This is a genomic window from Thermoplasmata archaeon (assembly GCA_035622275.1).
GTDB lineage: Archaea > Thermoplasmatota > Thermoplasmata > Lutacidiplasmatales > UBA184 > Lutacidiplasma.
This window is the reverse complement of record DASPVQ010000029.1, coordinates 1-57,671: the sequence shown is the minus strand read 5'-3', so window position 1 is coordinate 57,671 and position 57,671 is coordinate 1. Positions and strand designations below refer to the sequence as shown.

The 57,671-nt window shown below is 71.3% G+C and carries 49 protein-coding genes (1 of these 49 running past the window's edge); 20 read left to right on the top strand and 29 right to left on the bottom strand.

The window, feature by feature from the left end; translation table 11 throughout:
- From VEL82_08730 to VEL82_08715, 4 genes are all read right to left on the bottom strand, one after another.
- On the bottom strand, window positions 1-340 hold the 5' portion of the coding sequence (locus tag VEL82_08730) for a sugar ABC transporter permease (GenBank protein ID HXW67941.1). The gene continues 509 nt to the left of window position 1, outside the view; the window shows 340 of its 849 coding nt (coding positions 1-340); it begins with the start codon at window positions 338-340; its stop codon lies off the left edge, out of view.
- Window positions 341-422: 82 nt separating this feature from the next.
- Window positions 423-1,877: an ABC transporter substrate-binding protein gene (locus VEL82_08725; protein ID HXW67940.1), complete on the bottom strand. Its 1,455-nt coding sequence runs from the start codon at window positions 1,875-1,877 to the stop codon at window positions 423-425.
- A 97-nt stretch (window positions 1,878-1,974) separates the two neighbouring features.
- On the bottom strand, window positions 1,975-2,922 hold the full coding sequence (locus tag VEL82_08720; GenBank protein ID HXW67939.1) for an ROK family protein: 948 nt from the start codon (window positions 2,920-2,922) through the stop codon (window positions 1,975-1,977).
- Window positions 2,923-2,938: 16 nt separating this feature from the next.
- Window positions 2,939-4,804 (bottom strand): glycoside hydrolase family 15 protein, encoded by a 1,866-nt coding sequence (locus tag VEL82_08715; protein ID HXW67938.1) that lies wholly within the window; start codon window positions 4,802-4,804, stop codon window positions 2,939-2,941.
- Window positions 4,805-4,989: 185 nt separating this feature from the next.
- Between VEL82_08715 and VEL82_08710 the strand changes: the two genes are divergently transcribed.
- Window positions 4,990-5,400: a hypothetical protein gene (locus VEL82_08710; protein ID HXW67937.1), complete on the top strand. Its 411-nt coding sequence runs from the start codon at window positions 4,990-4,992 to the stop codon at window positions 5,398-5,400.
- 76 nt (window positions 5,401-5,476) lie between these two features.
- Here the strand turns inward: VEL82_08710 and VEL82_08705 are convergent, their stop codons facing one another.
- From VEL82_08705 to VEL82_08685, 5 genes are all read right to left on the bottom strand, one after another.
- Entirely contained in the window at window positions 5,477-7,366 is a 1,890-nt protein-coding gene (locus VEL82_08705; GenBank protein HXW67936.1) for a PKD domain-containing protein, read from the bottom strand.
- A gap of 52 nt (window positions 7,367-7,418) precedes the next feature.
- The gene (locus VEL82_08700) at window positions 7,419-8,612 is read right to left on the bottom strand and encodes a glycoside hydrolase family 57 protein (protein HXW67935.1); all 1,194 of its coding nucleotides are present in this window, start codon (window positions 8,610-8,612) and stop codon (window positions 7,419-7,421) included.
- The gene (locus VEL82_08695) at window positions 8,609-9,808 is read right to left on the bottom strand and encodes a glycosyltransferase family 4 protein (GenBank protein ID HXW67934.1); all 1,200 of its coding nucleotides are present in this window, start codon (window positions 9,806-9,808) and stop codon (window positions 8,609-8,611) included. Before VEL82_08695 ends, VEL82_08700 begins: the two co-directional genes overlap by 4 nt.
- 274 nt (window positions 9,809-10,082) lie before the next feature.
- Window positions 10,083-10,736 (bottom strand): triose-phosphate isomerase, encoded by a 654-nt coding sequence (tpiA, locus tag VEL82_08690; GenBank protein ID HXW67933.1) that lies wholly within the window; start codon window positions 10,734-10,736, stop codon window positions 10,083-10,085.
- A 25-nt stretch (window positions 10,737-10,761) separates the two neighbouring features.
- Window positions 10,762-10,929, bottom strand: coding sequence for a hypothetical protein (locus tag VEL82_08685; GenBank protein ID HXW67932.1), 168 nt, complete (start codon window positions 10,927-10,929; stop codon window positions 10,762-10,764).
- Between the two features lie 266 nt (window positions 10,930-11,195).
- Here VEL82_08685 and acs point away from each other — a divergent pair, with 266 nt between their 5' ends.
- A complete protein-coding gene (acs, locus tag VEL82_08680; GenBank protein ID HXW67931.1) occupies window positions 11,196-13,310 on the top strand; it encodes an acetate--CoA ligase in 2,115 nt (704 codons plus the stop codon).
- 10 nt (window positions 13,311-13,320) lie between these two features.
- On the top strand, window positions 13,321-13,521 hold the full coding sequence (locus VEL82_08675) for a hypothetical protein (GenBank protein HXW67930.1): 201 nt from the start codon (window positions 13,321-13,323) through the stop codon (window positions 13,519-13,521).
- Here VEL82_08675 and VEL82_08670 read toward each other — a convergent pair.
- Together VEL82_08670 and VEL82_08665 are read right to left on the bottom strand one after the other, a co-directional pair.
- A complete protein-coding gene (locus tag VEL82_08670; GenBank protein ID HXW67929.1) occupies window positions 13,518-14,255 on the bottom strand; it encodes a DUF998 domain-containing protein in 738 nt (245 codons plus the stop codon). The genes VEL82_08675 and VEL82_08670 overlap by 4 nt on opposite strands.
- A gap of 10 nt (window positions 14,256-14,265) precedes the next feature.
- Window positions 14,266-14,409, bottom strand: a complete 144-nt coding sequence (locus VEL82_08665) for a hypothetical protein (GenBank protein ID HXW67928.1) — start codon at window positions 14,407-14,409, stop codon at window positions 14,266-14,268.
- 98 nt (window positions 14,410-14,507) lie between these two features.
- Between VEL82_08665 and VEL82_08660 the strand changes: the two genes are divergently transcribed.
- Both VEL82_08660 and VEL82_08655 read left to right on the top strand, forming a co-directional pair.
- Window positions 14,508-15,410, top strand: coding sequence for a class I SAM-dependent methyltransferase (locus VEL82_08660; protein HXW67927.1), 903 nt, complete (start codon window positions 14,508-14,510; stop codon window positions 15,408-15,410).
- Between the two features lie 31 nt (window positions 15,411-15,441).
- Window positions 15,442-18,102: an ATPase domain-containing protein gene (locus tag VEL82_08655; GenBank protein ID HXW67926.1), complete on the top strand. Its 2,661-nt coding sequence runs from the start codon at window positions 15,442-15,444 to the stop codon at window positions 18,100-18,102.
- On the opposite strand, the gene VEL82_08650 is transcribed toward VEL82_08655, so the two are convergent.
- A complete protein-coding gene (locus VEL82_08650) occupies window positions 18,099-19,103 on the bottom strand; it encodes an NAD(P)-dependent oxidoreductase (protein HXW67925.1) in 1,005 nt (334 codons plus the stop codon). The genes VEL82_08655 and VEL82_08650 overlap by 4 nt on opposite strands.
- Before the next feature lie 64 nt (window positions 19,104-19,167).
- Between VEL82_08650 and VEL82_08645 the strand changes: the two genes are divergently transcribed.
- Both VEL82_08645 and VEL82_08640 read left to right on the top strand, forming a co-directional pair.
- Window positions 19,168-19,593 (top strand): VOC family protein, encoded by a 426-nt coding sequence (locus tag VEL82_08645; GenBank protein ID HXW67924.1) that lies wholly within the window; start codon window positions 19,168-19,170, stop codon window positions 19,591-19,593.
- A 29-nt stretch (window positions 19,594-19,622) separates the two neighbouring features.
- Complete coding sequence (locus VEL82_08640) at window positions 19,623-20,405, top strand: HAD family hydrolase (GenBank protein ID HXW67923.1); 783 nt, start codon at window positions 19,623-19,625, stop codon at window positions 20,403-20,405.
- Window positions 20,406-20,421: 16 nt separating this feature from the next.
- Here VEL82_08640 and VEL82_08635 read toward each other — a convergent pair whose 3' ends face one another.
- Window positions 20,422-20,697 carry a hypothetical protein gene (locus VEL82_08635; protein HXW67922.1) on the bottom strand — a complete coding sequence of 92 codons (276 nt, stop codon included), beginning with the start codon at window positions 20,695-20,697 and terminating at the stop codon, window positions 20,422-20,424.
- A 149-nt stretch (window positions 20,698-20,846) separates the two neighbouring features.
- Here VEL82_08635 and VEL82_08630 point away from each other — a divergent pair, with 149 nt between their 5' ends.
- Window positions 20,847-21,467 (top strand): acetate uptake transporter, encoded by a 621-nt coding sequence (locus tag VEL82_08630; GenBank protein ID HXW67921.1) that lies wholly within the window; start codon window positions 20,847-20,849, stop codon window positions 21,465-21,467.
- A gap of 101 nt (window positions 21,468-21,568) precedes the next feature.
- On the opposite strand, the gene VEL82_08625 is transcribed toward VEL82_08630, so the two are convergent.
- Genes VEL82_08625 through VEL82_08610 form a run of 4 tightly spaced genes read right to left on the bottom strand, consistent with a single transcriptional unit; the run spans window position 21,569 to window position 24,656 of the window.
- Window positions 21,569-22,612: an S-adenosylmethionine:tRNA ribosyltransferase-isomerase gene (locus VEL82_08625; protein HXW67920.1), complete on the bottom strand. Its 1,044-nt coding sequence runs from the start codon at window positions 22,610-22,612 to the stop codon at window positions 21,569-21,571.
- Window positions 22,609-23,343: an SDR family oxidoreductase gene (locus VEL82_08620; protein ID HXW67919.1), complete on the bottom strand. Its 735-nt coding sequence runs from the start codon at window positions 23,341-23,343 to the stop codon at window positions 22,609-22,611. The genes VEL82_08625 and VEL82_08620 overlap by 4 nt, the downstream gene beginning before the upstream one ends.
- Window positions 23,340-24,002 (bottom strand): ArsR family transcriptional regulator, encoded by a 663-nt coding sequence (locus tag VEL82_08615; GenBank protein HXW67918.1) that lies wholly within the window; start codon window positions 24,000-24,002, stop codon window positions 23,340-23,342. The genes VEL82_08620 and VEL82_08615 overlap by 4 nt, the downstream gene beginning before the upstream one ends.
- A gap of 48 nt (window positions 24,003-24,050) precedes the next feature.
- Window positions 24,051-24,656 carry a hypothetical protein gene (locus tag VEL82_08610; GenBank protein ID HXW67917.1) on the bottom strand — a complete coding sequence of 202 codons (606 nt, stop codon included), beginning with the start codon at window positions 24,654-24,656 and terminating at the stop codon, window positions 24,051-24,053.
- A 76-nt stretch (window positions 24,657-24,732) separates the two neighbouring features.
- Here VEL82_08610 and VEL82_08605 point away from each other — a divergent pair, with 76 nt between their 5' ends.
- On the top strand, window positions 24,733-26,457 hold the full coding sequence (locus VEL82_08605; protein HXW67916.1) for an NTP transferase domain-containing protein: 1,725 nt from the start codon (window positions 24,733-24,735) through the stop codon (window positions 26,455-26,457).
- A gap of 45 nt (window positions 26,458-26,502) precedes the next feature.
- Complete coding sequence (locus VEL82_08600; GenBank protein ID HXW67915.1) at window positions 26,503-27,675, top strand: YbaK/EbsC family protein; 1,173 nt, start codon at window positions 26,503-26,505, stop codon at window positions 27,673-27,675.
- Here the strand turns inward: VEL82_08600 and VEL82_08595 are convergent.
- From VEL82_08595 to VEL82_08580, 4 genes are read right to left on the bottom strand one after another with little or no spacing between them, the layout of a single operon-like run.
- On the bottom strand, window positions 27,672-28,112 hold the full coding sequence (locus VEL82_08595; GenBank protein ID HXW67914.1) for a carbon monoxide dehydrogenase subunit G: 441 nt from the start codon (window positions 28,110-28,112) through the stop codon (window positions 27,672-27,674). The genes VEL82_08600 and VEL82_08595 overlap by 4 nt on opposite strands.
- A gap of 14 nt (window positions 28,113-28,126) precedes the next feature.
- Window positions 28,127-30,472, bottom strand: coding sequence for an aerobic carbon-monoxide dehydrogenase large subunit (locus tag VEL82_08590; GenBank protein ID HXW67913.1), 2,346 nt, complete (start codon window positions 30,470-30,472; stop codon window positions 28,127-28,129).
- Between the two features lie 2 nt (window positions 30,473-30,474).
- A complete protein-coding gene (locus VEL82_08585) occupies window positions 30,475-31,008 on the bottom strand; it encodes a (2Fe-2S)-binding protein (protein HXW67912.1) in 534 nt (177 codons plus the stop codon).
- 2 nt (window positions 31,009-31,010) lie between these two features.
- The gene (locus tag VEL82_08580) at window positions 31,011-31,886 is read right to left on the bottom strand and encodes a xanthine dehydrogenase family protein subunit M (protein ID HXW67911.1); all 876 of its coding nucleotides are present in this window, start codon (window positions 31,884-31,886) and stop codon (window positions 31,011-31,013) included.
- A 129-nt stretch (window positions 31,887-32,015) separates the two neighbouring features.
- On the opposite strand from VEL82_08580, the gene VEL82_08575 reads away from it, so the two are divergent.
- Window positions 32,016-32,867, top strand: a complete 852-nt coding sequence (locus VEL82_08575; protein ID HXW67910.1) for an XdhC family protein — start codon at window positions 32,016-32,018, stop codon at window positions 32,865-32,867.
- Window positions 32,868-32,894: 27 nt separating this feature from the next.
- On the opposite strand, the gene moaA is transcribed toward VEL82_08575, so the two are convergent.
- Complete coding sequence (moaA, locus tag VEL82_08570; protein HXW67909.1) at window positions 32,895-33,866, bottom strand: GTP 3',8-cyclase MoaA; 972 nt, start codon at window positions 33,864-33,866, stop codon at window positions 32,895-32,897.
- Window positions 33,867-33,970: 104 nt separating this feature from the next.
- Between moaA and VEL82_08565 the strand changes: the two genes are divergently transcribed.
- Together VEL82_08565 and VEL82_08560 are read left to right on the top strand one after the other, a co-directional pair.
- Window positions 33,971-34,882 (top strand): MoxR family ATPase, encoded by a 912-nt coding sequence (locus VEL82_08565; GenBank protein HXW67908.1) that lies wholly within the window; start codon window positions 33,971-33,973, stop codon window positions 34,880-34,882.
- Between the two features lie 5 nt (window positions 34,883-34,887).
- Complete coding sequence (locus VEL82_08560) at window positions 34,888-36,024, top strand: VWA domain-containing protein (protein HXW67907.1); 1,137 nt, start codon at window positions 34,888-34,890, stop codon at window positions 36,022-36,024.
- Window position 36,025: 1 nt separating this feature from the next.
- On the opposite strand, the gene VEL82_08555 is transcribed toward VEL82_08560, so the two are convergent.
- Window positions 36,026-36,508 (bottom strand): universal stress protein, encoded by a 483-nt coding sequence (locus tag VEL82_08555; GenBank protein HXW67906.1) that lies wholly within the window; start codon window positions 36,506-36,508, stop codon window positions 36,026-36,028.
- Window positions 36,509-36,625: 117 nt separating this feature from the next.
- Between VEL82_08555 and VEL82_08550 the strand changes: the two genes are divergently transcribed.
- Window positions 36,626-37,756 (top strand): FAD-dependent oxidoreductase, encoded by a 1,131-nt coding sequence (locus tag VEL82_08550; protein ID HXW67905.1) that lies wholly within the window; start codon window positions 36,626-36,628, stop codon window positions 37,754-37,756.
- Window positions 37,757-37,876: 120 nt separating this feature from the next.
- Window positions 37,877-40,672 (top strand): YncE family protein, encoded by a 2,796-nt coding sequence (locus tag VEL82_08545; GenBank protein ID HXW67904.1) that lies wholly within the window; start codon window positions 37,877-37,879, stop codon window positions 40,670-40,672.
- 7 nt (window positions 40,673-40,679) lie between these two features.
- On the opposite strand, the gene VEL82_08540 is transcribed toward VEL82_08545, so the two are convergent.
- From VEL82_08540 to VEL82_08530, 3 genes are all read right to left on the bottom strand, one after another.
- Window positions 40,680-41,948 carry a DEAD/DEAH box helicase gene (locus VEL82_08540; GenBank protein HXW67903.1) on the bottom strand — a complete coding sequence of 423 codons (1,269 nt, stop codon included), beginning with the start codon at window positions 41,946-41,948 and terminating at the stop codon, window positions 40,680-40,682.
- A gap of 115 nt (window positions 41,949-42,063) precedes the next feature.
- Window positions 42,064-43,392 carry a DUF1015 family protein gene (locus VEL82_08535; protein HXW67902.1) on the bottom strand — a complete coding sequence of 443 codons (1,329 nt, stop codon included), beginning with the start codon at window positions 43,390-43,392 and terminating at the stop codon, window positions 42,064-42,066.
- A 62-nt stretch (window positions 43,393-43,454) separates the two neighbouring features.
- Window positions 43,455-44,099 (bottom strand): DUF308 domain-containing protein, encoded by a 645-nt coding sequence (locus VEL82_08530; protein ID HXW67901.1) that lies wholly within the window; start codon window positions 44,097-44,099, stop codon window positions 43,455-43,457.
- A gap of 163 nt (window positions 44,100-44,262) precedes the next feature.
- Between VEL82_08530 and VEL82_08525 the strand changes: the two genes are divergently transcribed.
- A complete protein-coding gene (locus tag VEL82_08525; GenBank protein HXW67900.1) occupies window positions 44,263-47,718 on the top strand; it encodes a hypothetical protein in 3,456 nt (1,151 codons plus the stop codon).
- 36 nt (window positions 47,719-47,754) lie between these two features.
- Here VEL82_08525 and VEL82_08520 read toward each other — a convergent pair whose 3' ends face one another.
- Complete coding sequence (locus VEL82_08520) at window positions 47,755-48,219, bottom strand: GNAT family N-acetyltransferase (protein ID HXW67899.1); 465 nt, start codon at window positions 48,217-48,219, stop codon at window positions 47,755-47,757.
- A 211-nt stretch (window positions 48,220-48,430) separates the two neighbouring features.
- On the opposite strand from VEL82_08520, the gene VEL82_08515 reads away from it, so the two are divergent.
- The 4 genes from VEL82_08515 (at window position 48,431) to VEL82_08500 (ending at window position 55,714) form a co-directional block, all read left to right on the top strand.
- Window positions 48,431-49,366 (top strand): carbon-nitrogen hydrolase, encoded by a 936-nt coding sequence (locus tag VEL82_08515; protein ID HXW67898.1) that lies wholly within the window; start codon window positions 48,431-48,433, stop codon window positions 49,364-49,366.
- The gene (locus VEL82_08510; protein ID HXW67897.1) at window positions 49,363-50,463 is read left to right on the top strand and encodes an agmatine deiminase family protein; all 1,101 of its coding nucleotides are present in this window, start codon (window positions 49,363-49,365) and stop codon (window positions 50,461-50,463) included. Before VEL82_08515 ends, VEL82_08510 begins: the two co-directional genes overlap by 4 nt.
- Window positions 50,464-50,543: 80 nt before the next feature.
- Window positions 50,544-52,496, top strand: a complete 1,953-nt coding sequence (locus VEL82_08505) for an adenylate/guanylate cyclase domain-containing protein (GenBank protein ID HXW67896.1) — start codon at window positions 50,544-50,546, stop codon at window positions 52,494-52,496.
- A gap of 119 nt (window positions 52,497-52,615) precedes the next feature.
- Complete coding sequence (locus VEL82_08500) at window positions 52,616-55,714, top strand: thermopsin family protease (protein HXW67895.1); 3,099 nt, start codon at window positions 52,616-52,618, stop codon at window positions 55,712-55,714.
- A 50-nt stretch (window positions 55,715-55,764) separates the two neighbouring features.
- On the opposite strand, the gene VEL82_08495 is transcribed toward VEL82_08500, so the two are convergent.
- Complete coding sequence (locus tag VEL82_08495; protein ID HXW67894.1) at window positions 55,765-57,009, bottom strand: MFS transporter; 1,245 nt, start codon at window positions 57,007-57,009, stop codon at window positions 55,765-55,767.
- Window positions 57,010-57,143: 134 nt separating this feature from the next.
- The coding region (locus VEL82_08490) for an alpha/beta hydrolase-fold protein (GenBank protein HXW67893.1) at window positions 57,144-57,671 on the bottom strand (528 nt) is incomplete at its 5' end.

The window sequence follows — 57,671 nt, the reverse complement described above, 5'->3', positions numbered from 1 at the left end:
CCACGGTCGCGATGCCGATCGGCAGGATGGCGATCGTCGCGAAGGCGGTCTTGCCGCGGAAGGTCCGGTTCAGGATTGAGGCGACCGCGAGCGCGAGGACGAACTGGATCGTCAGCGCCGCGGCCGTCAGCCACAGCGTGTTGCCGATCCACGAGTAGAGGCCGGATTGGACGTTCGCTTGGTAGTTGTAGAAGGTGAAGGAGAGGATGCGGGTCTGGAAGCTGTACTGGATCGTCTGCGCGGTCGGGTAGAAGGCGAAGGCGCCGACGTAGGCGAGCGCGGGGAGGACGAATAGGAACGGGATCAGCTGGTCCTGGTGACGCTGGAAAAAGGTGGCCACCGGGGCGGGTGGGCGCCCGCCCTGGTGGTCGATAGCCATGAACGGGTTGGGTCCTCTCTACCTCGGAGCGCCGTCCCTCCGCTCAGACGTACAGGGGTCCGAAGTCGCCCGCCGCGTACTGGCTGGCAACCGACGACCCGTAGTTCGCGGTCAGATAGGCCGAGAGCGCCGAGTTCGCGGTGCCCGCGTCCCCGACGAGGGCCGACCAGGATCCGGTCCCCAAATTGTTCAGGACGAACGGCGTGAAGATGTCGTTGTAGAAGTCCGCGACCCATGTCTCGATCCAGGGCACCGGAGGCCGGAACACCGGGTTCTCGAGCGCCTGCTCGATCGCGATGTCCACGGTCGACTGGTCACCGGGGAGCCCGATGTAGGCCGCCGCGTTGACCGCGGGGTTGCCCGTGTCGACCATCAGCAACTGTTGCGCCGGAGCCGAGAGCAGGTACTGCGCGAACGTCTCGATCGCCCAGAGGTTCGTCGCCCCCTTCGGGATCGCGAGCACATCGCCGCCGATGACGTGGTCCGAGGCCTGGGCGCCCGTGCCGTTCGGGCCCGGGTAGACCAGCAGGGTGTTCGCGTTCATCGGGGTGATCGACGTGTTCCCGCCGGTCAGCAGCGAGTAGACGTACGGCCACTGGTAGTCGAGGATCTGGTACTTGCCCTGGGCGAGTCCCGCGTACTCGCTGTAGATCGCCTGCTTGTACCCGGGGTTCATGTACGCGCTCAGGTTGTACAGGTACGACATCGCCTGCAGGTCCCCGAAGTCGTTGTAGACCATCGGGTTCCCGCCGAACTGGACCTCCCACTGGAACATCTCGGTCGCCGTGTCGTCGCCCGCGCCGCCCTGGAACATCACGGGCGTCGCGTCGCCCTTCGAGGACAGAGTCTGCGCGTCCGAGAGCAGGTCAGCGAACGTCTGGGGGCCCTGCGTCGTGGACAGGCCCGCGGCGCCGAGCGCCGTCGTGTTGAGCCAGACGAGCGGCGTGTTCGCCCGGAACGGGATGAAGTACTCGCCGCCGAAGGCGTGCGTCTCGTAGGTCGTGACGCCCGTCATGCTCGGGATCATCGTGGTGGGCTGGATCACCGAGGCGATCGACGTGAGGTTCATCAGGTCGTTACCGGTCGAAGAGTAGAGCAGCTCGCCGATGTCCAGGTTGTCCTCCGCGAGGAGGGTCGTCCCGACGTCGTTCGCCTGCACGAGCGCGGCGACCTTCGTGACCATGTCGCTCGCGTCGATGTTCACGTAGTTGATCCCGATGTTCGGGTGGGCGGCCTCGAACTGAGGTATCAGAACCTGCGTCATGAAGGTCGCCTCGCTGCTGGAAAGGTCGTCGTAGTAGGTCACCGTCGCACTGCTCGAGCTGGTCGAAGCGGCGGTACTATGCCCATAGTAGTACCCCCCCAGGCCGGCCGCGATCGCCACCACGACGACCACGATCGCCCAGACCGCCGAGCTTCGCTTCGCTCTCCGCGTGTAGTCCTGCCCCGCCGTGGTCGCCGGCGGAGCCGGCGAGCCTCCCGTGGCCTGTGCTGACATTGCGCACGGGAGACCCTTGACTTGTTTAAGCCTTCTGAAAACTCAAATATCCGAGCGCCCGCCGAAGATATCGTCGCACCGCGCTGTGTAATTCCGTTCAACCGAGCGAGCGCGGGTCGCGGGCGACGCACGCGGCCCCGACGACGGCCGCGTCCTCCCCGAGCTGGGCGGTGACGACCCGCGCGCCGGCGGCCGGCGGCTGGCACCGGGCGCGGATCGCCGACTCGACGACGGGAACGAACTCGGGCATGCCGGCGACGAGGCCGCCCTGCAGGATCAGGAGCGATGGATTGAAGGCGTTCACGAGCCCCACGACGCCGTCCGCGAGGAACCGCTCGGTCTCGCGGACGATCCGTCCCGCGAGCGCGTCGCCGGCCCGGTACGACTGGAAGACGGTCTGCGCGGTGATCGCGTCGGCGCTGCCGGCGCGGGCCACCAGACCGGCACCGGCGGACGGCTCCGCCCGGACGGTCTCGCGAGCGCGCTCGGCGATCGCCCAACCCCCGACGTACGCCTCGAGGCAGCCCCAGTTCGGACAGTGGCAGCGCCGGCCCCCGACGACGATCGTCATGTGGCCGACCTCGCCGAGGGCGTGGCTGCCGCCCTCGAGCAGCCGGCCGCCGACGATGGCCGCCCCTCCGACACCCGTACCGAGGCTGAGGCAGAACAGGTCGTGGACCCCGATCCCCGCGCCGTGCTTCCACTCGGCGAGCGCCGCCGCGCGGGCGTCGTTGATGACGGTCACCGAGGCCCCCAGCTCCTCGGAGAGGCGTCGGGCGAGCGGCACATCGCGCCATCCGAGGTTCGGCGCGTGGACGACCGTCCCGGTGCGAGGGTCGACCTGGGCGGCGACCGCGATTCCCACGCGGCTCGGGAGGGCGGCCCCGTCGCCGAGGCTGGCCCGCGCCGCGCGGGCGACCGTCCGGATGACGCCCCCGGGTCCGTCGTTCGCGTGGACGTGGCGCCCGCTGTGGTGGAGGATCCGGCCGGACTCGTCGACGAGGCCGCTGATGACCTTGGTCGCCCCGAGGTCGATACCGAGCACGCGACCCGTCGCGGGTCTACTCTTCGGGGACCTCGCCGCGCGTCTCGGCTTCGGCATACTTGTGGACGACGTCGACGAACGTCGAGTGCGACCAGGTGAGGGGCGTCGCGCTCTTGGGCTCTCCGCTCGCCCGGTCGATCTGCTCGGGCAGCATCAGCGTCGGGGTCGCGTGCGAGGCGGCCCACTCGATTAGCTCGCGGCAACGGGGCCGGTCGCCGAGGCGCAGGCGGGCCTCGGCGAGCCACAGCGTGCAGATGATCCACGGGTTCTCCTTGCCGTAGTACTCGTCGCCCTCGTAGCGGGCGAGCCCGCCGAGCTCGGGATTCCACAGCCGGGCCTCGATACCGTCGACGACCGCGCGGGTGCGCGGTTCCTCCCAGCCGAGGAGCCCGTGCTTGAGGGCGAGCAGGATCGAGGCGTCCAGGCGCTCGTCGCGCGGCGCGACCGAGCGGACGAAGCGACCGCGCTCGGCGTCCCAGAACTCCCGGCGGGCGGCGTCGAGGACCTCGCGGCTCGCGGTCCGCCAGGCGCTCGGGTCCTTGCCGATCTCCTCGGCGACCCTGGCCGCGCGCTCGAGGGCATGCGCCACCGCGGCGGTCGAGTAGGCGTGGATCCCGAGGCGTTCCTCCCACAGGTCGAAACTGGGGGCGGGGAGCCCGGTCGCGGGGTCCCGGAAGCTGGCGAGGAAGCTCGCCGCATCCTTGACGAGCGGCCAGAAGCCGAGCAGTACGTCGGGGTCGGCGCCCCGCTTGAAATGGTGCCAGACGGCCGCGATGACGGTCGCGGTCTGGTCGATCTGCAGGAACGGCGGCGGGTGCCACGTGCTGCCGATCGCACCGTCGGGGAAGTGGCGGTGGAAGAACGAGCCGTCCGGTTCCTGGCAGGTGCGGGCGAACTCGAGGAAGCGCGAGGCGTTCTCGTAGAGACCCGCCTCGTCCATCGCCTTCGACACGTAGCCCCCGTCGCGCCACCAGCAGAAGTTGTAGGTGTCGCCGGCCCGCACGAGCGAGCTCGTGTCGGGCGAGGCGATCACGGCTCCGTTCGCGCCCGTGGCGTGACGCATCATCAGCACGCTCGCGCGGTAGACCTGGCGCGCGTGGTCGCTGAGCTGGCGGGGGGCGCGGGGCAGTCGGCGCTGCACCCAGGTGTCCCAGAAGCGCTCGGACTCGCGGACGAAGCGGGCTGAGCCGCCGGCCCGAACGTAGTCGCGGACCTGGTGGACGGCGGGCAGGCCGCGGCCGGCCGCCAGGAAGAGGCGGACCTCGACGTCCCGGTCCGGGCCGGGCTCGAGATCCCACTCCATCACGCTGTCGGCGGCTCCGTGCGCCACGGCCCGTCCCTCGAGGCGGCCGTCCTCGGCGTCGACGTACGTCCCCTTGAGCCCCTTGAGCGTGTGCTCGCCGCAGACGGCGCGCGAGTACGGAGGATCGGAGAAGAACTCGAAGAAGTAGCCGCGCTTGTAGTGCACGAGGGTCGCGGTCGTCGGGTCGACGAACGCCGTGTCCTGGTACATCGACTCCGCGATCTGGAACGCGTGGTAGGCGAACAGGCGTACCGGTCGCGCCGGCTCCGCCCGGACCCGGAAGACCCGGGCGATCAGGTCGTGGTTCGGATGCACGTGGTCCCGAACGCTCAGCTGGAGGCCGTGGCCCGTCCAGATGACGTTGGGGAGGTGGCCGCCGCCGTAGGGCGTCTGCCGGATCTCGTAGCCGTTGCCCTGGCGCAGCCAGGCGAATCGCGAGGCCGGGACGTCGAAGAGGCCGACCCGCATCTCGCGCAGGTGCTGGAACTGCCCAGGGAACGGGTAGAACAGCTCGTTCCACTCGCCGTTCTGGTTGACGGTGAGCAGGATCCGACCGTTGCCGGTGACCTGGGTGATCACGTCCGGGCCTCGGGCGGCCGCGCCTCAGACTGGGCCATCCGGGATTCTACGTTGGCTCGGACTTCTATAACCCCTCGGTTGGACGGGGCGGCCGAGCGGGAGTCCTCGATCGCGGGCCGTCGCACCAAGAGATAAATAGTCCGGACACGAACGCGGGGACGGTCCGGGTCCGGACAGAGCGCGGAATGAGCTACAACGCCTACGGTCAACCGGTCGAGCAACGCAAGAGCCGACCGATCCTCGTGGCGATCGTCGCGATCCTGATCGGGATCTACGGGTTCCTGGAGTTCGTCGTCGGCCTCTTGATCGCGGTCGGCTCGGCCGCCCTCGCCTCGCTCGGCAGCAGCTTCAACGTCAGCGTCTTCGGCCAGACCGGCGTGATCGCCGGGGCCATCGTCGCGATCATCGGGCTGATCATCCTCGGCGTGGCGGTCGGCCTCTGGCACCTGCGCCTGTGGGCGCTCGTGCTGATGCTGCTGTTCCTCGCCTTCGAGATGGTCGTCTACGGCCTCGCGCGCGACTTCATCTCGCTCGGGTTCATCCTCGCGCTCGTGCTGTTCGTCTACCTGCTCGCGGTGAGCCGGCACTTCGCCTAGGTTCGCCGGGAAGGAAAGGACGGGGACCGGCGGGGCCGGCCCCCGAGAAAGGGGTTGGTCCGGGAGCGCTGCGCCCCTAGGTCGCGCCGGGCGGAGGCCCACCACCGGGCGCGGGCGGCGGCGAGTAGGCCATCGGGGGCGGCGGGTGGGATCCTCGTCCCTTGCGCGCCAGCATCACGCCCAGGATCACGGCCACGACGGCGAGCGCGATGATGCCGATCAGCAGGTACAGGCCGGTGCCGCTCGTCAGGTCGACCGACGAGCTCGCGGCCGAGACGGTGACCGTCGCGGTCGCCTTCGCGCTCACGCCGGCCGCGTCGGTCACGGTGAGTCCCACCGAGTAGGTCCCGCTGCTGCCGTAGGTGTGCGTGACGGAGGCGGTCGCCGCCGTGCTGCCGTCCCCGAGCGTCCAGGCGTAGGTGAACGGCGCGGTGCCGCCGGTGACCGTCGCAACGAGGCCCACGGCGCTACCCGCCGAGGGGGACGACGGCGCGACGGTGATCGCGGCCGACGGGGCGGCGTTCACCAGCACCGGCGCGGTTCCCTGACCGGCCTGCCCGACGAAGTCGGTGGCCGAGGCGGTGGCGGCATAGATGCCCGCCGCCGCGTAGGTGTGCGAGCCCGAGGGGCCCGTGCCGGTACCGCCGTCGCCGTACGACCACGAGACCGAGTCCGGGCTGAGCCCGTAGCTCACGCTCGCGCTGAGGGTCACCGAGCCGCCCGCGTCGACCGTGGCCGGCGCCGCGCGGGCGCTGACCACCGGCGGGGCGGAGAAGAACCAGGTCTGGTTGACGAGGCCGGCGGTCGTCTCGCCCGAGAACAGCATCACGGCGCTGTCGTCGGGAAGGGCGGTAGCGCCGGAGTAGAAGTCCAGGCCGGGGCCGATCCCGACCGCGGCCGTGATGTTCGTCCAGACCCCGTTCGCGAACAGCCAGCTCGTCGGGAACTCGGTGATCTCGCCGGCCGTCGTGACCCAGTACGACTGGAAGGCGACGACCGCGCCGGCCGCCGGCAGGTACTGCAGCACCGGCGTCAGCTGGCTGTACAGGATGACCACGCCGGCGTTCGCGGCCGACAGGTTCTCCCAGACCCCGGACTTGTAGAGCCAGGTCGCGGGGTAGAACGGCGCAGTGATGGTGGGGCTGTTGGACGCCACTCCCGTGAGCAGCACGCCCGAGTCGGCCGGGTCGTCCGCGACCAGCGGGTAGTAGGCGTAGCCGGGCTGGGCCGAGGCGGCGGTCACGTTGGTCCAGGTGCCGTCCTTGAACGTCCAGGTCTGCAGGCCGCTCACGGTCGTCTCGACGAGCACGAGCTCATCGGCCGCCGTGTCGGTCGCCAGCGAAGCGAACTCGTCGGCCGGCGGGGCAGCGCCCGCGCTCGACGTGATGTTCGTCCAGACCTTGTCGTGGTAGGTCCACGTGTAGTTCACGATGCCGACGCTCGGGTTCGCGCCCGAGAACAGGACGACCGAGTTCGTGGACGGGTCGAAGGCCATCGTTCCGGCGATCAAGCTCGGGGGGTGCGTACCGACCGAGCTCGTGATGTTCGTCCACGTCCCGTTGAGGTACGTCCACGTGTCCGTCTCGTAGCCAGAGCTGACGCCGCCGAAGAGGAGCACGTAGCCGTCCGAGGCGTCCCAGGTCATCAGCGGCAGCAGGCGTGCGGAGGGGATTCCCGAGACCGGGAACAGGTAAGAGGCGTTGGTCCAACGGTAGGGGGTCGAGGGCGAGGAAACGGCGTCGTGCGCCGGGGCCGCGATGGGGGCGGTCCCGTGCAGTATCGACGCCTGGGCGGAGGCGAGGTTCTCGCTCCCGATCGAGCCGACCGACGTGATCCGCGCGGAGAATCCGGCGGGAACACCGGGATCCGCGACCGCGGCGGCGAGGCCGGCGGCGAGGAACATCCCTACGGCGAGCGCGATCAGCAGTGTGCGGGCCGGCGAACGGCGGGCTCCAAGGGGGGCCATGCCCCATCCTGCGTGCTTCCTCTAGATAAAGCCCGAGGCCCGTGGGAGCGGGCTACTTCAGCGTCGGCACCCCGAGCTTCTCGAGCGCGCGCCGCCGCAGGTCGGTGAGCGCGTTCATGTAGTTCGCGTAGGCGTCGTAGGGGCTGTCGTAGCTCGAAAAGTACTGGTGCACTCCCTGGTCGGCCCCGTGGCCGGTCACGTACATGTAGTAGAAGTGGTCCGACGTGAGCAGCTTGCGCCAGTCCGTGATGATCGCGGCGTCGCCGCTCTGGAGCACCGCGAGCCCGACCTTCTTCGCGGCCTCGAACGCCGAGCGCTGGAGGTCGTTGCCCAGCCAGGCCCCCAGGTCGCGGTTCTGGTCGGCCCAGCTCATCGTGTACGGCACGCTGAGCGGGGCCCGCGGGGGGCCCTGGATCGCTTCGTCGACCGTCGCCCATTCGAGGCCGCCCTGCTGGCGGACGGCGCGCGGAAGGGCGCTGAGGAACTCGAGGATCCCTGAGCGCGCCGGGTGGTGCTCGCCGAACGTCTCGAAATCCATGAACAGGCCGATCAGCTCGCCCGGGGTCGCGCCCAGCCAGCGCGCGTACTTCTCGGCGGTCAGCGGGTACTCGCTCCAGGCCGTCGACGAGAAGCGGAAGCCCACGTCGTCGCTGAGCGGATAGTGGCGCAGGAGCAGCATCAGCGTCGGCGCGGGCGCCGCGCAGTAGCGGTAGGTGGGCGGCTCGCCGCGCAGGACCCCTTCCCAGCCCTCGGCGAGCATCCCGTGGAATCGCTCCTTCTCCGCGAAGCGCCCGAGGTCGTCGGAGTAGGCGAGCTCGGTCATCCGCAGGACCTTCGGCTCCACGCCGAACTCGGCGCGCAGCATCTGCCGGTGGAGCGCCACCTCCTCTGCGAGCTCGGGCGGCGGCAGGAGGAAGGCGAGCGAGTGGTAGTAGGTCTCGGCGACGATCGCGACGTGTTCGGTCGCGATCAGGGCCCGGATCTTGTCGAGCACGTCCGGGGCCGCCGCTCTCGCCTGCTCGACGAACGTGCCGGTGATCGAAAGGCTGAGCCGGAAGTCGGGGTCGCCTTCGAGGTTCGCCAGGAGCCGGTCGAGCGCGGGCCGGTAGCATCGCTCCGCGATCCCCCGGAAGATGCCGAGGTTGCGATCGAGGTCGAAGTACGTCCGGCCGCTGCCGAGGTCGAGGAAGCGGAAGCGGGCGAGGCGCCAGGGCTGGTGCAGGTGCAGGTAGAGGACGATCTTCACGGCGTCCGGCCCCGGGCCCCCATCGCCTCGAGGTAGACACCGACCGTCTCGCGGGCGCGCTCGGGCCAACCTTCGCGCAGCGCCTCCCAGCGCCCCTGCTCGCCCATCGCCCGGCGCAGGGTGGGGTACTCGAGCAGCTCGGCGATCCGGCTCGCGAACTCGTCCGTATCCCAGAAGTCGACGCGGAAGGTCCCCTGGCTGATCTCGGCGACGCCGCTCGTCTTCGAAACGATCGTCGGGACGCCCGCCGCCATCGCCTCGAGCGCCGCGATGCCGAACGGCTCGACCACCGAGGGCAGGACAAAGACGGACGCCCCCGCGAGCAGGAGCTCGCGCTCCTCCTCCGTGATCCTACCGAGGAACATCACATGCTCGCCGATCCCGAGGCCCGCGGCGAGCTCGATCAGGCGCCCGTACTCCGGGCCCTCGCCGGCGATCACGAACAGCACATCCGGGAAGCGGGGAACCACGCGCGCGGCGGCGCGCAGGAAAGTGTCGACGCCCTTCATGACGGCAAGGCGGCCCACGTAGAGCACGACCCGCTTGCGCGGGTCGATCCGTTCCAGGCGCGCGGTCGGGCGGACCGCGTTGTAGATGACGCGCACCCGCGCCGGATCGGCACGGTAGCGGTCGATCAGTTGCTGGCGCAGGTGCCGGCTCACCGCGATGATGCGCGTGGCAGCATCGATGCCGGCCTGCTCGCGTGCGAGGATGTGATCCCATGGGTGGCCGAGCGACCGGTCGTATTCGGTCGAGTGGACCGTCATCACGAGCGGCCGGTCCAAGCGTCGCGCGAGCGCGCGCGCGCCGATCGTCCCGAACCAGTCGTGCACGTGGACCACGTCGACCGGACCGAGCCCGTCGAGGGCCCCGACCCAGGCGTTGTAGCCGTCGGTCGCGTCGACGAACGGGCTGTCGGGCGTGCCACCGGTCCAGTACGCCGGCGGGTACTGGACCGGCTTGTCCCCGACCGGCTGCCCCGGGTAGCGGAACGTCACGCCGTCGACCGGCGTGAACGGCCCGGTGAACGGGGTGAGGAACGTGACGCGGTGGCCGAGGCGCGTGAGCTCTCTCGCGATCTCGAAGGAGTGCACCCCAAGCCCACCGGTGTGATGGGGTGGCCACTCCCATCCCACCCAGACGAGATGGAGGGGCCGCGCGGCCGCGACCGTCCGGACGATCCCGCCGTTACGCAACGGCCCGGGCACCGACGTCGCGGGGCCCGTGATTTCATCGAGCGGCTCGTTCCGGGGGCGGCCGACCGAGCGGTCCCGACGGACCCTCGGCTTCGATCGGGAGCGGACGGTGCGTCGGCGGCGGGGCGATTTCGCGGAGGGCGCGCGCCGGTGCTCGGAGGAACGGCCTGACTCGGGCATCGTCGTACCGCGCTACTCCGTCGCGATCCTCGGGACGGGCGCGCCAGACCGGGCGCCCACTTGAAGGGAGCGGCGTGCGCGGCCCCCGCCGTTCCTAGAAACCGGCGAGCAGCTCGCCGATGGCCGCGCGCGGGTCGCTCGCGCGCGCGACCGCGCTCGCGACCAGCACGCCCGCCGCCCCGAGCTCGAGCGCGCGGGCCACGTCGAGGTGGTCGTGGACGCCGGCGCCGCACAGCACCACCGTCGCCGGCGCGACCGCTCGCACGGCGGCGACCGCTCCCGACACCACCTGGGGCCGCGCGGTCGACACCGCGCGGTCGCCCCCGATGAGCTCGGGCGGCTCGATCGCGAGATACGGCGCGTTCAACGTCGCGAGCCGCGCCACGGTCCGCACGTCGCGCGCGCAGAGCACGGCGGTCAGCCCGTGGGCCGAGAGCCGACGCACGGTCTCCCTGGCCACGGGGACGGAGAGCGGATGCTCGGAGTGGTTCACGAGGCTGCCCCAGCCCCCGGCCCGCTCGACCGCTTCCGATGGGATCGAGCCCGTGTGGGCCCCCGTGTCCACCGCGTCGACGTGCTGAGCGAGGACCGGGATCGCCACGGCGCCGGCGACACGCGCGAGATCGGGTGCCGCGGGCGCGATCGCCACCGCGACCCCCGCCCCGCGGCCGAGCTCCTCCAGGGTCCGGGCGAGCCGCACGGCGCCCGGCCCGAGCGCCCCCGGATACGTCTTGAGGTTGACGAGCAGCAGGGGCCGGCCCAGCGGCGGGCGTTCACCGAGCGGGGGCCGCGCGGGCGCGCTTGGGCCGGGAGCAGATCGCGTACTCGTCCCCGTCGAAGAAGACCTCGCGGTCCGGGTGCTTTCGCTGGAGCTCGGCGATGCGCGTGAGGACCTCCTCGAGCGTCGTGGATTCGTCATTCGGATCGATCCTGAGGTGCACCGTTTTCTCGGGCCGTCCGGGCGAGGAACCCGTACCAACCATGCCGCACCGAGGTAGCCGGCAAGCGGAAGGAACGCCTAAAGGTATGCCAACCGAGATCGAACGGGCCCGTCACGCCGGATAACCCGGACGCGGCAGACCGTCCGGCGCCCCAGGGATCGCCTTGGGCGTGCTCCGGACCGCGGCGCGTGTGACGTCATGGCATGCGAAAGAGTAACCCGTATAACCCCCGCCCGATTCCGGGCGCGCACGAGGTGCCCCCCCGCATGGCAGAAGCTCGAAGCCAGGTGTCGAAAGACGACGAGTCCCGCCTGTCCGAGGCCGAGATCGCGGTTCACTGGAAGGAGGAAGCGCTCTACTATCCGAGTCCCAAGTTCGTCGGTCAGGCGAACTGGACCGACCCGGGGGTCGTCGAGCGGTTCAGCGAGAAGCACTTCCCGGAGTGCTGGCGAGAGTTCGCGGACCTCCTGAGCTGGGATCGCTACTGGCACACGACGCTTGACACGAGCAAGGCGCCGTTCTGGAAGTGGTTCGTCGGCGGCAAGCTGAACGCGAGCTACAACTGCGTCGACCGCCATCTCGAGAAGTACCGCAACAAGTCGGCGATCGTCTGGGTGCCCGAGCCCGAGGACGAGCCGACGGTGGTCGTGACATACCAGGAGCTGTACAATCGCGTCAACGAGATGGCCGCGCTCCTGCGCGACTTCTGCGGCCTCAAGAAAGGCGACCGGGTCACCATCCACATGCCGATGGTGCCGGAGCTGCCGATCACGATGCTCGCCTGCGCCCGGCTCGGCGTGATCCACTCGGTCGTCTTCGGCGGCTTCAGCGGCGAGGCGTGCGGGACGCGGATCGTCGACAGCGGCAGCCGCGTCCTGATCTCCATGGACGGCTACTACCGCAGCGGCAAGCTGCTCGACCACAAGGTGAACGCCGACATCGCGTGCAAGAAGGCGGCCGAGGACGGTACCAAGGTCGAGAAGGTCCTGGTCTGGAAGCGCCTGCGCGACAAGGCCGCCTCGCCGACCCCCCTGGTCGAGGGCCGCGACTTCTACGTCGACGAGGTCCTCAAGCAGTACCGGGGCCAGCGCGTCGAGCCGGTCTCGATCCCCGCGGAGGACCCGCTGTTCCTCATGTACACGAGCGGGTCGACCGGCAAGCCCAAGGGCTGCCAGCACTCGACCGGCGGCTACCTCGCCTACGTCACGGGCACGTCGCGGTACATCCAGGACATCCACACGACGGACGTCTACTGGTGCATGGCCGACATCGGCTGGATCACCGGCCACTCCTACATCGTCTACGGGCCGCTCGCGAACGCGGCGACGACCGTGATGTACGAGGGCGTCCCGACGTTCCCGGACGCGGGGCGGCCGTGGCGGATCGCCGAGCGGCTCGGCGTCACCATCTTCCACACGAGCCCGACCGCGATCCGGTCGCTGCGCAAGCTCGGTCCGGACGAGCCGAAGAAATACCGCCACAGCTTCAAGTGCATGACCACGGTCGGCGAGCCGATCGAACCGGAAGCCTGGAAGTGGTACTACGAGGTCGTCGGCCGCGGCGAGGCCGCGATCACCGACACCTGGTGGCAGACCGAGACCGGCGGGTTCCTCTGCACCACGAAGCCGGGCATCGATGCCATGAAGCCGGGCAGCGCGGGGCCGCCAATGCCCGGGATCTACCCGATCATCTACGACGAGCAGGCGCGCGAGATCCCGATGGGCGCGGGCAAGGCCGGGAACATCTGCATCCGCAACCCGTGGCCCGGGATCTTCCAGACGATCTGGGGCGACCCGGACCGCTTCGTGAAGACCTACTACGCCAAGTACAACAGGAACAAGTCGAGCACCGACTGGCACGACTGGCCCTACTTCGCCGGCGACGGCGCGATGTGGGCGCCGGACGGCTACATCCGCATCCTCGGGCGCGTCGACGACGTGATCAACGTCGCCGGCCACCGACTCGGGACGAAGGAGATCGAGTCGGCGTGCCTGACGGTCCCCGAGGTCGCCGAGGCCGCGGTGGTGCCGATCGTGGATGCCGAGCGGGGTCGCGTCCCCGAGGTGTACGTCGCGCTCAAGCCGGGCGTGAAGGCCGACCAGGCGATCGCCGACAAGGTCAGCCACGCGATCGAGACCGTCATCGGGAAGATCGCCCGACCGAAGACCGTGCGGATCGTGCCGGACATGCCGAAGACCCGGTCGGGGAAGATCATGCGCCGCGTGCTCGCCTCGATCTCCAACCACATGGACTACGGCGACATCACGACGCTCGCGAACCCCGAGGTCGTCGAGCAGATCCGCGTCCAGGTCCAGGGCGCCGGGCCGGTCCAGAAGAAGGAGGGCCCGGCCGACATCAAGGAGTTCGGCAAGGACGTCTAGCCCGGGCTCGATGCGCTCGGACGATCGCCCGGGCGAACCCCTTCCCGCCCCCTCGACCGCCTACCGCGAGCGCTGCCCGGACTGCGGCGGTCGGCTCGGTCCTCCGGTGAGCGGCGACGTCCACTGCACCGTGACCTGCACCGTCTGCGGTGCCGAATTCGAGCTCGACGACCCGGCGATCGCGCGTTCCGGTCCGGCCGGAGCCCGTTAGGTCCGCGCCCCCCGCATCGTCGCGGGGGCGAACGTGGGGATGCGGGCGAGGTGGATGCCGGCGAGCAGCGCCCAGAGCAGGAGCGGGGCGACGATCAGTCGCTCCATGCCGCCGACGCCGAGCGGTCCCCAGATGCCGGCATAGAACAGACCGAAGGCGATCAGCCCGACGACCCCGCTGAGGAGCGTGTAGGCGCGGTAGCCGTCCCAGCGCGTGTCCCGGAACATCGCGAGGGCGAGGACGATCAGCGCCAGGTTGCCGAGGAGGAAGGCGATCCCAGCCGAGATCACGTGTACCGTCGTGTTGTAGTCCTCTGGCGCGAGCCCGACCCCGATCGCGCCGATACCGGCGATGACGAGCAGGCCGAGCCCGATCGAGCGCGTGGCCCGCGCGGGAAAACCGGTCCGGATCAGGAGGGTTCCGACGACCAGGAGGAGCCCCATCAGGATGATCGAGACGTTGAACACCTCGTGGAGCGGCGAGCAGACGTAGATCCCGTTCGGCGGGTAGACGCTCGCGTGGTAGACGCCGCAGTAGTAGGCCCCGAGGTCGCTGATGTAGTTGCGCGTCAGGCTGTAGGTCGTCCCGGAGTAGCCGAGCTGGGTGACGACCATCCCGACAATGAACTCGATAACCCCCACGATGTACAGGATCGCCCCGTGCCGCACGGAGCGGTGAACGAGCGGTCCGTAGCGCTCCGACGGCGCCGAAGGGGCCCCGGGGTCGCCGCCCACGCCCCGCGCCTCAGTCCTGCCGAGCGTTGCGCTCGTAGGAGGCGTCGCTCGCTCGCTTCAGGCGCGCGCCGTCGCGGTCGCAGACGGGCCGCGCGCTCGGGGGCACGTCGATCACGTAGCCGCCGCCGCATTTCGGACACTCGTAGTATGGCATGGTAGTGCTCCGGAACTGGTAGCTCGGTCCCTTATAAAGGGCCGCGGTGGACCGCACGGACCGCGCGAGCCCTTATCCCGGCGCGCCGGTGGGCGCGCGTGCGCCACCGTGAGGAGGGCGGCAGCGGCTCCTCCCGCGAGCGCTTCCGGGACAACGACGCCTACCGGGCCGCCCGCGAGTGGCAGCGCCTCGAAGGCACACCGCAGCGCGAGCTGTTCCGGGTGCTGCGCGAGGACTTCCTCTCCCGCCACCCCGGCCGGGGGCCGTGGGTGCTGGACGCCGGTGCGGGACCCGGTCGCTTCACCGCCCGGCTCGGACCCCCGGACGCTCGCGACCGGGTTGCGCTCGACATCGGTCGATCGGTTCTGGAGGAGCTTCGGCTGCATTGGCCCAACGGCGTGGGAGCGCCGGCCGTTCCCCAGCGGGTGCGGGGCGACGCCGTCGACCCGCCGTTCGCTCCCGGCGGGTTCGGCACCGTCGGCGCGATGGGGAACCTCCTCGGGTTCGCCGGCCCGGACAGCCGACGCGCGCTCCGTCGACTCGCCGAGCTGGTCGGGCCGGGCGGAACGCTTATCCTCGAGGTCGCGCCGGGTCCGGGAGAGCGGAGCCGGTATCTGCATCGATTGCCGCCGGGTGCGGTCGCCCGACTCCTGCGCTCCCCGCTCGCCGTGATCCTCTCCCGGGTCGCCCGCGAGGGCTTCGTCGCCCTCCCGGCGCGGCGCGCCACGCCGCGCACGTTCGATCGCCTCGACGTCGCGAGCGTCGAGCGCGAGGTCGCCGCCGCCGGCTTCGTCCGGCGCGAGGCGCTCGCGGTCGCGCCCGGACTCGGAGGCGAACCCGAGCGCGTGGCGAGGGCGGCGGGCGATCGCACGGCCTGGTCGCGCCTGCTCGAACTCGAGCAAGCGCTCGGTCGCGACCCCGAGCGGTGGCCCCGGGCCGCGGCGGTCCTGCTCGCGTTCGAGCGAGGTCCCCGCGAGACGCTCAAGCGAAGTCTAATGTAACACGGCCGACCCATCTTCGAGGGGGGGCGCCGTGGCGAAGGAGCAGACCCCGGCGAAGAAGGCACCGGCCGGCGCGACCCGTTCGGTCACGGTGCCGGGGCCGGAGGACCTGGAGCGTGCCAAGGACGATGCGCTGCTCCAGCTGCGGATCGGCCGGTCGGCCCACGTCTACGCGATCGTGGTGTCGGCGCTGCTCGGCCTCGACGGCATCCTGCTGCTCTACTTCCAGCCCCACCTGGGCTCGCTGCCGCCGGGCGCCTGGTCGGTCTCGTTCTACGTGCTGCTCCCGATCGTGGCGGGCGTCGCCCTCGCCGCGGTGGGACTTGCCTCCAAGTGGGAGGAGTACGCGCTGTGGCCCTGGGAGGCACATTTCTCGACGAGCGTGGGCGCCCTCGCCGTCAACGTCCTGATCCTCGTCGCCGCGCTCGCGCACTTCGCCGGCTATTCGAAGTTCGCCGGGCTCCCGCTGTGGCCGTGGATATTTCCGGCGGCGCTCGCGGGCATCTCGCTCGCGATGGTCTCGCTCGTGCTCACCTGGAGCGGCTGGACGACCCGCCAGTGGGCGAGCGCGATCTCCGCGCTGCTGCCGCTCGCGACAGGCCTGCTGTTGCTCTTCCCGCCGAGCGGGGCGAGCTCCGTGGACGACGTGCTCGCGATCGGCATGTTCCTGAGCGCGATCTTCTACCAGACGTCCGGCTCGTTCCTCCACCTGATCTCCTCGGGAACGCGGACCCACGAGCGCGAGCTGATCACCTCGGGCCAGTCCAAGATGTTCCGCATCGCGGACGAGATCCGGGAGAAGGAGGAGGCGCTGCACTTCCGCGAGCTCGCGCTCGTCAAGCGCGAGGCCGCTGCCGAGAGCGACGAACTATCCATCAAGCGCCAGCGCGACGCCCTCGGCGAGGGGCGCACCCAGCTCGATCAGCTCGAGGAGGACTACCGCAAGCGCTCGGACGCCGTCGTCGCCAAGGAGCGGGAATGGGCGTCCAAATCGGCGGACATGGACAACCGCGAGCGCCAGGTCGAGGACCGGAACAAGGCGCTCGACCTGCGCGAGCAGGAGGTCGGTCGGGTCCAGCCCCAGATCTCCGAGCGGGAGCGGCGACTCGTCGATCGCGAGGGCGAGCTCACGAAGCGCGACGTCGAGCTCACCCAGCGCCAGCAGGAGCTCGACCGGCGCACGGGCGGCCTCCCGGACATCGAGAGCCGTCTCGACGCCCGCAAGAAGGAACTCGACCAGAAGACCAACGAGCTACTGCGCCGCGAGGGCGAGGTCTCCGCCCGCGAGATGGCGGCCGGCGGAGCCCTGCCGGCCGCGACCGCCACCGACCTCGCCTCGCGCGAGGCGAAGCTCCAGCAGTTCAAGGCCGTCCTCGACGAGCAGAACGTCGCGCTCGGCCGCAAGGCCCGCGACAACTCCGACCGGGCCAAGCAGGTCGAGGCGGCGCAGAAGGCCGCCGCCGCCAAGGAGGCGAACCTGGCGGCCCGCGAGGCCACGCTCCGCCAGAAGGAGGCGGAGGCGGCGGACGCGCTCAAGGACGCCCAGGACCGCCGGAGCCGCTACGACAACGCCGCCCAGGAGTACCAGACGCGATCCAGCGCGCTCGCCAAGAGCGAGGCCACGGCGGCGCAGCGATCCACCGACCTCGAGCGCCTCGGCAAGGGATTCTCGGACCGGGAGTCCACGCTCAGCGCGCGTGAGGCGCGGCTGAAGGCGGCCATCGCCGAGGTCGAGCAGCGCGAGAGCCGCGTGAACGCCCGCGAGCGCGCGCTCGCGACCGAGGCGTCCGAGGTCGGCCTGCGCCGCCAGGAGCTCGCCCGCGGGGCGGAGCGCGCGGCCGGGGCCGGCGCGGGCGCCGGCGCGGCCCGCGCGGTGCCGCGGGAGGGGGCGGGCACCGTCCGCGACCTGGCCGCCGAGGCCGTCGCCCCGGCCGAGACGCTGCGGCCCCCCACGGGGCGACGGCTCGCGGACCGGCTGCCGACCGGCACGCCCCGACTCGACGACCTCCTGCTCGGCGGTCTCCCGCCGCGCTCCCACGTCGTGCTCGTCGGCGACGCGTTCGTCGGCAAGGAGGTGGTCGTCTACGGGTTCCTCGCCGAGGGGCTGAAGCGCGGCGAGCCGGTGATCCTCGTGACGGCGGCCCGTCCGCCGGCCGAGGTCACCGAGAGCCTGGGCCAGGTCCTGCCGCAGTTCCGGGAGTACGAGCAGATGGGCATGGTCACGTGGGTCGACGCCTCGGGCGCCGCGCCGGGCGGGCCGGCGAACGGCCACCGCCTCGCCGCCAAGGGCTCGGACGATCGCGCCGGCATCCTCTCGGCGCTCGTCAAGGCCTCGAAGTCGGCCGGGGGCGACGGCGCCCAGGCCTTCCGCGTCGGCTTCCTGGGCCTCTCGGCCGTGCTCGCGCACGGCGACGAGCGGGCGAGCTTCTCGTTCCTGCAGAACGTGGTCGGGATCCTCAAGCCGAGGAGCGCCCTCGCGCTCTACACGCTCGAGGGAGGCGCGCTCTCCGAGTCGCAGGTCGAGACCCTGCTCAGCCGCATGGACGGCGCGATCATCTTCCGGCAGGACCGCGACAAGACGTTCCTCGCCGTCAAGGGCCTCGGCGACGTGCAGACCCGCGACTGGGTCGAGTGTCGCGCGTCGAACCGCGGCCTGATCGTCGGGTCGTTCGCGCTCGAGCGCATCCGCTAGTCCGGATATTCCGCGCGATCGACCACGAACCTCGGCCGGCCGTCCCGGAAGAACCGGACGAGGTTCTCGAGCGCGAAGTCGAGCGCGCGCCCTTCGGCGCCGGCGACGGCGCCGGCGCAGTGGGGCGTTCCGACGAAGTTCGGGAGGCTCGCGAGCGGGAAGCGGGCCCCCAGGGTCCCCGCGCGGTAGTCCTCGTTCCACCAGACGTCGAACGCGGCCCGGAACTCCGGATGACTCTGGAGGTGGCCGTAGAGCGCCCCCTCGTCGACCGTGCCGGCTCGCCCGACGGCGACCAGGGTGGCGTCCGGCCGCATGCGCTCGAGCTCCGCGCGGCCGATCGAGCCGGTCGTCCGACGGGTCAAGGGCCGAACGTCGAAGACCAGATCCGCGGCCGACAACGCTTCGGACAGCTGCTCCGAAGAGAACATCCGCTCGACGCCCGGAGCGGGGCGGCCGGTCCGGTTCAATCCCGCGACGCGGGCACCGAAGGCCGCGAGTCGCCTTCCGATCTCGGTGCCGATCTCCCCGTAGCCGAGCACGAGGCCCATGGCGCCGTAGAGGGTTCGCTGCGTTGCGACCGGGCGGAGGCGGCCTTCTCGGACCATCTCGATCGAGCGCGGGAGGTCCCGCAGGGCCGCCAGCGCGAGCAGGATCGCATGCTCGGCGACGTACGGCGCGAACGCCCCGACGTTGCCCGCGATCGCGACGGCCGGGCCGAACCGGTCGAACGGGAAGCCGTCGAGCCCCGTGTAGATCCGCTGGACGAACCGGAGGCGCGGGGTCGACCGATCGTCGAAGATCGCATCGGAGCGTCCGAGCGAGTCCGCCAGGACGGCCTCCACGTCCCGCCATGCGTCCGGCGCCGTCCGATCGAGATAGGCCCAGGCGACCTCGGGCAGCGCCCGGTCGATCGCCGCTCCGACGTCGTCGCGAGGGCGGAGCGTGACGAGGAGCCGGGGTCGGTCGCTCTCCACGTCGCTCCCCACTGCGTCGACCCTCATCCTGCTATCCGCCGATCGGGGTCGCGGGCACCGACCTCTTGAGCTGCGGATCGCTGCGCGGGCCGTGCGGAGGAGCGGCTTCTCGATCCATCACGTGTTGCTGGCCGCTCCTCCGGGCTCGGAGGGGACGGCGCGGGCGTTCTTCGTGGGGGTGCTCGGGATGCGAGAGGTCGCCAAGCCGGACCGTCTCGCTCGCCGGGGCGGGATCTGGCTCGATCTCGGGATGCAGCAGCTGCACATCGGGGTCGATCCAAAGTTCCGACCGGCCGAGAAGGCACATCCCGCCTTCGAGGTGGAGGATCTCGACGCTCTCCGAGCCCGACTCGAGCGGTCGGGCGTCCCCTCCTGGGAGGACGAGCCGTATCCGGGTCGGCGCCGATTCTACGTCCGGGACCCGTTCGGTAACCGGCTCGAGTTCCTCGCCTCCGTGACGGCGAGGCGCCGTCGCCCGGCGCGGCCTCGCAGCTCCCCTCGAGCACCCCACCGCTAATCCGCCCGCCGCGTCCTCCCCTCGACGGCATGGTCGCCCGCGCCGCGGTAACGTTCGACCTGTGGCACACGCTGGTCCACCTAGAGGTGTCGGAGGAGGCCCGGTATCTCGAGCGCCAGCTCGACGCGGCCGCACGGGTGCTCGCGGCCGCCCCGGACGCCCCGGGCGCGCCGTCCCGATCGACCGGGGAGCTGCGGGAGGCGTTCGCCCGGGAGCTTCGGGCGGCGGTCGTCGCCTCCCACGAGGGCCGAAGCGTCACGCCCGCCGAGCAGATAGCCCGAGCCGCGGAGGCGACCGGCCGTCTCGCGCGACCAGAGGCCTACGTGCGCGAGCTCGAACACATCGTCGCGACGACTCGGTTCATCGCCGCACCAGGGGCGCGGGAGGCGATCGAGCGCCTGCGCTCGCAGGGCTACGCCGTCGGGGTGATCTCGAACACCGTCGGCGAGCCGGGCCGGTTCCTGCGGCGAGCCCTGGCCCCGCTCGGCTTCGACGCGGCCATCGAACGCTACGTGTTCAGCGACGAGGAGGCCTGGGCCAAGCCGTCGCCCGAGATCTTCCGGGCCACGCTGACGCGGCTCGGCTCCGAGGCGAGCCGGGCGGTCCACGTCGGCGACAGCTGGGCCGACATCGAGGGCGCCCGACGCGCCGGGCTGCGGGCCGGTGTCCTCTTTACCGGCCTCCAGCAGTACGCTCCGCAATACCGGGACCTGAACTTCGCTCCCGAGTTCGACCGCGGCACGGCGGACTTCCAGCTCGACGACCTGCGATCCCTGGCACCGCTCGTCGGCCGGATTCTCCCAGCGGAGTGAGCCGGCCGGCCCCGGGTTATTCTTCACCCATCTGGCGCGGCTTCGGGATCACCCGCGGCTGCTCGGCCAGCGTGGGCATCCCGGTTTTCCCCTCGACGATGTCGCAGTCCTTCCAGTTGACACCGACCGTGACCTGGGGAAAGGCGACCTTCAGCGTGTAGTTAGCCAGCTTGCCGATCACGAGACCCTGGGAACCGACGACCAGGTTGGGGTTCATGACCGACAGATCTCGCGTCAGGATCACGCGCGTGTGGCCGAAGACGACCCGGGCGAGCTCGTTGCGGTCTTCCACGTTTCGCCGAGACCGGTCGGTGGATTAAACCTCCGCCGGAGGGCGCGCTCCGGACGCCTCCGGAGTCGGTTATCCGTCGCTGGCCGTGTAACGCGTAAGAACCGACGAAAATAGGGTCTAAATATCGGGACGGCGTGCGAGGCGCTAACATGCCGGCCACCGCGACGATGGAAACAGCGCATGGGATGACCGAAGCTCCGCCAAGAGTGGAGGAGAAGCCGGAATGGTGGGCGAGCCCTGCGACCCTCGGGTTGTTCGGGTTCGGAATGACCACCATCCTGGCCGGGCTCTTCGTGGGGGGATGGATCGGGGTCGGCCCGGTCCTTTCGATGGCCCTGTTCTACGGAGGGACGGCACAGTTCCTCGCCGGGATCATCGCGTTCCGGAAGGGGAACATGTTCGCGGGCTCTGCGTTCGCGTCATACGGAATGTTCTGGTGGGCGTTTAACTGGTTCAACGTCCAGTACGGCGCGATCACGAACGACTACGCGGTCGCGGCCTTCCAGTTCGTGTGGTTCCTTGTGACCCTGACGTTCTTGCTCAACGCCTACAAGCACGGGATCGGCGTCTTCCTGGTGTTCCTGACGCTGACGATCGCCTTCCTGCTGCTCACCTGGCTGTTCTACGCAGCCGCGGGCGGGCACCCCCTGACGACGCAGGAGGCCCAGATCATCGGCGGCGAGATCATCCTGACGGGATTCCTCGCCTGGCTGACCGGGACGGCGGACGTCACGAACTGGAACTACGGGCGTAAGATACTGCCACTCTGAGGGTATCTAGAGTCCGTGGCCAACCCCTTCCTTCTTCTCTTTTCTCTCCCCTGCCTAAGGGGCCCACGCGCTCGCGGGGGACCGGCCCGCGTGGCGGGCCCTCAGCTGCCCGTCCAGATCAGGTGACTGTCGCCGAACTCGTGCCAGAGGTAGCCGTGCGTGACGGCCTGCCGATACGACTCGCGGACGCGGTCCTCCCCCGCGAACGCGATCAGCAGGGCCAGGTGCGACGTACGGGCGTCATGGAGGCCGGTGATCAGGCCATCGATCGAGCGGATCCGGTCGCTCGCCTCCAGCACCCTCCGGCTGAAGCCGCGCCCCGGACGCACCCGGCGACCGTCGCAAGAGGTCTCGAGCGCGCGTACCACGGTCGTGCCGACCGCGACGACGCGGCCGCCGGCCTCCCGGGTCGCGTTGACCCGCTCCGCGGTCGCGGGCCCGACCTCGAACGGCTCGGGGTAGACGGGCGGGACCGGATGGGGTCCCGGGTCCGCCTCGAGGCTGGAGACGCCCGTGTGCAGCCACAGCCGCGCGACCCCCACCTCCCGTCGCGCGAGCTCGCGAAGGAGCCGGTCCGTGAACGGTCGTCCGGCGCTCGGCATCTCGGAGCTGCCTGGCACGCTTCCGAAGACGGTCTGGTACGCCTCGAGCGGGTACGAATGGTCGAGGTACCCGTAGCGGATCGGGGCGCCGAACCGCTCCATCGCGCGGGCCAGGCTGCCCCGGGCCTGAAAGAACCAGAGGCGATCCACGGACGGATACGGCCCGATCGCCCGGAGGGTCTCCCCGCCCGCGACGACCGCCTCGCCCGCTCGTAGACCGATCGGGCCCGGTCGGTCCGGCCCCCAGCGGGGCTCGGCCAGCCAGACCCCGTCGCCGTAGTCGGTCGAGAGGTTCAGCCGGAACGGGGGACCGTCCTCGCGCGTCGCGGGAAGGCTGGCGGGCAGGGTCGCGCTCTCGTTGACCACCAGCAGGTCGCCCGGCCGAAGTAGGGCCGGCAGGTCGCGGAACGTGCTGTGCGTGGACCCGGACGGGTCGGTCACCAACAGTCGCACCCCGTCGCGGCCGATCCCTCGCTCCTCGGGCGTGAGGGTCGCCTCCAGGGTGCGGGGCCGGTCGAACTCGAGCGAGGTCGCGGGCGTCACGGGGGAAGCCCCCAATGGTCGGCCTGTGCCCGGAAGCGGCGCCCGGTGATCTCGGCGTGCGGCTGGCCGAGCAGCCAGGCCCAGAACGGAAGGGTCACGTCCGGCGGCGGTCGCTGGACGAACTCCGACGGCGGGAACGCCGGCTCCGCACCGGGGGTCTTCATGTCTCCCGGATCCACCGCGACGACCGCCACCCCGGCGGTGGCGAGCTCATGCGCGAGCGTGAGCGAGGCCAGGTCGAGCGCGGCCTTGCTCGCGCCGTAGTTTCCCCAGCCCGGGTATCCCCCGACCGCGGCGTCGCTCGAGAGGTTGATGACGAGGCCGTGCCGAGCCTTGAGGGCCGGGAGGAGCGCCTGGACGAGGGCCACCGGCGCCACGAGGTTCGTCCGGTAGACCCGCTCGAGATCGTCGAGGCGCGCGAGCGCGAGCTCCGGCAGCGGGGTCGGTCCCAGGATCGCCGCGTTGTTCACGAGCAGGTCGAGGCCGCCGGTGCCGGCGACCTCCGCGACGAGCCGCGCCCGGTGCCGGGCGTCGGTGACGTCGCCCGGCAGCACCACGGTCCGACCGCCGTGGACGGCGAGCGCCCGTCCGACCCGCTCCAGCGCGGCCCCGTCCCGAGCCGTCAGGATCCGGTCGAATCCCTTGCCGGCCAGCGTCCGGGCGATGACCTCGCCGAGCCCGCGGCTCGCCCCGGTGACGAGCGCGAGGGGCCGCGGCTCCTCCGGGCTCATCCGGCCTCCGCGCGGGGGCGAACCAGGAAGCGGCAGACCGGATCGCCGGCGACGACCCGGTGCGAGGTGTCGACCCGGGCCCGGAGCATCGACTCGAACATGCGGCGTTCGACCTCGCAGGCCTCGGGGTAGACGCCCGCGATGGCGAGGATCGGGCAGTTGTGCTCGCGCATCTCGGTCGTCGAGCCCTTCGTCCCGCCGACCTCGGCCATGTAACCGCCCTCCGAGCGCAGGCGCGCGAGCGCCTCCACCCGCCGGCGCAGCTCCGGCGCCCCCAGCCGCGAGCGGTTCTCGTCCGCCACCTCGTGAGCGCGTTCCTGGAGCATGCGGACGACCGCGTCCCGACCCAGCCAGCGCTCGATGAAGCCGAGGGCGCTGAGCGACATCTGCGAGTAGGCCTGCGGGAACAGACGGCGGGATCGGTCGCTGAGCCGGAAATGCACCGACGGTCGACCGATCGGCCGGTGCTCGTACGCTCGCTCGACGAACCCCTGGTCCTCCAGCGCCGTCAGGTGGTGCAGCGCGGCGACCTTGGAGATCGCTCGGGCGCGGGCGAGGTCCTCGAGCGAGAGGCCGGGCCGCTGCTTGAGCAACAGGAGGATCTCTCGCTTCGCGGACGAGAATCCGGTCGGCAGCGGATCCGCCTCGGGGTCCGTCATCGAGGACCCGCAGCCGACCGCAGTTTATACACTTATGAGTTCACAAAGTTAAGGAAGCGCGCTCCCGCCGCGCGCGACGGCTCCGCCGCGCGGCGCCCCGCAGTACGGGCAGCGCCGGGCGGACGCGGGGACGGGGTTCCCGCAGAAGTCGCACGGCACCATCGGCACCGGCGGCGCCTTGCCTTCCGCGACCGCCGCGGTGATCGCGTCGCGCTGGCGCTTGCGCGCCTCCATCTGGAGACGCGTGCGTTCCCGGCGGGCCTGCCACGCCTTCGCGCCGGGACCGAGGGCGGCGTTGATCGCCTCGGCGACCGCAGGGGGGTCGTCCACCGCGACCCGGATCTCGGCGCCGACGTCCTCGAACCTCTCGCCCATCTCGATGAAGCGGCCGAAGAGCACCCCGGCGGGTCGGCAGTTGTAGAAGAAGAGTTCCGGGCCGACGATCCATTCGCCCCGCCGCAGGATCTCGGGTCGACGCAGCACGTGGACGCACCGAAGATCGGTGAGCACGAGGAACCCGCGCGCGGTGCGCCAGCACCGGAGCAAGCGCTCGCCGTCGAACAGGTCCAGGACCCGGCGGGCGGGAGCCGACATCTGGTCCGGCTGCGTCACCCAGTCCGCGGGGATCCCGTCCGTACCCGGTGGATCGGCCATCGCCGGGCCGCGCACACGCGCCGCGGCCATAACGCTCGCGCGAAGAGCTTACAGTCCCGCCCCCGCTCCGTCGACCATGGTCGCGGCGCGCGCGCGAACCGCCGGGGCCGCGACGGCCCGCTCCCGGGTGACCGCGGTCGTCCTGGCCGCGGGCACGAGCTCGCGGTTCGGCCGCTCCAAGCCGCTCGCTTCGATCGGCGGCGTCCGACTGATCGATCGCACCCTCTCCTCGGTCGCGGAGGCTGGCGTCGACCGGACGGTCGTCGTGGTAGGCCACCGCGGGGCGGAGGTCCGAGCGGCGATCCGGTCGCGCCAGGTCACCGTCGTGGAGAATCCGGAGTTCACGCGCGGCATGAGCGGTTCGCTGCGGCGGGGGGTCCGGGCCGCGAGCGACTCCGACCTCGCCCTGATCGTGCTCGCCGACCAGCCGTTCGTGGCCGCCGACACGATCCGGACCCTCGTCGATCGGGCACGCGCGGGCGACGGATCGATCTTCATCCCGACCTACGACGGCGTCCGCGGCAACCCGGTGCTGTTCGACCTACGGCTCGCCCCGGAGCTCGAGCGTGTCGACGGGGACGTGGGCTGTCGCGCGATGTTCCCCCGCCATCCCGAGGAGATCCGCGAGGTCCCGGTGGACGACCCCGGGATACTCGTGGACGTGGACACCGAGGACGAGCTCGCCCGTCTCGCCGCCGCGCTGAAGGGCGGCGAGCCGCTGCGTCACCTGCTCGACCGGGTTTCCGAGCCGCGCCGACGGCTCCATACCACCTCCGGTGCGGTCCCCCGCACCCGCCGCCTGCGCCGGGCACCGGACATCGACGCCATCGCCGCGGAGATGCGCCGCCAGGGTCAGCCGTTCGCCCTCGCCACCGTGGTCCGCGTCGTCCGCCCCACCTCGGGGCGTCCGGGGTACAAGGCGGTCGTCCGAGCCGACGGTTCGCACACGGGATGGGTCGGTGGCGCCTGCACCGAGCACCTGCTCGTCTCGGAGTGCCTCGCGACGATCGCCGCACAGTCCCCTCGCCTGCTCCGGGTCGCTCCGGGCGTGGAACCGGGCGGGTCCGAAAGCCCCGAGGGCGTCGTCGAACGCAACATGGTCTGTCAGAGCGGAGGAACCGTGGAGATCTTCATCGAACCGAACGTCGCCAAGCCCGAACTCCTGATCGTCGGCGACTCCCCGGTCGCGGTCAGCCTCGCGACCCTGGGCGGGGTCCTCGGCTTCCGGGTGGTGCTCGTCGCCCCCGGCGCGGACCCGACCGAGCTGCCCGAGGTCGACGAGGTCGTCGGCGGGCTCGAGGCGCTCTCCGCCCACCTTTCCCCGACGACCTACGCGGTCGTGGCCAGCATGGGGAAGTACGACGAGTCGGCCCTCGCCCCCATCGCCCGAGCGCCCGTCGCCTTCGCGGGGCTCGTCGCGAGCCGCACGCGGGCCCGGTCGGTGTTCGACGCGCTGCGGGAGGACGGCATCTCGGAGGCGCAGATCGGCCGGATCCGCAATCCGGCCGGGATCGACATCGCCGCGAGCACGCCCGAGGAGATCGCCCTGAGCGTGCTGGCCGAGATCACCCGCGTGCGACGGACCGCGGTTCCGCCCCTCCCTGCGGAGGGCGGTCCGGCCCCAGCGGCTCCGGCGCCCGGCGCGGCGGTCGACCCGGTCTGCGGCATGACGGTGGAGACCTCGACACCGCTGCGCGCCGAGCACCTCGGAACCACCTACTACTTCTGCGCCGAGGGCTGCCGCCGAAAGTTCGTTCGGGCCCCGAAGCGCTACCTTGCCCGCGCGCCGCGCTCCGGCTGACCGAGCGCGGGCCGTCGATCCTCCGAGGGCGCCCGTCGTTTCCCCGTGACCGAGCCCGAGCCGCTGCGCGAACCTTCCGCTCGCCGGTTCGCGGCCCACCTCGCCGCGCAGGGTCTGACGCGGCGGGTCCTGGAACTGCCGGAGTCGACACGCACCGCGGCCGACGCGGCGCGGGCGGTGGGGTGCCAGGTCCGCCAGATCGTCAAGTCGCTCGTCTTCCGGGCGGGGGCCGAAGGGCCGCCGGTCCTGTTCCTGGTCGCGGGGTCGAACCGGGTCGATCCCGCGCGTGCGGCCGAGTTGGTGGGCGTTCCACTGGAGCGGGCCGACCCGGAGTTCGTGCGGTCCGTGACCGGCTACGCCATCGGCGGGGTCCCGCCCGCCGGCCACGCCCGGTCGATCCCCGCGTACGTCGACTACGAGCTGCTGGCCGAGAGCGAGCTCTGGGCCGCGGCCGGCCACCCGCACGCGGTGTTCCGGCTGAAACCCCTCGAGCTGCTCCGGCTCACCCGGGCGCGCCCGGTGCCGCTCGACGCGCGGCCGCCGGGTCCCGCCCCCGGAGCTCGGTGGGTCACCTTCGACTGCTACGGCACCCTAATCGACTGGCGGGCCGGCCTGATCGAGGCGGCCCGCCGCCGCGGGTGGGTCGACTCGGCCGAGTCCGGCGACGCCTTCTTCGCAGCCTACCTTGCGGCCGAGCCGGCCGTCGAGGGCGCAGCGTACCGTCCGTATCGCGAGATCGTGGCGGCGACGGTGGGGCGGGTCGGCGAGCAGCGCGGGCATCGGATCGCTCCCGGCGCCGCGGCGGAGTTCGTGGACTCGGTGCCGGAGTGGCCCGCGTTCGCCGACGCGGCGCCGCTGCTGCGCGAGCTGCGCGCGCGGGGGCGCCGCGTCGCGATCCTGTCGAACATCGACCGGGACCTGCTGGCCGCGACGCTGGCCCGGCACGATCTCGAGGTCGATCGAACCGTCACGGCGGAGGAGGTGCGGTCGTACAAGCCGGCGCCGGCCCACTGGATCCGGTTCCTCCGAGCGACCGGGGCGGATCCCCGGAGCACGCTCCACGTGTCGGCGAGCTACGAGTACGACCTCGAGACCGCCGGCCTCCTCGGCGGCCGGACCGCGTACGTCGCGCGCTACGGCCCGCTTCCCGCGGAGCGGCCGGTCGACCGACGCCTGGCCGATCTCGCGAGCGCGGCCGAGCTCCTCGGCGAGGCCTAGGCGCCCTCGAGCCGCTTGCGCGCGTTCTCGAAGAGTCCGTCCGCCTTCTTGTCGACGGTCGAGCGCACCATCCGCTCGCCGATCGTGGCCACCGGCCCGCTCAGCTGGACCTCGCCCTGCCAGTGGACGGCGCTCTGGCCCTCGGCCGCCGCGATCGCGATCGAGAGCTGAGCGTCGATCCCGCTGCCGAGGCCCGTGCCGTTGATCCGGGCGGTGAGGGCGGTCGGTGGGGTCCGCTCCCCGTAGGTGCCGCGGATGCGGAAGGTGCCCCGGATGAAGGCGACGCCGGTCGTCACGGTGCCCTCGAAGTGGTCCGTATCGACCGCGTGCACCTGGTGCGGGTCGTCCAGGCAGTCGATGAACCCGACCGGATCGAGGAAGAAGGCGTACACCTTCTCGGGCGGAGCGCGGACGCGGAAGTCGCCCTCGATGTGCATCGCCGGGTCGGAGCCTACTTCGGGTCCTTCGAGTGGATCGCCTGCCAGACCTTGTACGGCGAGATCGGGATGTCGATGTTCGTCACCCCGTAGGGCTGCAGCGCATCGATGACCGCGTTGACGATCGCGGCGGGTGCCCCGACGGTGGCGGACTCCCCGACGCCCTTGGCGCCCAGCGGGTGGTGGGGGCTCGGCGTCACGGTCTTGCCCGTCTCCCACTTCGGCGTCTCCACCGCCGTGGGCAGGAGGTACTCCAGGAACGACGGCGCCCGGCTGTTGCCCTGCGCGTCGTACGGGATCTCCTCGAGGAGCGCGGGCGCGAAGCCCATCGTCAGCCCGCCGTGGATCTGGCCGTCGACGATCATCGGGTTGATGATCGTGCCGCAGTCGTCGATCGCGACGAAGCGCCGGACCTTCACCTGGCCGGTCTCCTTGTCGACGTCGACCGCGCAGATGTAGCTCCCGAACGGGTAGGTCATGTTCGGCGGGTCGTAGTAGTCCACCGCCTCGAGCCCGGCCTCCATGCCCTGCGGGTGGTTGGTGTAGGCCGCGAACGCGACATCGGCCATCGTCTTGGACTTCTCGGGGACGCCCTTGACCTGGAACTTGTGGTCCTTCCACTCGATGTCGTTCGGCGACACCTCGAGAAGGTGGGCGGCGATCTTCGCCGCCTTCTCGCGGATCTTCCGGGCCGCGATCGCCGCGGCGGCGCCCGCCGTCGGCGTGCTGCGGCTCGCGTAGGTGCCGAGACCGTAGGGCGCGGTGTCGGTGTCGCCCTCCTCGACCGAGATGTCCGCGGCCGGGATGCCGAGCTCCTCGGCCAGGATCTGGGCGTACGTGGTCTCGTGGCCCTGGCCCTGGGACTTCGTGCCGAACCGGGCGAGCACCTTGCCGGTCGGGTGGATCCGGACCTCGGCCGAGTCGAACATCTTGATGCCGAGGATGTCGAACGTCTTGGAAGGGCCCGCGCCGACGATCTCGGTGAAGCTCGAGATCCCGAGGCCCATGAGCTCGCCCTTCGCGCGCTTGGCCGCCTGTTCCTTGCGCAGCGCCTCGTAGCCGATCATGTCCATCGCCTTGCGCAGCGCGCCGGCGTAGTTGCCGCTGTCATAGGTCCAGCCGAGCGCCGACGTGAACGGGAACGCCTCCGGCGGGATGAAGTTCCTCAAGCGCAGCTCGGCCGGGTCGAGCTGGAGCTGGTGCGCGAGGCTGTCCATCAGCCGCTCGATCGCGAACACGGCCTCGGTGACACGGAACGAGCAGCGGTACGCGATGCCCCCGGGCGGCTTGTTCGTGTACGCCGCATCGACCTCGACGAACGCGTGCTGGAACGGGTACGAGCCGGTGATGATGTGGAAGAGTCCCGCGGGGAACTTCGACGGGTTGGCCGCGGCGTCGGTGTAGCCGTGGTCGGCCAGGGTCTTCACCCGCAGCGCGGTGACCTTCCCGTCCTTGGTCGCGCCGACCTCGGCCTCGATGTGGTAGTCGCGCGCGAACGAGTCGGCGGTCAGATTACCGGTCCGGTCCTCGATCCACTTCACCGGCTTGCCCGTGGTGAGCGCGGCGACGACCGCGATCACGTAGCCCGGATAGACCGGCACCTTGCCGCCGAAGCCCCCGCCGATGTCCGGCGAGATGATGCGGATGTTGTTCTCGGGTAGGCCGCTGACGAGCGCGAAGACGGTGCGGATGGCGTGCGGGGCCTGGGTCGTCATCCACACGGTCAGCTTGCCGTTGACGTCGACCTGGGCGACGCAGCCGCAGGTCTCGATCGACGCGACGTGGATCCGCGGGATGTACAGACGCTCGCGGGCGACGACGGCGCTCGACTTGAGCGCCGCCTCCGTGGCGGCCCGGTCGCCGACCTCCCAGTGCCAGATGTGGTTGTCCTTCTTGCCCTTGTCCGTGCGCAGGACGGGAGCGCCGGGCTCGAGGGCCTTGAACGGATCGATAACGACCGGCAGCGGCTCGTAGTCGACCTCCACCGCCGCGACCCCGTCGGCCGCCGCGTAGCGGTCCGTGGCAACGACCGCAGCGACCTCCTGACCCTGGAACATGACCGTGTCGGTGGGAAGGACCATCTGGGTGTCCGACATCAGCGTCGGCATCCAGGCGAGCTTCGCCGCCGCCAGGTCCGCGCCGGTGATGACCGCGAGCACACCGGGGACCTTGAGCGCGGGCTCCTTGCGGAGCGCCGTGATCTTCGCGTGCGCGTACGGGCTGCGCACGAGGTCCATGAACAGCATGCCGGGGAGGTTCACGTCGTCGACGTAGTTGCCCTTGCCTCGGATGAAGCGGACGTCTTCCTTGCGGGCCAACGACTGGCCGATGCCGCCGGGGACCGGCGCGGCGTCCGCCATGCTCAGGTCCCTCCCTTCGGGGCCTCGCGGAGCTGGGTCGACGCGTACTGGACCGCTTTGACGATGTTGACGTAGCCCGTGCAGCGGCACAGGTTGCCCGACAGGCCCCGGCGGATCTCGTCCTCGGTCGGATTCGGGTTCTTCGACAGCAGGGCGACGCTCGCGAGCATCATGCCGGGCGTGCAGTAGCCGCACTGCAGTCCGTGCTCCTTCGTGAACCCCTCCTGCACCGGGTGCAGCTTGCCGCCGGTCTCGAGCCCCTCGACGGTCGTGACGCTCCGGCCGTCGACCATCACCGCGAGCAGGTTGCAGGACTTCGCGGCGACCCCGTCGACGAGGACGGTGCAGGCGCCGCAGTGCGCCGTATCGCAGCCGATGTGCGTGCCGGTGAGACGGAGGCGCTCGCGAAGGTAGCTGACGAGCAGCATGCGGGTGTCGATCGTGGAGCGATGCGCCACGCCGTTGACGCTGATGTGCACCGTCCGCCGCCCGTTGGGGCTGCCGGCCGTCGCGACCTCCTCGACGTCGATCGCCATCGTCAGTGCCCTCCCTTGGCCCGGGCGATCGCGCTCGCGACCGTGCGACGGGTCCAGACCCGGACCATGTCCTTCTTGAAGTCGACCGGACCCCGGTTGTCGCCGATCGGCCGGGCCGCGTCGGCCGCGAGACCGGCGGCGCGTTCGACCTCCGCGGCGTTGCCGCTTTTTCCGGCGAGCGCGTCCGCGGCCGCCGCGGCGTAGATCGCCGTGGGCCCCACGTTGGTGAGGCCGATGCCGGCCTTGGCGATCGCGCCGTCGGCGCCAAGACGGAGGCTCACCGCGACCGCGGCGGTCGCGAAGTCGCCGACCTTGCGTTCCATCTTCGAGTAGGCGCTGCCCGAGCCGGCGCCGGCCTTCGGCACGCTTACCTCGGTGAGCACCTCGTTCGGCTGGAGCGCGGTGACAAAGGAGTCCTGGTAGAATTGCCGGGCCGGTATCGCGCGCGAGCCCTTCGGTCCCTGGACCTGGTACTGCGCGTCCAGCGCCATCAGGCACGCCGGGAGATCGTTGCCCGGGTCGCCGTGCGAGGCGTTGCCGCCGACCGTCCCCCAGTTGCGGACCGTGGGGTCGGCGATCTCCCCCGAGGCATCGAACAGCGCGCCGTAGCGGGCCCGGACGACGTCGCTCGCGTGGAGCTCGTTGATCCGGGTGAGCGCCCCGATCCGCAGGAACGCTCCGTCCTCCCGCACGTAGGCAAGGTTGGGCACGCGATTGATGTCGATCAGCGCCCCGGGTTGCGCCAGGCGGAGCTTCATCATGCCGATGAGGCTCTGCCCTCCGGCGAGCACCTTGGCTTCTCCCTGGTGCTGGTCGAGCAGCCGAATCGCTTCCTCCAGGCTGGTCGGCGCGTAGTAGTCGAAGCTCGGTGGATACATGGTTCAGGGCGGCGACACGCCGCGCGTCGGCGAGGGGTCGGAGAGTTATGAACCCTTCTCAGACGCCGGCGCCGCGCCGCCGGTCGGACACCCGAAACGGTAGATACGCGTCGGCGGTCCGACGCCCGGATGCAGCCCGCGCAGTTCGCGCGCCACGTCGGCCAGCTCGTGGAGCGACGCGAGCCGTTCGCGATCGCGACCGTCACTCGAACCGAAGGCTCGACGCTCGCGAAGCCCGGGTTCAAGATCCTGATCGCTCCGAGCGGAGCGATCGTCGCGGGGACGCTCGGGGGCGGCTGTCCGGAAGGACCCGTCGTCGCGGGCGCGCTCGAGGCCCTCGAGCTCGGCGAGCCACGCGTCCTGCGGGTGCACCTCGTGGACACGGAGGCGTCGCTCGCCGGCACCGCGCGCGGGACCGATCCCAATGAGATCTGGGTCCAGACGAACTGCGGCGGGACGCTCGAGCTCTACATCGAGCCGATGCTGCCGAGCCGCCGGCTGGTGATCGTGGGCCAGGGCGGTCGCGACGACGTCGAGGAGGCGCTGGTGCATCTCGGCATGCGGCTCGGCTTCGAAGTGATCGTGATCGATCCGAACCCGTCGCTCAGCGAGGCGCCGCACGAGCTGCTGCGGGAGTCGACCGTGGACGTCCACCGCCTGGGCCTCGGCGCTCTGGACTCGGTGATCGTCCTCACCAAGGGCGAGCGGGACGTCGCCGTCCTCGAGTCGCTCTCGCACGTTCCGCTGCGGTTCGTCGGGCTGCTCGCGAGCCGACACCGGCTGCGCCAGGACACCGAGGAGCTGGTCCGGCGCGGTGTTCCTCCCGAGTTCGTTCGGGCCCTGCACGCGCCGATCGGGCTCGACATCGGCGCGAAGACGCCCGAGGAGCTCGGGGTGGCCATCCTCGCGGAGGTCATCCAGACCCACTACGACAAGGCGACGGGGCGTCGCCCGTCCACGGACCGGACGGACGGCGCCTGACCCGCGCCGGGACGCCGCGCGGCCGGGTCAGTCCGGCGCGGGCGCCAGCTGGAGCAGGGGCGCGGCGGACGGATCACGCACCGGATGGTCCCGGACGTAGGCTCCGTAGTACGGGACCCGCTCGGCGACGCACGTCCGGAACGCCTGCCGGATCTCCCGATCGTCCAGGCCCCGCGTCGGGATCAGGTCGTCGTTGCGGTTGAGACAGCCCTTGAGCTCCCCGCGGTGCGTCACCCGGATCCGGTGGCAGTTCTGGCAGAACTCCCGGTTATAGACCGGGTCGACGACCTCCACCTCCGCGCCGCCGAACTGGTAGATGCGGCGGTGGTGCATCTCGCGCACCAGCACGCGGTCGGCGCGGCGCGCGAGCCAGCCCTTGACGGAATCGATGTCGACGGACCAATCCTTCGGTCCCACGAGCTCGGGCATGAACTGGATCAGCTGCAGCTTGAGCCCTTCGTTCCGGCTGACGAACCGGATCATCTCCGGGATATGCTCGACCGTGGGGCGGAAGACGACCATGTTCAGCTTCACCGGCTTGAGGCCCACGTGCAGCGCCCGCTCGATGCCCCGCAGCACCGGCGCGAGCGCCCCGCGACGGATCTCCCGGAACGCCGCCGGGTCGAGCGAGTCGATCGAGACGTTGATCCGCTTCAGGCCGGCGTTCCGCAGCGCCTCGGCGCGCGCGGCGAGCATCGACCCGTTCGTCGTCAGAGAGACGTCGTCCATGTGTCGCACGGTGCGGTCGACGATCTCCTCCATGTCGTGGCGGACCAGCGGCTCACCGCCGGTGAACTTCACCGAACGGATGTCGAACTCGCGCGCCACGCGGACGATCCGCTCGATCTCGACCGGCGACATCTCCTCGGCGTGGGGGGCGCGGGGGCGATCGACCGGCCCGAGGCCCTCGTCGTGGCAGTAGATGCAGCCGAAGTTGCAGCGCTTGGTCACACTGACCCGCAGGTCCGTGACCCCTCGGCCGAAGCGGTCGACCAGCACGCCGGACCGGACGTCCAGAGAGGGTATAGGCTTGCGCGACGGCTCGGAGGCCGCCGATCGGTCGCGGGGAAATGTTCATTCGCCGACGGCGGCTTTGGAGGCCGATGGCGACCGCGAACGGGGCCGGCGCGAGCGATGCGTCGTCCTGGGTCGATGCGCCCGGGGTGTCCGCGTTGCTGCTCGCGCAGAACTATCTCGCGGACGCGCCGCTGTCGATGGCCGTCTTCCTGAGCGCGCGGCTCGGGAAGCCGCTCCTCGTCGAGGGCGAGCCGGGCTGCGGCAAGACCGAGATCGCCAAGGCGCTCGCCGCGGCCACCGGCGTCGAGCTCCTGCGGCTCCAGTGCTTTGAGGGCCTGGACGCCCGCTCGGCGCTCTATGACTGGGACTACCCGCGCCAGCTCCTGACGATCCGCCTGCACGAGCGCGATGGCGCCGATGCCCGCCTAGAAAAGGAGGTCTTCAGCGAGCGCTTCCTGCTCAAGCGACCCCTCGTCCGGGCGCTCGAAGGGGACGGCGCGCACCGCCCGGTCCTCCTCATCGACGAGATCGACCGCGCGGACGAGGAGTTCGAGGGTCTGCTGCTCGAGTTCCTTTCCGAATTCCAGGTGACGATCCCCGAGCTGGGCACGATCCGAGCGAAGCGGATCCCGCTCGTCGTGATCACCTCCAACCGCACCCGCGAGCTGAGCGACGCGCTAAAGCGCCGCTGCCTGTACGTCTACCTCGACTACCCGGACGTCGAGAAGGAGGTCGCCATCGTCCGGCGTCGCCTTCCGGACCTCGCACCGGCGCTCGCCCGGAGCCTGGTGGGCTTCGTGCAGCGGCTGCGTTCGGAGCCCGAGCTCGCCAAGCGCCCCGGGGTCGCCGAGACGCTCGACTGGGCCGCCGCGCTGCTCTCGCTGGGGCGCCGCCAGCTCGATCCGGAGACGATCGAGGCGACGCTCGGGTTCCTCGTCAAGGACGCCCAGGACCTGCGTTCGATCGGACCCGACCGCATTGCCGCCCTGCTGGGGTAGATTCTGTGGCGTTCGACGCTCGCGCGATCGAGCGGCGGCTGATCGATCGGATCGCCGCGTTCGGGTCCCACCTGCGGCGTGCGGGGATCCCGGTCGGCACCGGGGCCGAGCTTGACTTCGCGGCCGCAGCGGCGGTCGTGGACCCATTCGACCGACGGCAGTGGCGCGAGGCCGCGACGGTCACGCTGGCGAAGTCGCCGACCGAGGCCGCCGCCGTCGCCGCGGAGTTCGACGCGTTCTTCCGGGAGGGCGGTGCGGCCGGTGCGCGGCCGCGGCCGGGCTCGGAGGTCCGCGCGCTCCGGCCGAAGGCCCCGCGCCCTCCGGCCGGGACCGCTGCCCGGCGTCGTTTCGAGCGCGACGAGCCGGTCCTGGTCGCGGTGCCACTGGGGACCTACAGCATGAGCGCGCCGCGACGGCCGCACGCGCTGTCCGCGCTCGCCGACCGCGAGCTGCGGGCCCTGCGACGCGGCGCGCGCCGGTTTCGCCGCGAATCGGCGCGGCTACCGGGCCGTCGCCGCACCCGTTCGCGTCACGGCCGCGTCGAGCTGGGCGACACGATCCGCTTGAGCATCCATCACAGCGGGGAGCTGCTCGAGCTGCGTCGGGCCCGCCCCCGGCCGACGCGCGCGGAGTTCGTCCTGCTCTGGGACGTCAGCGGGTCCATGCGCGAGCACGAGAGCCGATTCTTCGGCCTGGTCCACGCGCTCGAACGGACGTCGCGACGAGGACGGGTCTTCGCGTTCAGCACGCGGGTCGAGGAGATCACCGCCGACGTGCGCCGCTTCGGCTACCGACGCGCGCTCGAGACCGTGAGCCGGCGGATCGACGGCGCGGACGGCGGGACCCGGATCGGCCGCTCCCTCGGGGAGTTCGTGCGGCGCTTCGGCGGGACCCTGCGCGAGCAGACCACGCTCGTCATCCTGAGCGACGGCTGGGACCTGGGGGAGACCGACGAGGTCGCCCGAGAGCTGGCCCGTCTCCGCCCGCGGGTCGGGTCGATCGTCTGGGTCGCTCCCTACACCCGGCGGGCCGGCTTCGAACCTCGCGTGGGGGCGCTCGAGGCCGCCCTCCCCCAGATCGACCGGTTGCTGGGTCCCGAGGACTTCGAGTCCCGCTGGCCGCTGCGGGCGTTCCCGATCTAGCTCAGCTCTTGTGGGGCGGCAAGGCGCCGCCCTCGGCGGCCCCCTTCGCGCGGCGGACCGGCCGCACGACCAGGACCGGGCACGGGGCATCGGTCGCCAGCCCGGAGGAGACGCTGCCGAGCAGAAGGCGTCGACCTCGCGTGAGCCCCCGCGTGCCGGCGACCGCGAGGTCGTGGGGGTGGTGGTTCAGGTACTCGATCAGCGACGGCACGGTCTCGCCTCTCAGCGCGACCGACTCGAGCGACGGGACGCCGCGAGCGGTCGCGGCCGTGCGCATCTGTTCGATCAGTACCGAAAGCGACTGACCGTCCGCATCGATCGGGACGAGGCTGTCCAACTCGGCATCGGCGGCGGTACGCGAGGGCGGATGGACGGTGGCGACCGTGAGGGCCGAGCGGAATCTCGCGGCGACCTCCAGGGCCACCTGGAACGCGCGGCGAGATTCCGGGGACGCGTCGAACGCGACGAGGATCCGATCGAACATTGGGCGCGCTGGGCCGGGCACGGGGCTCCTCGGCTTAAGGGAGCGTCCCGGTCGCTCGCGACGCGTCCGGCCGTAACGCGGCTGAGACGTTTAGAGGGGCTGGGACGTGGGGCGGCCGTGGCCTCCCCGCGCTACGACGTGGCCGTCGTCGGGGCCGGGATCGTCGGCGGAGCGTGCGCGAGGGAGATCGCGCGGGCCGGGCGATCGGTCGTGCTGCTCGAGGCGGGAGAGCCCGGGCGGGAGACCAGCTGTCGCGCGATGGGCCACGTGGGCGTCTATGACGACAACCCGGCGCAGCTAGCGCTCACCCGGCTCGCGCTCGAGCTGTGGGCGAAGGAGGCGCCCCGGCTGCCCCCCGAGGTCGAGTACGTGCGTCGGGGATCGCTCTGGATCGCGACCTCCGAAGAGGAGATGGCCGAGGTTGCCGCGAAGGAAGCGCGGTTCCGCGCCCACGGAGTCGAGGCCGAGTCGATCGACGGGGCACGACTGCACGAGCTCGAGCCGAACCTCCGGGCCGACCTGCCAGGTGCCTGCTGGGTCGCCGGGGACGTCGTGCTCGACGCGGCCGAAGCCACGCACTACCTGCTGCGGGAGGCCGTGTCCGCCGGGGCCGAGCTCCGCGGCGGTGCGCACGTTCGCTCGCTGGGGCCGGAGGGAGTCGTTCTCGACGACGGAACGCGGGTGGCGTCGGATCGGATTGTCCTCGCCGCCGGATGGCAGGCACCGCGGCTGATGCCCCAGCTGCCAATCCGACCGCGCAAGGGGCACATCGCCCTGATCGCGCCCCGGCCGGGCTTCGTCCGTCACCAGCTCTCCGAGATCGGGTACGTGCGCGACACCGAAGCGTCGCGGGACGACGTCATCTCGTTCAGCTTCCAACCCCGCACGAGCGGCCGATACCTGCTGGGCGCGACTCGCCAGTACGTCGGCGAATCGCTCGAGGTCGATCCGCGTGTGATCGAGCGCCTGCTGGCCCGGGCTCGGGAGTTCCTGCCGGAATTCGACCGTCTGACGGTCGAGCGCACCTGGGCCGGACTGCGGCCGGCCGGTCCGGACTCGATCCCGATCCTCGGTCGGGTGCCGGCGCGTCCCTGGCTGTTCCTCGCCGCCGCCCACGAGGGCATCGGCATCACGACGTCGATCGCCACCGGAAGGATCGTGGCCGACCTGATCGACGGGCGTTTGCCCCCCCTCGATCCTCGGCCGTTCCTCCCCGATCGGCTCGGGGATTCGCTGGGAACGGCCTAGGGCGCGTCGGGGGCTCCGGAGCGATCCTAGTGGGGGTAGTCCCCCGGTTCGCGCCCTCGGTGGCGGGACGAGACTTTATGGTCGGCGACCGTAGCCGACCCGGGCCGGAGGCGCCGATCGATGCACAGGCCCCCCCACTTCGCGCTCTCGCTGCTGGTGCTCGTGGGGGTCACCCTGCTGCTGGCAGCGAGCGTTCCATCGGTCAGCGTCGGTGGGGCCGCCGGGGCGCCGCCGACGGGGCTCGCGCGGAGCCCGGGGTCCTCGGGTGCCCTCCCCGGCCCGCACCCTCTGACGGAGTCCTTCGGAGCAGTGCAGCGAACGCTGATCCTCTACAATCAGTCGAGCGTACCGGGGAACGTCTGGGCCGACTTCACGAGCAGTCCTGGAGCCGTCGCGTACGATCCGGCGAACGGGACGGCGTGGGCGACCTCCGTCCAGGCGATCGACGTCCTGGACGCGGCCTCCGACAGCGGCGTCCGGCTGATCCCCGCGATCGACCCGGACGCCATCGTCTACGACAACGTCTCGAACACGATGTGGGTCACGGACGACTCGGTCTACGCGAACGTCACCGTCTACGACGCCTCCACCTACGCGATCGAGCGGACGATCCCGGTCGGCTACGACCCGGACGCCATCGCCTTCGATTGGCGCTCGGGCGACATGTTCGTCGCGAACTACGATAGCGCCAACGTGACCGTGCTCGATGCCACCGACTACGCCCTGGCCGGCACCGTGGCCGTCGGTAGCTTTCCGGACGGCGTGGCCGTCGACACCGGGCTCAACGCGGCGATCGTCGCGAACAAGGAATCGCACAACCTCACCGTCATCGACGCCGCCGATCTCGACGTGAGCGGCAGCATCGGATTCGGCGCCGCGAACTATCCCGGGACCGAGCTCTACGATCCCGAGAACGGGAGGGTCTACGTCGCCGGCTCCCAGGGTGGGGTCGGGATCGTGAACCTGAGCGTACCGTACCTCGACGGGAACGTCAGCGGACCCGGCTACGACCCCGCCGACGGCCTGGCGCTGGATCTAGCGAACGACGAACTGTTCGTTGCCGAGGAGCAGCTATGGAACGTGTCCTGGTTCGCCGCGAACTCGACCATCGAGCTCGGCTCGGTCGGGACGGGGGCCTACTCCTTCCCGCAGGGGCTGGCGTTCGATCCCGTCGATGACCTGGTCCTCGCGACCGACACCGACGGCTTCCTCTACGCCTCCTCGAACGTCACCGAGATCTCCGTGGCCACCGGCCGCCTGACCGGTTCCGTCGGCGTCGAGCGGCTCCCGACGGGGATCGCCTACAGCGCGGCGCACAACGCGGAGTACGTCTACGATGGCGGGACCGGGCGACTCTACCAGCTCGACCCCGCTTCGGACACGGTCGTCCGCAGCGCCTTCGTTGGCTACACCGGCCACGACATCCTCTACCTCTCGGGCTCGGTCGCCTACGACCCGGTCAACGACACGCTCTACGTGGGCTTCTTCGATCCGACGCCCGGGCTCAGCGGCGTGGCCGTGGTGAACGCCACGACCTTCGCGGTGACCTACCTGCCGGCGACCGATTTCGACGGGCCCAGCGGCATCGCCTACGACCCGACGGACCACGCGGTCTTCGTGGCCAACTATTACAACGAGACCGTGACGGAGCTCTCCACGCTCGGCGCGTCGGAGGTTCGCTGGATTCCCGTCGGAGACCGCCCGACCGGCGTGGTCTTCGATCCGGCGAACGACGGGCTGTATGTCTCCAACAACTTCGACGACACGGTCAGCGTCCTCGACGTCGCCGCGTCCGTGGTCGTCGCGACGGTCAGCGTCGGCGGGGGCCCGGCCGGTCTCGTCGTCGATCCCGCGAACGGCCTCGTCTACGTCGCCAACTCGCTGAGCAACAACCTCACGGCGATCTCGGGCGCCACGAACACCACCGTTCAGAACATCCCGCTGGGCCTGATCGGTTCGCCGTACTTCCTCACCTGGGATCCCGTGAACGAGACGATCATCGCGTCGTCCGCGCTCAGCGCCCCGGGCATCGCCGGGGTGAGCCTGGTCAACGCCACGAACGCCACGTTCTACGGATCGATCGCCTTGGGCGACATCGACGCCGGCGTCTCCTACGATCCGGTGGCGCAGGAGCTGTTCGCGGTCGGCGCCTACCCCGGCGCCGTGTATGCGGTCGCGCTCGGCAACGTCTCCTCGCCGACGACGCCCCTCTCGGCGACGCTGGGCGCGACGCCGGATCCCGTGCTCATCGGGAGCTCGACCACGATCCGCACCGCCACCTTCGGCGGGACCGGACCGTTCTCCTACGCGTACTCGACGCTCCCGAGCGGTTGCCCGTACGTGGACGAGGCGTCGTTCGCGTGCACGCCGGCGCGGGTCGGGCTCTACGTGATCGGCGTGAACGTGACCGGCTCCGACGCCGAGACCGCGAGCGCGACGGCGCTGCTCAACGTCACCGCCTCGAGCCTCAGCGGGGGCCTCCACGTGTCGCTGGAGCTCGACCCGGCGTCGCTCGGGCTCGGCGCCACGTCGATCGTCTCGACCGGGGTCTCGGGTGCGGTCGGAACGGTCTCGTACGCGTACCTCGACCTCCCCGGCGGCTGCTCGGCCGGCAACGTGAGCTCGTTCCCGTGCGACCCCTCCGCCGCGGGGACCTACACGCTCAAGGTCGACGTCACGACCTCCGCCGGGCAGAGCGGCAACGCGTCGGCCACCCTGACGGTCACGAGCCCGGCGGGGCCGGCCCCGGCGGGGCTTGCGCTCGTGGGGTGGATCGCCATCGGAGCGGTCGTCGTCCTGGCGATCGTCCTCATCCTCCTCGTCCTCCGACGCCGGCGGAGGGGGACGCCTGCGGCGCCGCCCCCCGTCGCCCCGTCCCCGCCACCGGGACCTCCGCCCCCGCCGCCGGCGGGCTGAAACCGGATCACCAGCGCTGGTAGCGGGAAGGATCGCGCGACTCGGCGCGGGGACCCGACCTTCGCTCGAACCGGGGCTGGGTCCGTCGGGGCGACGGTTCGGGCCGGGATCGCGGCAGCGGAGCGCCCGTGCTGGTCTCGCGGGGGATCGGGAAGCCGAGGAGCCTCTCGATGCGGGCGAGGTCCGGGAGCTCCTCGCGCGAGGCGAGCGTGAGGGCGTCGCCCCGCCGCTGGGCCCGCGCGGTGCGGCCCACCCGGTGGACGTAGATCTCGGGCTCGTGCGGCACGTCGTAGTTCACGACGTCCGTGACGCCCTCGACGTCGATCCCGCGCGCGGCGATGTCCGTCGCCACCAGGACGCGCGCCCGGCCCTGCCGGAACCCTTCGAGCGCCCGGATCCGCTGGGCCTGGCTGCGGTTGCCGTGGATGACGCTCGCCGGCACGCCCGCCTGCGAGAGCTGGCGCGCCAGGCGGTCGGCGCGGTGCTTGGTCCGCGTGAAGACGAGGACGCTCGCGCGGCTCGGGTCGCGCAGGGCCGCGACCAGCGCGCTGGTCTTCTGGTCCGGCGCGACCTCGATCGCGCGGTGGGTCACTCCGACCGCCGCGACCGTCGGCGCGTCCGCCCGGATGATGTGCGGATCGTGCAGGAACTCCTGGGCGAGCCGAACGACCTCGGCCGGCATGGTCGCGCTGAACAGCATCGTCTGGCGGCGGCGCGGCAGCCGGCCGAGGATCCGGCGCACGTCGGGCAGGAAGCCCATGTCGAGCATCCGGTCGGCCTCGTCCAGGACGAGGATCTCGAGGCGGTCGAAGTGCACGTACCCGCGCTGCAGGTGGTCGAGCAGGCGGCCCGGGGTCGCCACGATGATCTCCGCGCCGCCTCGGAGCGCCTTCTCCTGGTCGGCCATCCCGACGCCGCCGTAGACGGCCGCGCCCCGCAGGCGGGTGTGGCGGCCGAGCTGCCGGAGGAACCCCTCGGCCTGCAGCGCGAGCTCTCGGGTGGGCGTGAGGACCAGCGCGTAGATCGCCCCGCGCGGCCGGTCGAGCAGACGCTCCAGGATCGGAAGGAGGAAGGCGGCGGTCTTGCCGGTGCCGGTCTGCGCGGTGCCGATGAGGTCGCGTCCCTCCACCGCATGGGGGATCGTGCCCTGCTGGATCGGCGTGGGCTCCCGGTAACCCATCTCCTGCACGCCCCGCCGCAGGGCGGCATCGAGCGGCAGATCGTCGAACGTTCGGGCCGGGCTCGGGCGGCTATTCTTCGATGGGGCGTCGGTCATCTGGGTCTCGGGCGCCCCAATCGGCCGGAGCAAACGGGGGGTTCCGGGTCGCGCGTTCCACGAGGGGCTGGCTTATAGGCTGATTGGCCGCGCGTGTCGCCCTAGCGCGGCACGCTCAGCCGGTCGGGCCGGCCCTGGAGGGGGGCCCTCGAGCCGCCTCGCCGGCCGAGGCGAACAGCACCCCTTCCGCTACTTTCGGTAGGAACATCGTCGACTTCTCGGCCATCACCTGGCCGCGCTCGAACGCGCGCTGTTCCACGCCCCGGGCGCTCAGCCCCGGCAGCAGGATCGCCGTCCCCGCGTCGTCCGGCCCGGACCCTCGCGCGAGCTCGAGGGCTCGGCGGGGGGAGCGCACGAACTGCAGGTCCTCGGGGTCGAGCTCGAGGATGTCGTCCAGGAATCCGTGCAGGAGGTCGAAGTCGGCGCCGGCGTCCTCGCTTGCCGGACCGTGGACCTCATACGCGGCGTCTCGCGATGCGGCCACGAAGCCCCGGACTCCCGAAGCCCGCATGCGGTGCAGCCTCTCGATCGCAGCCTCCGCGGTGAGCGGGCCCGGCATCGAGAGCACGGCGTCGAAGTGCAGCCGAGCAGCCTCGATCAGCGCCGGGAAGGCTCGCGCCCGGGCCGGCAGCACCCGATGCCAGGGGAGGAGCCGGAGCGCGCGATCCTCCCCGTCGACGAGCATCACGAGCGGCGCGCTCGGGCGGCCGTCGTAGAAGCGTCGGGCCGCGGCGGTGAAGCGGTGGTGCCCGTCCAGGATCAGTAGACGCAGGGGAGCGGTCGCCGCGGCGAGCGCCTCGAGCTCGGACGGATCGTCGATGCGCCAGAGTCGGTGGGTCGTCTCGCCGAGCGTCGCCTCGACGACCGGGGGTCGGGCGCCCTCGAAGGCGAGGCGCCGCCGGTCGATGCCGAGGAGGCCCTCGAGCCGGTCGTTGAGCCGGTGGTCGGCTGCATGATAGCCGGCGAGGATCGGCGCGAACGACATGCCGGTCGCCTCCGTGAGGGCGACGCGCTCCGCGACGCGGTCGGCGAACGTCCGTTCGTGGAGCGCGACCAGGCCGTGCGCGAGCCGCTCGAACGGCAGCGCGCCGACCAGCCCGAGCAGCAGGTACTCCGGACGCCGCTCGTCCGCCGGTAGTGCTTCCCGGATGTCGTCGGGCGGCACGTACCGGATGCCGTAGACGTAGAAGGCCGGCGTCGGATCCTGCCGGAAGGCTCCCGAGGCGAGCGCCCGTCGGAGGTTCCCGCTCGCGCGCTCGAGGAAGTCCGCCAGCGACAGCGATCGCGGCCGGGGCACGAAGCCCGCCGCGTTGTTCGGGTCGGCCGAGGCGTAGCGGGCAAGCTCGTCGTCGGTCATCGTGTCGTAGACCGGGCAGACGAGCCGTCGCGGATCGCCGCTGGCGGGGTCCGGGTGGAAGGCACGGAACGGGCGCAACTCGACCAATTTCCGTAACCCCGCCGAGCGAGCCCGTGGGGCGGATAAGGGCGCTTGCCGCGCCCGCCGCCCTAGGCGCTCGGCGGCGGTCGGAAAGCGGTCGGGATCGTGAACGGCGATCGGAACGGCCGACCGGTGATGCCCGAGACGAGGTCGGCGAGTCCGAGCAGGATCAGGCCGACGGCGAGCAGCAGCACGAGCGTCAGCAACGCCGCGACCGTGTCGAACAGCACCACGACCGCGGCGAGGATCCCCACCGCGCCCAGCACCGCACCCATGCCCCGGTACCATCCGGGCTCTCCCGCATGGCCGGCGGCCACGCCGAGCCAGCTGAACCCGATCAGCATGAAGCCCACGCACAGGAGGACAATGAGCACCAGCAGGGCGACGACGGCGAAGAACGGCACTGCGATCACGAGGAAGGCGAGCACGATCGCTATCGTGCCGGCGGCGCCATCCAGCCCCCGCTGCCAGCCCTTGCGATCCGGCCGGGCCCACGCGCGCGTCAGACGCCAGAGTCCGAGCCACAGGAGCGCGAGGGCGAACAGGAAGACCGCGAGCGCGAGGCCGAGGCCCGGGTCGGCGAGCGCGATCGCCGCCAGCCCAATGGCGAGAACTCCGGCAAAGATCTCCAGCGCGCGATGCCACGTCGGCTGTGGTCCTGCGGCGGGTGGGGGGGTGGAGGCCGGCCCAATCGGCGCCGAGGTCGAGTTCATGGTCGCGCGAACTCCGTCCGGTCTATAACGGCGAGCCCGCGGGCGGGCGGCCTCCCCCGGCCCCGCGGGAGTGCCGCCCGGAGCGTGCCCGCAGGATTTATTGCCGCGTCGCGGCCCTTTTTATCCTGCCTGACGGGGCGGTCGGCCCCGGGAGCGAAGCCGAGTGAGCGCCCCGCGACGAGCCCGCTCCGCGACCGTTCGGCCCGGACGGACGACCGATCGACTCCGCCCCGGCGCTCCGTCGCAGGCGACCCGCCCGCTCGTGCTGGTCCTCCTGGCGTTCGCCCTGTCCGTCGGTACGATCAGCCTCGTAGGGGTCGCGACGCCGGCGGCGCGCGATCTCTCGGCGGCCGGGGCGGCCCACGCTCCCGGGCATTTCGTTCCCATGCTCGGCGATCCTGCGTCCGTCGAGATCGAGCCGACGGCGGCCTACCCCGGCGCCCTCGTCAACTTCTCGGGGACCGGCTTCGGCAACGAGAGCGCGGTCAACATCACCTTCGCCGACCAGGTCATCACCTGCGGGGACAGCACCACGAACGTCTCGAACTCGAGCGGCGCGTTCTGGTGCCACTTCCCGGTCCCCCTGGCGTTCCCGGCGGGCGCCTATCCGGTGTTCGCCAACGAGTCCACGAACATGTCGTTCGCCGACTTCACGATCAAGAACGCGACGCTGACGCTGTCGCCCGATTCCGAGTACGTCTCCAACACCACCAAGGCGACCGGGGTCGGCTACTCGCCGTCGACCGCCCTCACCCTCAAGGTCGACACGAAGACGGTCTCGAGCTGCAAGTCCGGCTCGCTCACCACGGACGCGAGCGGCGACCTGGACTGCAAGTTCACCATCCCCGTGGTGCCCGCCGGCGCGGCCACGGTCAGCGCCGACGACTCGGTCCACAACGCCACGACGGCGTTCACGGTGAACGCCCCCACGCTCCTGCTGACCCCCACTTCGGGGCAGATCGGTTCGAGCGTGGAGGCGACGGGGCAGGGCTACGCCCGAAGCAAGGTGCTCGACCTCAAGTTCGGCACCGTCAGCATCAAGCAGTGCACCGCGGGCAGCAACGAGACCAACAGCAGCACCGGGTTCTTCGACTGCACGTTCACGGTTCCGGGCATACTCGCCGGGTCGGTCGTCGTCAACGCGTCGGACGGGACGAACCACGCCCTGGCCGACTTCACGGTCGGGGAGCCCACGCTCTCGATCGCTCCGACGACCGGGTACGTCGCCTCCGCGGTCACCGCGACCGGCAGCGGGTTCGCGCCGGATACGGTGCTCACCGTGGCGTTCGACGCCGTCCCGATCACCCAGTGTGCCGACGCGACCAGCAACAAGACGAGCAGCTCGGGGGATTACGACTGCGACTTCAGCGTGCCCGCGGTGCCCGCCGGTACCCAGACCCTGGCCGCCGCGGACAAGAACAACTCGGCGTCCGCCACGTTCCTGGTCGAGTCTCCGACACTGAACGTCGCGCCGTCCGAAGGGACCGTCGGGTCCACCACCACGGTCTCGGGCACCGGTTTCGGTCCCGGTCGAACGATCGCGCTGACGTTCTCGGGCGCGGGGATCGCTGCCTGCTCGTCCGGTTCGCTCACCGTGAATTCGACGGGCGGCTTCCGCTGCAGCTTCACGGTCCCCGAGGTGCCGGGAGGCGCCGAGGCGATCGGCGCGGGCGACGGCATCAACGGTGCGACCGGCTCGTTCGACGTCGAGGCGTCGCTCGGGCTGAGCCCCGTGAGCGGCCCCGTCGGCTCGACCGTCACGGCGAACGCGACCGGCTTCGCCGCGCAGTCGGCCTTCGCGATCGAGTGGAACGGGACCACCCCCGTCTGCTCGGGCACGACGGCGACGAACGGTAGCCTTTCCTGCCCGTTCCTCGCCCCCGTGGTCCCCGCCGGGCCGGCGACCGTCAGCGCGACCGTCGGCGCCTTCAGCGCGACGGCGACGTTCACCATCGTTCCGGGCGTCTCGATCGTTCCCAACTCGGGCCCGGTCGGATCCTCGGTCTCGGTCGAGGGCGGCGGGTTTGCCGCCAACGCTGCCTTCTCGGTCACGTGGAACACCACGGTCACGCTCTGCGGCGGAGAGGTCAGCGACATCGGCATCATCACGTGCGTCGCGACGATCCCCTACGCGCCCGCCGGACCCTACGTCGTGAGCGTGACCGACCACACCCACACGGCGGTCACCTCGTTCGCGATCACCCCCGCCGTCGCGCTCTCCGCGTCGAGCGGGGTCTCCGGTGCCACCGTGAATGTCGCGGGCACCGGTTTCGACGCCGACCAGGCGATCTCGCTGCTCTGGGACTCCGAGGTGCTGCTCTGCTCGGGGACGACGAACGGTTCCGGTGGTTTCGGCTGCACGTTCGTCGTGCCCGAGTCGATCGGCGGCGACCACACGATCACGGCGGTCGAAGGCGCCTACGCTCCGAGCGCCACGTTCGTGGTCAGCTCCGACCTGATCCTGATCCCGAGCTCGGGGAGCGTCGGCACCTCGGTGACCGGTGCGGGCACGGGATTCGCCGCCGGGACGAGCTACTCGGTGAGCTGGAGCTCGGGCGCGGTCGTCTGCGCCGGAGTGACCAACAGCTTCGGAGGCTTCAGTTGCGCGTTCACGGTCCCGGCCACGCCGGCCGGGCCCGCCGGCGTGCTCGCGGGCTCCGGGACGGACGAAGCGGGCACGAACTTCGACATCCAGCCGTCGCTCGGCCTCTCGCTGACCTCCGGAGTCGTGGGAGCGACGGTCGTCGCGACGGGCGCCGGGTTCGCCGCGAACGTCGCGGTGAACGTCTCCTGGGGGCTCGGGCCGGTCCTGTGCGCGAACCTCACCTCGGCCGTCGGCGGTTTCTCGTGCACGTTCACGACGCCGGCGGCCGTGGCCGACGTCTACGGGATCGTAGCTGCGGAGGGTGGACTCTCCGCGTCGGCGTCATTCTCCCTCATCCCCGGCGCCGCGCTCTCCCCTGGGAGCGGCGCCGCCGGCGCGCTCGCCCAGCTTTCCGGTAGCGGGTTCGACGCCGATCAGACCTACACGGTCAGCTGGAACGCCTCGAAGGTGCTGTGTAGCGGCACCACGAGCGCGACCGGGGCCTTCGCCTGCTCGTTCGTCGTGCCCGGCGGCGCTCCGGCCGGGGTCCATCCCGTGACGATCGCCGAGGGCAACCACACCCTGACGGTCGAGTTCACGGTCACCGGCTCGACCGTTCCGCCGCCGGCGTCGACCGGCAGCTTCCCGTGGTGGATCGTCGTGGTCGCGGCGGTCGTGATCGGACTCCTGTTCGTCCTCCTGATGGTGTTCGACCGGCGCCGCCGCGGGACGCGCCCGTCCCGGGCGGCGTCGCGCGCTCGCCCCGTCGCGCCGTGGGAGGAGGCGGCCCCGGCGGCCGGGGTCCACCCGTCGGGTCCGACGGCCTCCGCACCCCCCGCGCCGCGCGGGCCGGCCGACGGATTCTCCCGGCCAGCACCGTCCGCCCCCGCCCCGCCACCCCCGGTCGAGCCGCCGGTCGAGGACATCGATGCCCAGATGGCGCGGCTCCAGCGCATGAGCGAGCGGATGTTCAAGAAGAAGCCCCACGAGCTCGGGGACACTCAGAACCCCGAGGTGCCGACCGACGAGCCCTGATGGAGATCGCGCGGCCCGCGCGGGGTCAGCGGTGGCTCAGCGGGACGAACGGATCGTCCAGTCGTAGCGCCGCAGCCGCTGCCGATCCTCGCGGAACATCGGGTGGTCCGCCGGGAGCTCGACGGTGTCCCGGTACTCCGCCCCGAGCTTCTCCACCGTGCGGCGCGAAGCGGCGTTGCTCGGTTCCAGCGTGATCCGCAGGCGATCGAATCCGTGGGCGAGCGCCACGGAGCGCACCAGACGGCAGGCGCGCTCGGCGTAGCCATGGCCCCGGTGGGCCTCCTCGACCTGGTAACCGAGATGTCCGGCCATTTCCAGGAGCGGCGTGTGTCCGACTCGAAAACGAAGCTGGCCGACCGGATCGCCGCTCCCGTGCAGTTCGATGCGGTACCGGTACATCGGCGCGTGCCCTTTCTCGGGGTCCGCCGGCTCGCGCGACTCGATCACGAGGTCGACGACCCCGTCGGTCAGGCGGTCCGGGCTGAGGAACTCGAACGCCATCGGCCGCTCCCGACCGAGCTCGCGCGGAAAACGGCTCGGGTTCCCGGGGGCGGGGCGCCCGGGCACTGGGACCCCGGAACCGGCGGAGGGCCCGGGGCCCCGGACGGCGGCCGCGACCCCCGGCCCCGGACCCGGGCACCGGGCGTCCGCCTCCCGGGCCATTATGTGTGCCCGTGCCTCCGTGCGCCCGGCGGAGGGCTCAGCACAGCCGATGGCGCCGGCGGGGTCGGGACCGGGATCCTTCCGGGTCGCGCTCGTCCAGATGTCGGAGACGCCGGATCCGGACGAGAACCTCGAGCGTGCGGTCCAGCACCTGCGCGTTGCTAAGGAGCGGAGCGCCGACCTCGTCGCGCTCCCCGAGCTGTTTCGATCGCAGTACTTCTGCCAGCGGGAGGATCACGCGATGTTCGCGCTCGCCGAACCGATCCCGGGACCGACGGTCGAGCGGCTCACGGAAGAGGCGAAACGCCTCTCGGTCGCGGTGCTCGCCCCCGTGTTCGAGCGCCGGGCGCCCGGCGTCTACCACAACGCGGTGGCGGTGATCGATCGCGACGGCCGCCTCGCGGGGATCTACCGCAAGATGCACATTCCCGATGACCCGCTCTACTTCGAGAAGTTCTACTTCGCGCCGGGCGACCTCGGCTTCCGTTCGTTCCCGCTGACCGTCGGTCGGGTCGGGGTGCTCATCTGCTGGGACCAGTGGTATCCGGAGGCGGCGCGCCTGACCGCGCTCACGGGCGCCGAGCTGCTCGCGTATCCGACCGCGATCGGCTGGCACCCGGGCGAGAAGGCGGAATTCGGGGAGGCCCAGCATGACGCCTGGCGGACGGTCCAGCGGGCCCACGCGATCGCGAACGGCGTGTACGTCGCGGTGGCGAACCGGGTCGGCCTCGAGCACGGGGACGTGCGCGGGGACCGCGCCGCCGGCCCGGGGATCGAGTTCTGGGGCGGCTCGTTCGTCGCCGACCCGTTCGGACGGGTGCTCGTCGAGGGATCCCACGACCGAGAGGAGGTCCTGGTCGCGGACGTGGACCCGCGGGTGGTGGAGCGGACGCGTCAGCACTGGCCGTTCCTGCGGGACCGTCGGGTCGACGCCTACGGCGCCCTCACCCGCCGGTTCCTGGACGAGTCCGGCGGGCCCGGATGAGCCCGCGGAAGGCCGCTCCGAGCCCTGCGCGGCTCGGCTACCGTATGCCCGCCGAGTGGGAGCCGCACGAGGCGACGTGGATCGCCTGGCCCCACCAGGGCGACGACTGGCCCGGCCGTCTCGGCGTGGTCCGCTGGACGTTCGTGGAGATCGTCCGGCAGCTCGCCCGCGGTGAGACCGTCGAGATTCTCTTCCCCGATCGGCGCCAGGCCCGGCACGCGATGCGGCGGCTCGAGCACAGTCACGTCGAGCTCGATCGGGTGCGCGCCCACCTCCTGCCCACCGACCGGAGCTGGATGCGGGACTCGGGGCCCACGTTCGTCCGGCGGTCGGGCTCGGCGCCCGCGGATCGCGCGTCCGTCGCCCTGATCCAGTGGAAGTTCAACGCCTGGGCCAAGTACCCCGACTGGCACCGCGACCGTCGGGTGCCCCCGTGGATCGGGCGGCACCTCGGCCGGCCCCTCTATCGGGCGCGGTGGCGGGGCCGATGGGTGACCCTCGAGGGGGGAGCGATCGACGTGGACGGCGCCGGGCTCTTGCTCGCGACCGAGGCGTGCCTGCTCGGCGGACCGAACGTGCGCAACCCCGGTCTCGGACGCGCGGCGACCGAGTCGGCCCTTCGCGCGAACCTCGGGATCGAGGAGGTCGTCTGGCTCGGAGAGGGGATCGACGGCGACGACACCCAGGGCCATATCGACGATCTCGCGCGGTTCGTGGGACCGGCCTCGGTGCTCGTGGTCAGTCCGTACGGCGAAGACGACGAGAACCGCGGGGTGCTCGAGCAGAACCGGGACCGGCTGGAGCGCTTCCGCACCCGTCACGGCCGGCGGCTCGTGGTGCGCGAGCTGCCCAGCCCCCGTCCGGTCGTCTATCGGGGGCAGCGACTGCCGGCGAGCTATGCGAACTTCTACGTGGCCAACGGTTCCGTCCTCGTCCCGACCTTCGATGACCCCCACGACGGCGCGGCGATGGACGTCCTGCGGGGCGCCTTCCCGGACCGCGAGGTGGTCGGGATCCGATCGCGGGATCTGGTCTGGGGGCTCGGGACGATCCACTGCCTGACCCAGCAGCAGCCCGCGGCGGTGGGCGGGCGCTGAACGCCCGAAACCCCCTCGCCCCGACCGCGTTCCGCGACCCTGCTCGGAGCGCTTAACTCCGCACGGGGGAGTTCGGAGGCATGAGCGAAGGGCGCCGTCGGCTCGCCGCGATCATGTTCACGGACATGGTCGGCTACTCCGCCCTCGCGCAGGCGAACGAGGCGACCGCGCTCGCGGTCCTCGACCGTCACAACCGTCTGCTCCGCCCGATCTTCGCCACGTTCGCGGGGCGGGAGGTCAAGACCGTCGGCGACGCCTTCCTCGTCGAGTTCGACAGCGCGCTCGAAGCGACGCGCTGTGCGGTGGCGATCCAAGGCGCGCTCGCCGAGTACAACGCTTCCGCCACCGAGGACTGGCGCATCCGGATCCGGATCGGAATCCACGTCGGGGAGGTCGTGCCCACGCATGGGGATGTCCTCGGCGACGCCGTGAACATCGCGTCGCGGATCCAACCGCTGGCCGAGCCGGGCGGCATCTGCCTCTCGCAACAGGTGTACGATCAGGTGGAGAACAAGCTCGACGTCGCGTTCGAGAAGCTGCCGCCGGCGCGGCTGAAGAACATCCGGCTCCCGCTCAGCGTCTGGCGGATCCTCCCCGGCGGAGACCGCGGCGCGGGGGCCGCGGCCCCCGCGGACGGGGACACGCGACACCTCGCGGTCCTCCCGCTCGCGAACATCAGCCCCGACCCCGGCGACGGCTACTTCGCGGACGGACTCACGGAGGAGCTCATCTCGGTCCTGTCCCAGGTGCGCGGGCTCAGCGTCATCGCACGGACCTCCGTCACGCCGTACAAGAACGCGCCGAAGTCGATCGCCGAGGTCGGCCGCGAGCTGGGGGTCGACACGGTGCTCGAGGGCAGCGTTCGCAAGGCCGGGACCCGCATCCGGATCACGCTGCAGTTGATCGATGTCGCGAGCCAGCGGCACATCTGGGCGAGCAGCTACAACCGCGAGGTCGACGACGTCTTCGCCGTTCAGGCGGATATCGCGGGGCGGACCGCCGAGGCGCTCCGGCTCCAGCTCGCCCCGTCGGAACGACCGTCGGCGGCGCGCCGGGGCACCCAGAACCCGGCGGCCTACGACCTCTACCTGCGAGGGCTCGTCGCCTCGAGCGAGCGGCACAAGCACAGCTACGAGGAGGCGGTCCGTTTCTTCGAGCGCGCGACCGAGCTCGATCCGACCTTCGCCGAGGCCTACGCGGCGTGGGCGCAGCTGTACGTGACCGTCGCCGGCGACGTGGTGGCGATGCGTAAAGTCATCCCTCGGGCGCGCGAGCTCGTCGACCGGGCGCTGGCGCTCGACCCGAACTCCTCCGACGCCCATGCGGCCCTCGCGAACTTGATCTTCCAGTCCGACCACGACTGGTCCCGCGCGGAGGCGGAGTTCCAGACCGCGATCGCGCTGAACCCGAGCAACGTGGCCGCCTACCGCTTCTACGCGCTGCTTAACATGGCGCTCGCGCGCTGGGACCTCGCGAAGGAGAACTTCCGGCAGGTCGTTCGCCTCGACCCGAGCGGCGGCGCCGCGACCTCCCTCGCGTGGGCGGAGTTCGAGTCGGGCAACGGCGACGAGGCGATCCGCCTGTTGCGCGACGAGCGCACCGATCCCGCCGACGCCGCCGGTCACCACAACTTTCTCGGGCTGATCTACCTCGCGACGGGCCACCGCGCGGAGGCGGTCGCCGAGGCCGACTCCCCGATGCCGGGCGCGACGGAAGAGCAGCGCTTCGATCGCGCGCTCCTCAACGCGCTGATCGGTCGGCCCAAGGACGCCCGCGACATCCTGGCCGAGGTCGCCCGCCGCGAGTGGAAGTCGTACATGTCCCGAACCTACCTCGCCATGCTCCTCTCGGTCCTCGGCGAGGCACCGACGGCGCTCGATCTGCTCGAGGCGGACTACGTCGACGGCGAGCGGGTCTTCTGGCTCTGGTACCGGGGTCTCTTCTTCGATCCGATCCGTCGGGACCCCCGGTTCGTCGCCCTCCTCCGGCGCTACGGGCTGCCGACCGACCCGATCCCGAACCGACTCGTCTAGGGCGGCGCCGGCCCGGCCGGACGGGGCGCCGGCGGGACGTCGCCGGCGCCGAGACGGCCGTAAAGTGAAGCCTTATAGCGGAGGAGCGCGCCAGTGCATGGTGCGTATTGATACACATCATGTCTGGGCAGCGGAACCGCACGCATTCTCGATCGTTCGCGTCGCTGGTGGCGATCCTCGTGACCGCCGGCGCGCTCGTGGTGCCGCTCGGAGCGCTCGGCGCACCCGCGCCCCCCACCTCCGAGCACCCGGCCGCCCCGCGGGCCGGGGTCGCACCCGCGAGCGAGGGGGGTCGGGCGCCGATCCCCTTCCTGCCGGTCCGCGTCCATCCCATCGGTCTGGCCGCGCCCGCCACGGTCGACCCCAGCGGCTACTACTCGAGCGAGCCCGCGCCGATGGGAATCGCGGACTTCGGCGTCGGGGCGAACGGCCAGCCCTACGAGTACAACTCCACCGAGTTCCTCGGCAACTTCTCCTATCGATCGCTCGACCTCGAGGCGGACAGCAACTACCAGTACAGCGACCAGCTCAACGTCGTCCTGGAGTTCGTGCAGAACGGCCACAACTACGCGTACTGGATCCAGGACGTCGCCATCGTCGACTCGTCGACGATGGAGATCGGCTTCGAGGACAACATCTGGAACTTCACCACGTCCTGCCTCAACAACACCGGGGTCAGCGGCAACGGGACTGTCTATCCCTACAGCGGCTGCGAGGGCTACTACGCAGTGAGCGCGACCACCCAGCCGGGAGCCTACCGAACCCTGCCGAGCCCCGGCGACTACGGCCTGCTCGTGCGCTCCTACCGGGGAGCCCACGCCGAGCCCGAGGTCGCCTTCGAGTACTGGGACATGGTGACGAACCACTACGTCACCTACGACAACGTGGTGTGGCCCTGGGCGAAGACCGTCTCGGCTGACAACAACTTCCTGGTCGACGGGAACCTCTACAATCCGATCGGTCTGTTCTACGACGCGGAGTTCTCCCTCGGCGGTCCCGGCAACGGCGCGGCGACGCAGGCCGAGAACGCGACCCACGCGACGTCCCGGCTGCTCTACTGGAACGGCCACAACTTCGAGGCGCCACCCGCGGTCTGGAACTTCGGGGCGAACACGGCGGAGGCGGTCAGCAACATCCAGTCGATCTTCACCAGCGACGCCGCCGGTCTCCCGCTGACGCTCCAGCTCAACGGCACCGCCCGCAACGCGACGCCTGAGCAGGCGTATACCCAGAACCGGGTCGGGACCCTGGCGATCTCGGCGCCGGGGATCGCCGCCGGGACAGTCGCCATCCCCGGGGACACTTGGGCGTTCGTCAACGACTCGGCGACGCTCACCCTCGTGCCGGGCACCTACCACGTCTGGGTGAACTCGAGCAGCGCCAGCCACGATCTCGGCGAGTGCGAGATCAAGGCGAAGGCGACGCTCAACGTGACCGACACCGGCTCCTGCGGCCCGGAGGTCAGCACCCCCACCGCCTCGCCGTCGGGCGTGGATGTCGCCCAGTCCGTCACGTTCCACTCGACGCTCGTCGCGTCGGGCACCGGCGGAGACACCTACGCCTGGAAGACCGCCCCATCGGGGCTCGGATGCACCGCCTCCTCCTCGCTCTCGCTCTCCTGCACTCCGAGCGATTCGGGCAGCTACTCGGTGAACGTCACCGTCACCGACTCCGGCGGCCAGTCCGCCACGAGCGCCAGCCTCTCCTTCTCCGTCGACTCCGACCCGAGCGTCGCGACGCCGAGCCCGAGCCGTGCGAGCGCCGAAACCGGCCAACCGGTCACCTTCACGGCCGCGCCGAAGGGCGGCGCCACCCCGTACAACTATAGCTGGAGCGGCCTCCCCGGGCCCTGCACGGGGGCCGGGACGGCGAGCCCCACCTGCACCCCCGCCACCGCGGGCAGCTACTCGATCTCGGTCGCCGTGACCGACGCGAACGACTTCCGCGTGGTCAGCGCGAGCCTCTCGTTCACCGTCCTCTCCGGCCCGTACGCCCCCGTCCCGTCCGCGAGCCCCGCCGATTCGATCGATGTCGGGCAGGCGGTGACCTTCTGGTCGAACGCCTCCGGCGGCTCCGGCGACTACACCTACGCCTGGTCGGGTCTGCCGATCGGCTGTCTCTCGGTATCCGCGCCCGAAGTCCGCTGCGTCCCGTCCGACGCCGGTGCCGCGTCGGTGAGCGTGAACGTGACGGACTCGGACGGCGGCAGAGCGGCCAGCGGGCCGCTGCCCTACCCGGTGGACGCGGATCCCTCGATCGCCAGCGTGCGGGCGATCCCCTCCGCCGTGGACGTCGGCCAGGAGATCGAGCTGAACGTCTCGGGACTCAGCGGCGGGGCCGCCCCGTTCGACTTTGACTGGACCGGCCTTCCGACCGGATGCAGCGCCAGCGACGTCTCCACCATCTCCTGCGACCCGAGCGCTCCGGGGGACGGCACCGCTAGCGTCACCGTCACCGACTCCAACGGGCTCAGCGTCAACGGCACGGTGGGCTACTCGGTCTATTCCGACCCCTCGGTCGCCGCCCTCGTGGGGTCTCGGGCGAGTGCCGACGTCGGCCAGGCGGTCACGTTCGACGTTCAAGGCGCCGGAGGCGGGCAGGCTCCGTACCGCTACGACTGGACCGGCCTACCGCCGGGCTGCGCGGTCTCCGATATGCCCGACATCGACTGCGTGCCCAGCGGTCCGTCGGCCGGAGTCGTCTCGGTCTACGTGACGGACGCCGACAACTTCACGGTCTCCGCGTCGGTCCCCTTCACGGCGTACGAGGACCCTACCGTCTCCGCTCCGACCGCCTCGCCGACGACCGGGGCGGTGGGGGAATCGGTCACCTTCTCCGCCGCGACGACCTCGGGCTCCGGCTCCCTTGAGTTCGCCTGGGCGGGCCTGCCGCCGGGGTGCGCGGCCGCGAACGCGTCGTACATCAGCTGCTCTCCAAGCGCCGCGGGCCGCTACGCGGTTTCGGTAACGGTGACCGACTCGGACGGAGTCTCGGCGGTCAGCGCGGGTCTCACCTACGAGGTTTCGAGCGCTCCCACGGGCGGCGCTCCGCTCACGGGACTCGAGGGGTACGCTCTCTTCGGCGGCCTGCTGGCGCTCGCCGCCGCCTCGCTCGCCCTGCTCGCCCACGCCGTCCGCCGAGGTCGAGCGCCTCGGGCTTCGCGACCGCCGCCCACTCGCGCGGTGCGAGCTCCGGCGAGGCCGCCGGCCCGCCGCTAGGGACCGCGAAGGCTCGGCGCCTGCCCCGGCGGCACCGGCTCAGCCGGCGTTCACGCACGATCCATCGAGATCGGTATCCGGCGCGAGGCATAGCGGAGGATCGCGATCGCGGGGATCGCCGGCAGTACGAGCAGCACCCACTCGAGCAGCGGGTTGGCGACAGCGGTGAGCACGGCCCCCCCGAAGAAGATCGACGCGAGGCCGGCCGCGCCGAGGAACGTGTTGAAGGCCCCGTTGTAGGCGCCGACCTCGCCGGCGGGGGCCAGGTTCGATGGCAGCGTGGTCGACGGGATCGAGACGACGTTCTCCCCCATCGTCAGGATGACCACCGCGACGAGGAACAGGATCGCGGGCAGGAGCGCCCAGAGCGCCGCGACGCCGAGCAGGAGGTAGGCGATCACATACAACACAACGCCTCCGATCGCGATGCTCGTGTGCCGCCGGCCGAGCAAGCGCTCGGTGGTGAACGACTGGGCCACGACCACCAGGACGCCGTTCATCGCGAGACCGATCCCCAGCAGGAAGTAGCTGATCCCGAGCTTGTTGTGGACGAAGAGGGAGAACGTGACGTTCCACTGCCCGACCGCAAGGTAGGCGAGCGCGAAGCCGGTCGCGACGACGAGCGCGGTCCTGTCGCGGGAGAGGAGCGCCAGGCTCTGGCGCAGGGACCGCTCGGGTTTCGGCGCCGCCGGCGCGGGCTCGCGGACGGGACCCTGATGGCGCAGTCGCAGGTCGACCGGCGACGGCGCGAGGGTCGCGACGACGAACCCGGTGGCGACCGCGACGACGCCGGAGGCGACCAGCAGGGCGTCGACGAACCCGATCACCTCCACGAGCGTCCCCCCCAGGGCCGCTCCGACCGCGAAGCCCGCGTTGAAGCTGATCCGGTACCAGGTGAACGCGCGCGTCCGCTCGCTCCCCGAGCCCCAGTCGGCGATGTACGCGGAGAAGGCCGCGCTGCTGGCCGCGAGCAACGAGCCCCCGACCGTGGCGACGGCGATCGACAGCGCGAGCGAGCGTATGTCGAAGGCGTAGGCGAGTGCCGCGACGAGGATCGACTCCGTGGCCAACGCGACGATGATCAGACGGCGCCGCCCGATCCGATCGGCCCAGAGTCCGCCAGCAAAGCCGAACGGCAGCTGGACTCCGCCGATCGCGACAAAGATCACGCCGATCTCGACGTAACTGATCTGCATCACGGAGAACAGGAACAGGGCGAGGAACGGGCTGTAGAGGGCGGAGCCGAACGTTCGGATCGCCATGCCGACGGCGAGAACTCGCACGTTGCGGTCCACGGCGTCGCACCACAGGGGGGTCGCTAACTAGCTTGCGCACTGCCGGCGCACATCGCCAGTGCTGAGGGAGATGGCCCCCGCCGTGGTCGACGAATGGGTCGCCTTCCGCCGCCGGGCCGACGCTCGTCGGTCGGTCAGTCGCCGGCCCGTCGGCCCAGCAGGTGGATCAGGCCGTCGGCGAGTGTCCCCTTCCAGCAGGCGTAGTCGTGACCCCCTTCGAACTCCGCGCAGTGGACGCGATATCCGCGAGCCTCGAGCACGTCGCGCATGTGCATGACCGACCAGAGCAGCGACACGCCCATGACGGGGTCGGGGAAGCGCTCGTGGGTCCCCGCGTCGAGGTAGAACCGCACGGCGTGCCGGGGTGCTCGGGCGTACTGCTCCATCAGCGTCGACTTTCCGCCACCGGGATCGGAACATTCCCACGGGAACGCGCCGGACTGGGCCAGGACGTTCCCAAAGAGCCGTGGATACCACAGCGCGACGAAGCACGACGTCAGCGCGCCGAGGCTCGAGCCCGCGAGCACGATTCTCCGAGCGGGGACCCGTTTGTCGTACTCTCGACGCAGCAGCGGAACGAGCTCCTCGCCGACGAACCGAGCGAACGCCGGGTTGCCTGCGAGCTCCTGCCAGCGACGGTGGGCGGCGTTGCCGACCAGCAC

What these genes read in the sequence shown, in the direction of transcription:
- VEL82_08725 (HXW67940.1), bottom strand. Translation starts at nt 1,877, where the DNA reads ATGTCAGCACAGGCCACGGGAGGCTCGCCGGCTCCGCCGGCGACCACG.
- VEL82_08710 (HXW67937.1), top strand. Translation starts at nt 4,990, where the DNA reads ATGAGCTACAACGCCTACGGTCAACCGGTCGAGCAACGCAAGAGCCGA.
- VEL82_08705 (HXW67936.1), bottom strand. Translation starts at nt 7,366, where the DNA reads ATGGCCCCCCTTGGAGCCCGCCGTTCGCCGGCCCGCACACTGCTGATC.
- acs (HXW67931.1), top strand. Translation starts at nt 11,196, where the DNA reads ATGGCAGAAGCTCGAAGCCAGGTGTCGAAAGACGACGAGTCCCGCCTG.
- VEL82_08675 (HXW67930.1), top strand. Translation starts at nt 13,321, where the DNA reads ATGCGCTCGGACGATCGCCCGGGCGAACCCCTTCCCGCCCCCTCGACC.
- VEL82_08665 (HXW67928.1), bottom strand. Translation starts at nt 14,409, where the DNA reads ATGCCATACTACGAGTGTCCGAAATGCGGCGGCGGCTACGTGATCGAC.
- VEL82_08650 (HXW67925.1), bottom strand. Translation starts at nt 19,103, where the DNA reads ATGAGGGTCGACGCAGTGGGGAGCGACGTGGAGAGCGACCGACCCCGG.
- VEL82_08640 (HXW67923.1), top strand. Translation starts at nt 19,623, where the DNA reads ATGGTCGCCCGCGCCGCGGTAACGTTCGACCTGTGGCACACGCTGGTC.
- VEL82_08630 (HXW67921.1), top strand. Translation starts at nt 20,847, where the DNA reads ATGCCGGCCACCGCGACGATGGAAACAGCGCATGGGATGACCGAAGCT.
- VEL82_08620 (HXW67919.1), bottom strand. Translation starts at nt 23,343, where the DNA reads ATGAGCCCGGAGGAGCCGCGGCCCCTCGCGCTCGTCACCGGGGCGAGC.
- VEL82_08615 (HXW67918.1), bottom strand. Translation starts at nt 24,002, where the DNA reads ATGACGGACCCCGAGGCGGATCCGCTGCCGACCGGATTCTCGTCCGCG.
- VEL82_08610 (HXW67917.1), bottom strand. Translation starts at nt 24,656, where the DNA reads ATGGCCGATCCACCGGGTACGGACGGGATCCCCGCGGACTGGGTGACG.
- VEL82_08605 (HXW67916.1), top strand. Translation starts at nt 24,733, where the DNA reads ATGGTCGCGGCGCGCGCGCGAACCGCCGGGGCCGCGACGGCCCGCTCC.
- VEL82_08595 (HXW67914.1), bottom strand. Translation starts at nt 28,112, where the DNA reads ATGCACATCGAGGGCGACTTCCGCGTCCGCGCTCCGCCCGAGAAGGTG.
- VEL82_08590 (HXW67913.1), bottom strand. Translation starts at nt 30,472, where the DNA reads ATGGCGGACGCCGCGCCGGTCCCCGGCGGCATCGGCCAGTCGTTGGCC.
- VEL82_08585 (HXW67912.1), bottom strand. Translation starts at nt 31,008, where the DNA reads ATGGCGATCGACGTCGAGGAGGTCGCGACGGCCGGCAGCCCCAACGGG.
- VEL82_08580 (HXW67911.1), bottom strand. Translation starts at nt 31,886, where the DNA reads ATGTATCCACCGAGCTTCGACTACTACGCGCCGACCAGCCTGGAGGAA.
- VEL82_08575 (HXW67910.1), top strand. Translation starts at nt 32,016, where the DNA reads ATGCAGCCCGCGCAGTTCGCGCGCCACGTCGGCCAGCTCGTGGAGCGA.
- VEL82_08565 (HXW67908.1), top strand. Translation starts at nt 33,971, where the DNA reads ATGGCGACCGCGAACGGGGCCGGCGCGAGCGATGCGTCGTCCTGGGTC.
- VEL82_08555 (HXW67906.1), bottom strand. Translation starts at nt 36,508, where the DNA reads ATGTTCGATCGGATCCTCGTCGCGTTCGACGCGTCCCCGGAATCTCGC.
- VEL82_08545 (HXW67904.1), top strand. Translation starts at nt 37,877, where the DNA reads ATGCACAGGCCCCCCCACTTCGCGCTCTCGCTGCTGGTGCTCGTGGGG.
- VEL82_08540 (HXW67903.1), bottom strand. Translation starts at nt 41,948, where the DNA reads ATGACCGACGCCCCATCGAAGAATAGCCGCCCGAGCCCGGCCCGAACG.
- VEL82_08530 (HXW67901.1), bottom strand. Translation starts at nt 44,099, where the DNA reads ATGAACTCGACCTCGGCGCCGATTGGGCCGGCCTCCACCCCCCCACCC.
- VEL82_08520 (HXW67899.1), bottom strand. Translation starts at nt 48,219, where the DNA reads ATGGCGTTCGAGTTCCTCAGCCCGGACCGCCTGACCGACGGGGTCGTC.
- VEL82_08515 (HXW67898.1), top strand. Translation starts at nt 48,431, where the DNA reads ATGGCGCCGGCGGGGTCGGGACCGGGATCCTTCCGGGTCGCGCTCGTC.
- VEL82_08510 (HXW67897.1), top strand. Translation starts at nt 49,363, where the DNA reads ATGAGCCCGCGGAAGGCCGCTCCGAGCCCTGCGCGGCTCGGCTACCGT.
- VEL82_08505 (HXW67896.1), top strand. Translation starts at nt 50,544, where the DNA reads ATGAGCGAAGGGCGCCGTCGGCTCGCCGCGATCATGTTCACGGACATG.
- VEL82_08500 (HXW67895.1), top strand. Translation starts at nt 52,616, where the DNA reads ATGTCTGGGCAGCGGAACCGCACGCATTCTCGATCGTTCGCGTCGCTG.